Source organism: uncultured Bradyrhizobium sp. (genome assembly GCF_936943645.1).
GTDB lineage: Bacteria > Pseudomonadota > Alphaproteobacteria > Rhizobiales > Xanthobacteraceae > Bradyrhizobium.
Genome location: NZ_CAKZJO010000082.1, coordinates 56,897 through 112,428, shown reverse-complemented (window position 1 = coordinate 112,428; position 55,532 = coordinate 56,897). Strand labels below are relative to the sequence as shown.

General features: G+C 60.8%; 67 protein-coding genes (2 of these 67 running past the window's edge). 60 read left to right on the top strand and 7 right to left on the bottom strand.

All coding sequences use genetic code 11. From position 1 onward, the window contains the following. The 3 genes from Q0743_RS23040 to Q0743_RS23030 form a co-directional block, all read right to left on the bottom strand. Positions 1-883, bottom strand: partial view of an FAD-dependent monooxygenase gene (locus Q0743_RS23040; protein WP_298243775.1) — the 5' portion only. 650 nt of this gene lie to the left of the window's left edge; 883 of the gene's 1,533 nt are visible here — the first part of the coding sequence; the start codon lies at positions 881-883; its stop codon lies beyond the left edge, outside the window. A 236-nt stretch (positions 884-1,119) separates the two neighbouring features. After that, positions 1,120-1,461, bottom strand: a complete 342-nt coding sequence (locus tag Q0743_RS23035) for a response regulator (protein WP_298243774.1) — start codon at positions 1,459-1,461, stop codon at positions 1,120-1,122. A 63-nt stretch (positions 1,462-1,524) separates the two neighbouring features. Continuing rightward, entirely contained in the window at positions 1,525-1,731 is a 207-nt protein-coding gene (locus tag Q0743_RS23030) for a hypothetical protein (protein WP_298243773.1), read from the bottom strand. A 457-nt stretch (positions 1,732-2,188) separates the two neighbouring features. Here Q0743_RS23030 and Q0743_RS23025 point away from each other — a divergent pair, with 457 nt between their 5' ends. Then, a complete protein-coding gene (locus Q0743_RS23025) occupies positions 2,189-2,521 on the top strand; it encodes a hypothetical protein (RefSeq protein WP_298243772.1) in 333 nt (110 codons plus the stop codon). 317 nt (positions 2,522-2,838) lie between these two features. Here the strand turns inward: Q0743_RS23025 and Q0743_RS23020 are convergent, their stop codons facing one another. Then, positions 2,839-3,747: a hypothetical protein gene (locus Q0743_RS23020; protein WP_298243771.1), complete on the bottom strand. Its 909-nt coding sequence runs from the start codon at positions 3,745-3,747 to the stop codon at positions 2,839-2,841. A gap of 185 nt (positions 3,748-3,932) precedes the next feature. On the opposite strand from Q0743_RS23020, the gene Q0743_RS23015 reads away from it, so the two are divergent. The 8 genes from Q0743_RS23015 (at position 3,933) to Q0743_RS22980 (ending at position 10,012) form a co-directional block, all read left to right on the top strand. After that, a complete protein-coding gene (locus Q0743_RS23015) occupies positions 3,933-4,766 on the top strand; it encodes a M23 family metallopeptidase (protein ID WP_367184934.1) in 834 nt (277 codons plus the stop codon). Positions 4,767-4,784: 18 nt separating this feature from the next. Beyond that, entirely contained in the window at positions 4,785-6,071 is a 1,287-nt protein-coding gene (locus tag Q0743_RS23010; protein WP_298243770.1) for a phage terminase large subunit, read from the top strand. A 106-nt stretch (positions 6,072-6,177) separates the two neighbouring features. Next, the gene (locus Q0743_RS23005; RefSeq protein ID WP_298243769.1) at positions 6,178-6,417 is read left to right on the top strand and encodes a hypothetical protein; all 240 of its coding nucleotides are present in this window, start codon (positions 6,178-6,180) and stop codon (positions 6,415-6,417) included. Positions 6,418-6,453: 36 nt separating this feature from the next. Continuing rightward, positions 6,454-6,690: a hypothetical protein gene (locus tag Q0743_RS23000; protein ID WP_298243768.1), complete on the top strand. Its 237-nt coding sequence runs from the start codon at positions 6,454-6,456 to the stop codon at positions 6,688-6,690. Between the two features lie 321 nt (positions 6,691-7,011). Beyond that, complete coding sequence (locus tag Q0743_RS22995) at positions 7,012-7,821, top strand: Ivy family c-type lysozyme inhibitor (protein ID WP_298243767.1); 810 nt, start codon at positions 7,012-7,014, stop codon at positions 7,819-7,821. A gap of 195 nt (positions 7,822-8,016) precedes the next feature. After that, on the top strand, positions 8,017-9,021 hold the full coding sequence (locus Q0743_RS22990) for a hypothetical protein (RefSeq protein ID WP_298243766.1): 1,005 nt from the start codon (positions 8,017-8,019) through the stop codon (positions 9,019-9,021). Between the two features lie 41 nt (positions 9,022-9,062). Further along, positions 9,063-9,641 (top strand): hypothetical protein, encoded by a 579-nt coding sequence (locus Q0743_RS22985; RefSeq protein ID WP_298243765.1) that lies wholly within the window; start codon positions 9,063-9,065, stop codon positions 9,639-9,641. A gap of 131 nt (positions 9,642-9,772) precedes the next feature. Then, positions 9,773-10,012, top strand: a complete 240-nt coding sequence (locus Q0743_RS22980; protein WP_298243764.1) for a hypothetical protein — start codon at positions 9,773-9,775, stop codon at positions 10,010-10,012. A 168-nt stretch (positions 10,013-10,180) separates the two neighbouring features. Here the strand turns inward: Q0743_RS22980 and Q0743_RS22975 are convergent, their stop codons facing one another. Then, entirely contained in the window at positions 10,181-10,486 is a 306-nt protein-coding gene (locus Q0743_RS22975) for a hypothetical protein (protein ID WP_298243763.1), read from the bottom strand. 351 nt (positions 10,487-10,837) lie between these two features. On the opposite strand from Q0743_RS22975, the gene Q0743_RS22970 reads away from it, so the two are divergent. From Q0743_RS22970 to Q0743_RS22785, 39 genes are all read left to right on the top strand, one after another. Continuing rightward, complete coding sequence (locus Q0743_RS22970) at positions 10,838-11,338, top strand: hypothetical protein (protein WP_298243762.1); 501 nt, start codon at positions 10,838-10,840, stop codon at positions 11,336-11,338. Between the two features lie 2,461 nt (positions 11,339-13,799). Next, positions 13,800-15,461 carry a hypothetical protein gene (locus Q0743_RS22965; RefSeq protein WP_298243761.1) on the top strand — a complete coding sequence of 554 codons (1,662 nt, stop codon included), beginning with the start codon at positions 13,800-13,802 and terminating at the stop codon, positions 15,459-15,461. Continuing rightward, positions 15,454-16,266, top strand: a complete 813-nt coding sequence (locus Q0743_RS22960) for a DUF4951 domain-containing protein (RefSeq protein WP_298243760.1) — start codon at positions 15,454-15,456, stop codon at positions 16,264-16,266. Before Q0743_RS22965 ends, Q0743_RS22960 begins: the two co-directional genes overlap by 8 nt. A 297-nt stretch (positions 16,267-16,563) precedes the next feature. Continuing rightward, a complete protein-coding gene (locus tag Q0743_RS22955; RefSeq protein WP_298243759.1) occupies positions 16,564-17,019 on the top strand; it encodes an SMI1/KNR4 family protein in 456 nt (151 codons plus the stop codon). Positions 17,020-17,306: 287 nt separating this feature from the next. Beyond that, positions 17,307-17,462, top strand: a complete 156-nt coding sequence (locus Q0743_RS22950) for a hypothetical protein (RefSeq protein WP_298243758.1) — start codon at positions 17,307-17,309, stop codon at positions 17,460-17,462. After that, a complete protein-coding gene (locus tag Q0743_RS22945; RefSeq protein ID WP_298243757.1) occupies positions 17,455-18,507 on the top strand; it encodes a hypothetical protein in 1,053 nt (350 codons plus the stop codon). Before Q0743_RS22950 ends, Q0743_RS22945 begins: the two co-directional genes overlap by 8 nt. A gap of 13 nt (positions 18,508-18,520) precedes the next feature. Then, entirely contained in the window at positions 18,521-18,880 is a 360-nt protein-coding gene (locus Q0743_RS22940; protein ID WP_298243756.1) for a hypothetical protein, read from the top strand. Between the two features lie 132 nt (positions 18,881-19,012). Continuing rightward, positions 19,013-19,363, top strand: a complete 351-nt coding sequence (locus Q0743_RS22935; protein WP_298243755.1) for a hypothetical protein — start codon at positions 19,013-19,015, stop codon at positions 19,361-19,363. A 3-nt stretch (positions 19,364-19,366) separates the two neighbouring features. Beyond that, entirely contained in the window at positions 19,367-19,882 is a 516-nt protein-coding gene (locus Q0743_RS22930; RefSeq protein WP_298243754.1) for a hypothetical protein, read from the top strand. A gap of 211 nt (positions 19,883-20,093) precedes the next feature. Beyond that, complete coding sequence (locus Q0743_RS22925) at positions 20,094-20,390, top strand: DUF6883 domain-containing protein (protein WP_298243753.1); 297 nt, start codon at positions 20,094-20,096, stop codon at positions 20,388-20,390. A 5-nt stretch (positions 20,391-20,395) separates the two neighbouring features. After that, entirely contained in the window at positions 20,396-20,647 is a 252-nt protein-coding gene (locus tag Q0743_RS34295) for a DUF4926 domain-containing protein (RefSeq protein ID WP_367184933.1), read from the top strand. A 184-nt stretch (positions 20,648-20,831) separates the two neighbouring features. Next, positions 20,832-21,311: a hypothetical protein gene (locus Q0743_RS22920; protein ID WP_298243752.1), complete on the top strand. Its 480-nt coding sequence runs from the start codon at positions 20,832-20,834 to the stop codon at positions 21,309-21,311. A 103-nt stretch (positions 21,312-21,414) separates the two neighbouring features. Continuing rightward, a complete protein-coding gene (locus tag Q0743_RS22915) occupies positions 21,415-22,521 on the top strand; it encodes a hypothetical protein (RefSeq protein ID WP_298243751.1) in 1,107 nt (368 codons plus the stop codon). Continuing rightward, the gene (locus tag Q0743_RS22910; RefSeq protein ID WP_298243750.1) at positions 22,518-23,360 is read left to right on the top strand and encodes a M23 family metallopeptidase; all 843 of its coding nucleotides are present in this window, start codon (positions 22,518-22,520) and stop codon (positions 23,358-23,360) included. Before Q0743_RS22915 ends, Q0743_RS22910 begins: the two co-directional genes overlap by 4 nt. Positions 23,361-23,426: 66 nt before the next feature. Continuing rightward, positions 23,427-24,287, top strand: coding sequence for a hypothetical protein (locus Q0743_RS22905; RefSeq protein ID WP_298243749.1), 861 nt, complete (start codon positions 23,427-23,429; stop codon positions 24,285-24,287). 66 nt (positions 24,288-24,353) lie between these two features. Further along, entirely contained in the window at positions 24,354-25,418 is a 1,065-nt protein-coding gene (locus Q0743_RS22900; RefSeq protein WP_298243748.1) for a hypothetical protein, read from the top strand. Between the two features lie 45 nt (positions 25,419-25,463). After that, positions 25,464-26,051, top strand: coding sequence for a hypothetical protein (locus Q0743_RS22895; RefSeq protein WP_298243747.1), 588 nt, complete (start codon positions 25,464-25,466; stop codon positions 26,049-26,051). Positions 26,052-26,357: 306 nt separating this feature from the next. Continuing rightward, entirely contained in the window at positions 26,358-27,320 is a 963-nt protein-coding gene (locus tag Q0743_RS22890; protein WP_298243746.1) for a DUF5309 domain-containing protein, read from the top strand. A 71-nt stretch (positions 27,321-27,391) separates the two neighbouring features. Further along, positions 27,392-27,754, top strand: coding sequence for a hypothetical protein (locus tag Q0743_RS22885; protein WP_298243745.1), 363 nt, complete (start codon positions 27,392-27,394; stop codon positions 27,752-27,754). A gap of 1 nt (position 27,755) precedes the next feature. Then, on the top strand, positions 27,756-28,067 hold the full coding sequence (locus Q0743_RS22880) for a hypothetical protein (RefSeq protein WP_298243744.1): 312 nt from the start codon (positions 27,756-27,758) through the stop codon (positions 28,065-28,067). Beyond that, entirely contained in the window at positions 28,067-28,399 is a 333-nt protein-coding gene (locus Q0743_RS22875) for a hypothetical protein (protein ID WP_298243743.1), read from the top strand. The genes Q0743_RS22880 and Q0743_RS22875 overlap by 1 nt, the downstream gene beginning before the upstream one ends. Then, positions 28,396-29,049 (top strand): hypothetical protein, encoded by a 654-nt coding sequence (locus Q0743_RS22870; protein WP_298243742.1) that lies wholly within the window; start codon positions 28,396-28,398, stop codon positions 29,047-29,049. Before Q0743_RS22875 ends, Q0743_RS22870 begins: the two co-directional genes overlap by 4 nt. Before the next feature lie 9 nt (positions 29,050-29,058). Next, positions 29,059-29,490 carry a hypothetical protein gene (locus Q0743_RS22865; protein ID WP_298243741.1) on the top strand — a complete coding sequence of 144 codons (432 nt, stop codon included), beginning with the start codon at positions 29,059-29,061 and terminating at the stop codon, positions 29,488-29,490. Position 29,491: 1 nt separating this feature from the next. Beyond that, positions 29,492-30,640 (top strand): hypothetical protein, encoded by a 1,149-nt coding sequence (locus tag Q0743_RS22860; protein WP_298243740.1) that lies wholly within the window; start codon positions 29,492-29,494, stop codon positions 30,638-30,640. A 3-nt stretch (positions 30,641-30,643) separates the two neighbouring features. Then, a complete protein-coding gene (locus Q0743_RS22855) occupies positions 30,644-31,252 on the top strand; it encodes a hypothetical protein (protein ID WP_298243739.1) in 609 nt (202 codons plus the stop codon). Positions 31,253-32,820: 1,568 nt separating this feature from the next. Continuing rightward, positions 32,821-34,293, top strand: a complete 1,473-nt coding sequence (locus Q0743_RS22850; protein WP_298243738.1) for a hypothetical protein — start codon at positions 32,821-32,823, stop codon at positions 34,291-34,293. After that, positions 34,290-34,604 (top strand): hypothetical protein, encoded by a 315-nt coding sequence (locus Q0743_RS22845; protein WP_298243737.1) that lies wholly within the window; start codon positions 34,290-34,292, stop codon positions 34,602-34,604. The genes Q0743_RS22850 and Q0743_RS22845 overlap by 4 nt, the downstream gene beginning before the upstream one ends. Positions 34,605-35,451: 847 nt before the next feature. Continuing rightward, entirely contained in the window at positions 35,452-35,976 is a 525-nt protein-coding gene (locus Q0743_RS22840) for a hypothetical protein (protein ID WP_298243736.1), read from the top strand. A 67-nt stretch (positions 35,977-36,043) separates the two neighbouring features. After that, a complete protein-coding gene (locus Q0743_RS22835; RefSeq protein ID WP_298243735.1) occupies positions 36,044-36,655 on the top strand; it encodes a hypothetical protein in 612 nt (203 codons plus the stop codon). 412 nt (positions 36,656-37,067) lie between these two features. Beyond that, positions 37,068-37,622 carry a hypothetical protein gene (locus tag Q0743_RS22830; RefSeq protein WP_298243734.1) on the top strand — a complete coding sequence of 185 codons (555 nt, stop codon included), beginning with the start codon at positions 37,068-37,070 and terminating at the stop codon, positions 37,620-37,622. 330 nt (positions 37,623-37,952) lie between these two features. Next, positions 37,953-38,216, top strand: a complete 264-nt coding sequence (locus Q0743_RS22825) for a hypothetical protein (RefSeq protein ID WP_298243733.1) — start codon at positions 37,953-37,955, stop codon at positions 38,214-38,216. 86 nt (positions 38,217-38,302) lie between these two features. Next, complete coding sequence (locus Q0743_RS22820; RefSeq protein WP_298243732.1) at positions 38,303-39,163, top strand: tail fiber domain-containing protein; 861 nt, start codon at positions 38,303-38,305, stop codon at positions 39,161-39,163. A gap of 91 nt (positions 39,164-39,254) precedes the next feature. Further along, positions 39,255-40,361, top strand: coding sequence for a hypothetical protein (locus tag Q0743_RS22815; RefSeq protein WP_298243731.1), 1,107 nt, complete (start codon positions 39,255-39,257; stop codon positions 40,359-40,361). Positions 40,362-40,632: 271 nt separating this feature from the next. Further along, positions 40,633-41,091 carry a hypothetical protein gene (locus Q0743_RS22810; protein ID WP_298243730.1) on the top strand — a complete coding sequence of 153 codons (459 nt, stop codon included), beginning with the start codon at positions 40,633-40,635 and terminating at the stop codon, positions 41,089-41,091. Between the two features lie 237 nt (positions 41,092-41,328). After that, a complete protein-coding gene (locus Q0743_RS22805; RefSeq protein ID WP_298243729.1) occupies positions 41,329-41,925 on the top strand; it encodes a hypothetical protein in 597 nt (198 codons plus the stop codon). 35 nt (positions 41,926-41,960) lie between these two features. Then, positions 41,961-42,227: a hypothetical protein gene (locus tag Q0743_RS22800; RefSeq protein ID WP_298243728.1), complete on the top strand. Its 267-nt coding sequence runs from the start codon at positions 41,961-41,963 to the stop codon at positions 42,225-42,227. Next, the gene (locus Q0743_RS22795; RefSeq protein WP_298243727.1) at positions 42,224-42,712 is read left to right on the top strand and encodes a hypothetical protein; all 489 of its coding nucleotides are present in this window, start codon (positions 42,224-42,226) and stop codon (positions 42,710-42,712) included. The genes Q0743_RS22800 and Q0743_RS22795 overlap by 4 nt, the downstream gene beginning before the upstream one ends. Then, a complete protein-coding gene (locus Q0743_RS22790; RefSeq protein WP_298243726.1) occupies positions 42,678-42,899 on the top strand; it encodes a hypothetical protein in 222 nt (73 codons plus the stop codon). Before Q0743_RS22795 ends, Q0743_RS22790 begins: the two co-directional genes overlap by 35 nt. Positions 42,900-42,971: 72 nt before the next feature. Continuing rightward, the gene (locus Q0743_RS22785) at positions 42,972-43,952 is read left to right on the top strand and encodes a phage tail protein (RefSeq protein ID WP_298243725.1); all 981 of its coding nucleotides are present in this window, start codon (positions 42,972-42,974) and stop codon (positions 43,950-43,952) included. Here Q0743_RS22785 and Q0743_RS22780 read toward each other — a convergent pair. Next, a complete protein-coding gene (locus Q0743_RS22780; protein ID WP_298243724.1) occupies positions 43,945-44,646 on the bottom strand; it encodes a methyltransferase in 702 nt (233 codons plus the stop codon). The two genes, Q0743_RS22785 and Q0743_RS22780, sit on opposite strands and share 8 nt — an antisense overlap. A gap of 198 nt (positions 44,647-44,844) precedes the next feature. Here Q0743_RS22780 and Q0743_RS22775 point away from each other — a divergent pair, with 198 nt between their 5' ends. From Q0743_RS22775 to Q0743_RS22740, 8 genes are all read left to right on the top strand, one after another. Then, on the top strand, positions 44,845-45,531 hold the full coding sequence (locus Q0743_RS22775; RefSeq protein WP_298243723.1) for a hypothetical protein: 687 nt from the start codon (positions 44,845-44,847) through the stop codon (positions 45,529-45,531). 151 nt (positions 45,532-45,682) lie between these two features. Further along, on the top strand, positions 45,683-45,925 hold the full coding sequence (locus Q0743_RS22770; RefSeq protein WP_298243722.1) for a hypothetical protein: 243 nt from the start codon (positions 45,683-45,685) through the stop codon (positions 45,923-45,925). Beyond that, positions 45,925-46,308 (top strand): hypothetical protein, encoded by a 384-nt coding sequence (locus Q0743_RS22765; protein WP_298243721.1) that lies wholly within the window; start codon positions 45,925-45,927, stop codon positions 46,306-46,308. Before Q0743_RS22770 ends, Q0743_RS22765 begins: the two co-directional genes overlap by 1 nt. Then, positions 46,305-46,604 carry a hypothetical protein gene (locus tag Q0743_RS22760; protein WP_298243720.1) on the top strand — a complete coding sequence of 100 codons (300 nt, stop codon included), beginning with the start codon at positions 46,305-46,307 and terminating at the stop codon, positions 46,602-46,604. Before Q0743_RS22765 ends, Q0743_RS22760 begins: the two co-directional genes overlap by 4 nt. A 65-nt stretch (positions 46,605-46,669) precedes the next feature. Continuing rightward, entirely contained in the window at positions 46,670-47,098 is a 429-nt protein-coding gene (locus Q0743_RS22755) for a GNAT family N-acetyltransferase (RefSeq protein WP_298243719.1), read from the top strand. Between the two features lie 232 nt (positions 47,099-47,330). Then, entirely contained in the window at positions 47,331-48,596 is a 1,266-nt protein-coding gene (locus tag Q0743_RS22750; protein ID WP_298243718.1) for a CoA transferase, read from the top strand. A gap of 111 nt (positions 48,597-48,707) precedes the next feature. Then, a complete protein-coding gene (locus Q0743_RS22745) occupies positions 48,708-49,937 on the top strand; it encodes an acyl-CoA dehydrogenase family protein (RefSeq protein ID WP_298243717.1) in 1,230 nt (409 codons plus the stop codon). A 9-nt stretch (positions 49,938-49,946) separates the two neighbouring features. Further along, on the top strand, positions 49,947-50,504 hold the full coding sequence (locus tag Q0743_RS22740) for a flavin reductase family protein (RefSeq protein WP_298243716.1): 558 nt from the start codon (positions 49,947-49,949) through the stop codon (positions 50,502-50,504). Between the two features lie 31 nt (positions 50,505-50,535). Here Q0743_RS22740 and Q0743_RS22735 read toward each other — a convergent pair whose 3' ends face one another. Beyond that, positions 50,536-51,444 (bottom strand): NAD(P)-dependent oxidoreductase, encoded by a 909-nt coding sequence (locus Q0743_RS22735; protein WP_298243715.1) that lies wholly within the window; start codon positions 51,442-51,444, stop codon positions 50,536-50,538. A 166-nt stretch (positions 51,445-51,610) separates the two neighbouring features. Between Q0743_RS22735 and Q0743_RS22730 the strand changes: the two genes are divergently transcribed. From Q0743_RS22730 to Q0743_RS22715, 4 genes are all read left to right on the top strand, one after another. Next, positions 51,611-52,594, top strand: coding sequence for an ABC transporter substrate-binding protein (locus tag Q0743_RS22730; RefSeq protein WP_298243820.1), 984 nt, complete (start codon positions 51,611-51,613; stop codon positions 52,592-52,594). Positions 52,595-52,670: 76 nt separating this feature from the next. Further along, positions 52,671-54,365, top strand: a complete 1,695-nt coding sequence (gene ilvD, locus Q0743_RS22725; protein WP_298243819.1) for a dihydroxy-acid dehydratase — start codon at positions 52,671-52,673, stop codon at positions 54,363-54,365. Between the two features lie 82 nt (positions 54,366-54,447). Then, the gene (locus tag Q0743_RS22720) at positions 54,448-55,293 is read left to right on the top strand and encodes an ABC transporter ATP-binding protein (protein ID WP_298243714.1); all 846 of its coding nucleotides are present in this window, start codon (positions 54,448-54,450) and stop codon (positions 55,291-55,293) included. Continuing rightward, a protein-coding gene (locus tag Q0743_RS22715) for an ABC transporter permease (RefSeq protein WP_298243713.1) crosses the window boundary here: on the top strand, positions 55,290-55,532 show its 5' portion. The gene runs 543 nt beyond the window's last position; the window shows 243 of its 786 coding nt (coding positions 1-243); the start codon lies at positions 55,290-55,292; its stop codon lies off the right edge, out of view. Before Q0743_RS22720 ends, Q0743_RS22715 begins: the two co-directional genes overlap by 4 nt.

Sequence of the window (55,532 nt, the reverse complement as noted above, 5' to 3'; positions counted from 1 at the left end):
CGTCACCGGCGAGCAGCACGCGGCCCTTGCGATAGGATGCGGCCTGCCGCGCCGCATCGGTGAAGCGGGAGATCCAGGCGGGATTTTTCACACCGAAGTCGGTGTCGTAGACGGCGATAAGGGCCTCGCTGAGATCGCGCAAGGTCGGCTCGCTGGTTCGCGCGATCGTTGCTTCGGTCAATACGACCAGCACGCGTCCGCTCTCGGTCTTGCTGAGGCCGTGAAAGCCGAGCCCATCGCGGCGCAGGCCGAGCTGTGGCGCCTCGCTCAGCTCGACCTCGGCCATGAGATTGCTCAGCGTCGGTGCGGCGCCGGGGAATGCGATGCCGGCAGCCTTGCGCACCAGGCTGCGGCCGCCGTCGCAGCCGACGAGATAATTGGCACGCAACGGCTCGCCATCGGATAGCGTCACATCCACCCCGGCCTCGTCTTCCGCAAAGCCCGTGACCTCGCGGCTGCGATGGAAGGTGACGCCGAGCTCTTCGGCCCAATCGGCCAGAATTTGCTCGATGCGCGCCTGCCGCAGCTTGAGCCCGTAAGGGTGCCGCGTGGGGAGATCGCTGATATCGAGCCGGGTCCAGGCAAAGCCGGCGAGCTGGAGAATCTCTCCTTCGCGCAGGAAGCGGTCGGCGACGCCGCGCTGATCGAGCAGCTCGATGGTGCGTGCGTGCAGGCCACCGGCGCGCGTCTCGACGATCGCCTGGTCGGCGCGCCGCTCGACCACGGCGACGTCGACATCGGCGAGTGCGAGCTCGGCGGCCAGCATCAGGCCGGTCGGCCCGCCGCCGGCGATCACGATGGCGTGGTCGGTCAGCGTCTCGACCGCGGCGTCAGCGCTCGGGGCGCGGCGGCGCGAACGGGATGTCGGAAGCAGGACAGGCATGTTGACCCCTCGGTTGGTTGCCTTGGATGTTCGTTGGGTCGGGGGTTCTACGGCAGGGGCGGGGACTTGAAGCAAGCCCCTTGCGCACCACATATAGAGCTGGGAGGAGGGGCTTCTCTTTCCACGATGTCTTGTTGACCCGTCGGGCAAAACACCGGCATATTGGCATCATCGAGACAAGTTTGGTTCACCCGCGCGGACGCCATCCGCCGCGGGTTTTGTTTTGGGCGCGGCGGTCAGCAAATGCCTGTTCGCTGCAGGATGTCGGCGAGTTCCTCGAACGAGAACGGCTTCCTGATCATCGGCAGGCCGCCGCGCCGCGGCTCGCGTCCCGACAATTGCAGGATTTTCAGCTCCGGGCGGGCGCGCCGCGCCAGCTCGGCCAGCTCATGGCCATCCATGCCAGGCATGTTGATGTCAGTGATGAGGACCGAGATGTCCCGGTTCTGCTCGAGCCGTTCGAGCGCATCCGCGCCGCTATGGGCGGAGATCACCTGGCAACCGAAATCCTCCAGCATGCCCACGATTACGTCGAGGACGGCGGGATCGTCGTCAACAACCAGGACAGTGTGCCTCATCGCACCAGCGTTCCTTCCAACGAGGGCATCAACGCAAGCTTGGTCGGGTAAGTTCCGGCACGTCTAGTCGTCCTTCGACAGATCGCCGGGCTTGGCGGGAAGGTCAATGGTGCCGCCGTCGCCGTGCACGAGGTCGCGATCCCCGTCTCCGGTCTCGCCGGCATCTTCAATGATTGCCTCGTGCAGCGGGCGTTTCTCCTCGATGCGCGGCGCATCTTCGTTGCGGGGCGACTTTTCGTTGCGCGGCTTGCGATCTGTGCTGAGTGTCATGACGATCCTCCTGATCGACCAACTTCCGCTCCGCGCATTCGTTCGTTTGACACGTCGGGCAAAACACCGGCAGAATGACATCATCGAGACGAGTTTGGTTCACCCGCGCGGCCACATCCGCTGCGGGTTTTTTCGTCTCGATTCCAGAATCGGACGGTGGCCGCGCATCCGGCCACGCACTCGACGTGACGTTCATGGAGCGCCGACAGGCGCGCCGCCGTCCGAACCATTGCTGGCCGTGCACGCGCGACCGTGCCGGCCCGCGGCGCCGGGCCAATCGCCCGCGCCGCTGCGGCCTCCGGAAGACACGGAGATAGGGTTCGCGCCCGAAACGATCGCGCCTCGCCTTGCGCGATCTGCCGCGCATTTCTTTTCTCGTGGAGGGAATGATGACAGCCTATCTGATATCGCTCGCGCTTGCGGGCCTCGTTGCAATCGTGCTGTGGGAGATGTTGTCGTGAGCGAGGATATGAAAAACGATCCGGAGAGCGCGCCGGCGCGTTCGTCCGCGGTCAGGAAGACGTCGAGGGCACGGACCCTGACCGAGATCCGCTCGCTGGCGCGCGGCCACACCAGGACGGCCCTCCGGGTGCTCGTCGGCATCATGCGCAGCGACGACGCCACGCCGGCCGTGCGCCTATCGGCGGCCAACGCGATCCTCGATCGCGGCTGGGGCAAGGCCGCACAGCCGATCGAGAACGGCGAAGACGGTGAAACGATTCACCGGGTCGAGCGCGTCATCGTGCGTCCGGAGGACGCCGTCAAGGGCGATGCTGGCCTCGAGGCCTGAGATGCCGGAGTATCTCGATCTGGTGTTCGTCTCGATCTTCGGTTGGTGCCGGGGGAGAGCATGCGGGCGATGGACGAGCGAGAGAAGCCATCAGAGACATGGATGGCGTCTTTCATCAAATTCTGCATGATCGCGACCCTGCGGCGAGCTAACGCATCCAGTGTGCCTGAAGCACGGCGCTATCAGGCACCTCGAACTGAAATTGGGATTGCTGCTTTGACACGTCGGGCAAAACACTGGCAGAATGGCATCATCGAAAGGGTTTGGTTCAGCCCGCGGGGAAGCATCCCGGCGCGGGTTTTTCATTTCGGTGATCCCTAGTTCTTGCTCTGCTTGCCGGTCCGGCGCTGCCCGGCATAGGCGCGCTGCACCTGGTCGCTGCAATAGGACAGCTTCCGGCCATCGCCTGTAAAGTGTCCGTTGTTGATGATCCAGAGGATGACGGTCTTGTCGTCGATCTTCTTGAACATCAGGTTCTTGCGGTCCTGAATGGTGTCCGGGTCCTGCACGCGGACGGCGTCAGGGCCTGGGGCCGATTGCAACATGCAGTCGGCGTCGATCCTGACCGTGTCGGGAAGCTGAACCTGCGTATTCCTGATCTGGCAGATATTCGAGGCCGTCGTGATCGACTTCCTGGCGAATGCAACGACCGTGTCCCTGAATCTTGCACAACGTTCCTCAAAATCAGCACCTGCCGCGGCGTAGACGCCATCCTGCGGATGAGCGCTCTTGAGAGTGAGTTCCACTTCGGCCTTCTGCTTTGCTTCCACCTTGGCTCTCAGCGTGGCCTCGGCGAGCGCGCGCTGCGTCTTCAGAGGGCAATAGGCTGCACGCCAGGGAGGGTCTTTGAACTTCCCGTTCAGGCTTTTCTGAACGGAGATTGTCGCGTCATCAATCCGCTTGACGAACATGACTTCGTTGAATTGCCTGCTCGCCCAGTTGGGATCGCGCGGGTTGAGGTTCTGCGCCAGATTGTAATCGTCGCAGACCATTTCAACCTTCAGCGAGCCCGGTCCTAGATCGGTGATTTTCTTGAAATCGCAGACCCATTCGGAACCGCTGACCGACTTTGCGCCGATCGTCATGTCGTTGCCTTCGTCGCAGTTCGACTCGAAATTCTTGCCGGGTTCGGCATAGGCACCGGCCTTCGGACGCCATTTGTCGAATGCCGGCGCGGGGCGCTCTTGTGCGATCGCAACGGGGGCGAACGCCACCAGCATCAGCATCGCATGACCTAGAATTCCGAGGACGAGGAACTTTCTCACACGTGTCTCCGTGTCGAGCAGATTGAGCGGTCACGTCCTGCGTGCCCTGCGCGCAACGTAGTTAGACAATTATCAGTGGTTGAGCAAGCCGGCTGAAACCGCACCATCGTAAGGTGTAGGCGAGCGCGCTGGCTTGCCGCTTTCGAATGGAGTTGAATATGTCCTGGGAAGATATGATGCGGAGGATCCTGCAACCCATCGGAAGCGTGCCGCCCCATGTCAGGAGTGGATACGGAGAGACGTCCAACAGACCGCCCGGCTCATCGAATCCGCATCGAGGTATCGACTTCAACTATGTCGGTGGACGAGAGGCGCGTTTGAACAAGAGCAATCCGGCGGTGCGATCGCCCGTCGACGGTGTGGTTGAAAACGCCGGTGAGGACAAGTGGGGAACGATCGCGATCAGAGACAAGAACGGCCTCCTTCATCAAATCCTCCACACCAACGCCAGACATGTGAAGATCGGCGATCCAGTGGCCGCGGGCCAGCTCATTGGGACGATGGGGAATACGGGCGTTTTCCGCCGTGATGGGACGCCGGGAGATCCACATGTTCACTATCAGATCAAAGATTCTGAAGGACGCCTCATGGATCCAAGCGCGTTTGCCGATGCCTTGGGGCCATTCGACCCGAATCCGGCATCGCCAGCTTACATCCCCGAGTATCGGCAATATCTCCGGAACGCCCGCGTGGTGCCTGCAACGTCTCCTGAACACGTGCGGATCCTGACGAGAATGCCTGCAGGAATACCAAACCGATCCGCGTTCGACACAAACCCGACGGAGGTTCCGAACGTCGGCCCCGCTTCCACGTTCCCACCAGCTGCGCAGAAACAGTTCGGAGGGCTCTTCGGGCTCTGGCCGCCATTCTCTGAAAACGCGGCCTCTCCTGACCTGGGCCAAACTCGGCAAGGGCAACCTGAAACTCCAGACATCGAAGACTGGTCCGCGATGTGGCGCAGGCGCACCGGCCTGCCCTAGGGTGAGCGAGCTTAGCCATTGTCCATCCTGAAAATTCCGACGGCGAAGATCTTCGAGCCGCTGCTGAAGCCTGCGCGCTACAAGGGCGTTTACGGCGGACGTGGCTCGGGCAAGTCGCATTTCTTCGGCGAGCTCCTGGTCGAGACCTGCCAGGCCGAGCGCGGCACGCTCGCGGTCTGCATTCGCGAGGCGCAGCGTTCGCTGGCGCAGTCTTCCAAGCGGCTGATCGAGGGCAAGATCGCGAGCCTTCGGCTCGGCCACGGCTTCAGGCTTTTCAGCGACAAGATCGAGACGCCCGGCGACGGGCTCATCATCTTCCGCGGGCTTCAGGATCACACGGCGGACTCGATCAAATCCCTGGAGGGATTTCGCATCGCCTGGATCGACGAGGCGCAATCCTTAAGCGCACGCAGCCTCGCGCTGCTGCGGCCGACGATCCGCGCCAAGGATTCCGAGCTCTGGGCCAGCTGGAATCCGCGCCGCAAGAGCGATGCGATCGACGATTTTCTGCGCGGGCGCCAGCCGGACGGCGCGGTGGTGGTGAAAGCCAACTGGCGCGACAATCCGTGGTTTCCCGATGTGCTCGGGGAGGAGCGGCTCCTGGATCAAAAGCTCTACCCCGAGCGCTACGATCACATCTGGGAAGGCGAGTACGCCCGCGCCTTCGAGGGCGCCTACTTTGCCTCGCTGCTGTCGGAGGCGCGTGCCGGAGGACGGATCGGAAAAGTCTCGGCCGATCCTCTCCTGCCGCTGCGCGCCTTCATCGACATCGGCGGCGCCGGCGCTGCGGCGGATGCTTTCACGATGTGGATCGTGCAATGGGTCGGCAGCGAAATTCGCATCCTGGATTATTACGAAAGCGTCGGCCAGGTGCTGGCGTTTCACGTCAACTGGCTGCGCTCGCGCGGCTATGACAACGCCGTGCTCTATCTTCCGCACGATGGCATGGCCGCCAACAACGTCACCGGCAAGCGCTATGAGGATCATCTGCGCGAGGCCGGCTTCAAGGTCGAGCCGCCGGTGAAGAACCAGGGGCCGGGCGCGGCCATGATGCGGATCGAGGCGCTGCGGCGGCTCGGCCCGCAGCTCTGGTTCAACACCGACACGACGGAGGCCGGCCGCGAAGCGCTCGGCTTCTATCACGAGCGCAAGGACGAGACGCGCAACATCGGTCTCGGTCCCGAGCACGACTGGTCGAGCCACGCTGCGGACGCGCTGGGACTGATGGCGATCTGCTACGAGCAACCGGGCAGGGTCGCCGCGTTCAACCGGCCGATCCGGTATGCCGAGCGGGGATGGATGTGAGACGGACCAGCAGCGGAGTAGTACCAGTGGTTGACAAGTGTTCTTGTTATGTTCTAATTGGTGTAGTCTCTATCACTGCGTGAGTTTTGCGATGCCGGCGTTGCGAATGCTGGCCGAGCTGATCGGGTACACGGTGGCGCGAGCTGCTTTGCCACTCCTTTCATCCGGACATATCTATGTCGAGCCGTTCAGCACATCGACGTCGCCGCTGCGTCGTCCCTGGTATCGTCGCGACGCGGATGGACGGATCGAGTTGCGACAGGACGCTGCGGGTTGGATCGGGTTTGCGATGTGCCTTTCGGTGCTGCTCGCGATGGCGGCGATTTGTTACGGCATGTTGTCGTGAGGACGGAGGGCATGGCCAATGGAATAGCTGCTGTACTTGCTCTTCTTCGAATTCATCGGATGTTCGATCGCGCGAATCGTCATTCCGACATTGTCGTTTGGTCGGGCCTATGTGCATTCGCCGAACGTCGCTCAAGAGCGCTTCAACTGGCTTGGTTTTTGCCGTGACGGCGCCGGCCGCGTGGTGATCGCGCGAGATGTTGCCGGCTTCATCGGCTTCTTGATCATGGTCGTTGTATTTCTTGCGATCGTCTTTGGTGCCCAGTCATTCTGATACTGGCTCCGCGTTCGAAGGTTGACGCAAGGGCCCTGTCCACCGACAGGAGGCTGCGTCGTGCTTCGGCTTTATTTTGGAAATGACACGTATGGAATTACTTGGCGCGAATAGGGGTGAATGCTGCGGCGCTTCCCTTTATCAAGGAGACGAACCCGCAGCAGGTTTACGTCGAAGACACCGTGCGGCTCGCCGATGTCCGCAGTTTGATCCGGATGGCTCCGACGTTGCTGCTATTTGGCTAATTGTTCATAGCCACAATCTGTTCGCCGTGGCGCGACCTGTGGTAGTGAGATGACTGGTTCATCCGAAGGGGGACCCATGAGACGACAAGTTCGTTGGACAGCCATCGGTCTGGTTACATTGTGCATTGCCTGTTCACCGGCAATGGCCATCGGCTATCTGTCCGGGGTTTTGCAAAAGCCTGCCTACGTTCAGAGCCTGATGACCCTGCTCGGTAACGCTCCTGGCTGGACCAGGGAAATCCTGAAGAAAAACGGGCCTTACATCAGTGGCGTGCGCACCACCGAGAACATTGCCGGCATTACCCACGAGCAATTCCACATGTGCGTGCCTCAGCCGAATTGCGACGACACCACAATTGTCCTCCTGTTTGCGCCGAATGGCGCGCAGGCGTGGGCCGGCCTGCGCGAAAAAGGGGTTGTGTCCTTCCTTGGAAATCCGACCGATGCGCAGCAGGCGGTGCTGAGAAAGCAGCTCGCTGTCCCCGAATTGCCGCCAAAGGTGACAACCCCGTATTTGTTCGACGTGCTCAAGAGGCCTGCCTATGCGCAAGCGTCAAAGAATCTGATCGAGCATGCCGGCAAGCTGCCGGGCTGGGCCCGGGATGTTCTCGCCAGGAACGATGTTGCTTATAGCAGCAGTTCCGCCGAGCTGGTCGACATACACGGAGTCAAATACGAAGTATTCACGGTCTGCGCGAAGGAATACAATTGCAGTCGCACGCACTTGGCCCTCATGTTTGCGCCGAGCGGCACCCAGGCGTGGGGTGTGCTTGTCCACGAAGGTGTCATGTCCTATCTCGGCGCCGCCACCGACGCGCAGCTTGCCGTGATGAGAGAGGCTCTCAATCCCGATGAACGCAAGTGGGGATCTCCGAGTGGCAAGTAATGCGACGACGCCGCGGCGCGGGGCAGCTCTGACCGCAGTGTGACCATTTCTGGCGGTTGCCAGTCGACAGTTACTGATCAGATCGAGTCGTTGGGTGGCTCGCTGCGCCCCCGCACGGCTCGCGCCGACAACGTCAATCCTTGAAATCAGGCAAGCGGTCCTCGCGGGCCGCCTTTCTCGTTTGTGGAAGGCAATATGGACATTCTAGACAAGATCATTTCGGCCGAGAGCAGCGGCAATCTCAAGAAGGCGAACCAGCCGAACAAGACATCGAGCGCGCTCGGGCTCGGGCAGTTCATCAACGGGACCTGGCTCGAGATGATCAAGCGCCTCAAGCCCGAGCTGGCGCGAGGCAAATCGGACGCAGAGATCCTTGAGCTTCGCAAAGATGCCGACCTTTCGAAAGAGATGACCGCCAGTTATGCGGCGGAGAACCAAGCAAGGCTTCGCCGGGCCGGCGTCCCCGTCACGCCGACATCGACCTATCTCATGCACTTTGCCGGCCCGGGTGGCGGCGTCAAATTGATGAAGGCGGATCCGAATACGCCGGTGGAGTCGATTCTCGACGACAACGCCATCAAGGCCAATCCCTTCCTTCGTGGCAAGACAGCCAGCTGGGTTATCTCCTGGGCAAACAAGAAGATGGAGCACGCCGCAGCGTCTCGACATACCGCAGCGTCCCGCCACGCGCCGTGGGACGCCGGCAGCCAACCCATTCCTTGGCTCGCGCAAACGCAGGCGGTAGAGCCGGCGTTCGGCGCCACGAGCTGGCCGCAACATCCCGCTCCGCCCAACATGTTGTCGCCGGATGCGGCCAGTCGCATTGCCGGAGCCCCGACCACTGCGCCGATCCCCTTCCTGGCCGGAACGACACGGGCCCAACAGGTGCTCGACAATTCACTTCCAGCGCCTGGTGCCGCGCCCTGGGATCTCTCCGATCGCTTCGGCAAATGGAGCGGCCTCGGTGGGGTCTTGGGCCCGGCAAGTGCAAGCTATTCGGCCATCGGAGATCGATACGATGCGCCGTGGTCTCCGGCTGCCAGCGCGCTGGCTCCGAACGCGCTCGAAGAACAGAACGCCGTCGATGCGCCCGCTATCCGTCGCAGTGACATCCGCCGGTTGACCCGGCGCGATGATTCGAACGAGGCGAATGTGTTTACGACGGGTGCTCCGCCGGTGCCGTATCTGTCGCGCCGGTGAAGCTGCGGTGTATGAGTTTTGACCAAAGGTATCTCATGACAATGATGTCGATTTCCGAAGTGAAGGCGATGCTCGCCTCCGAGAAGGCCAATGCGCTTGCCGCGATGTCGGCAGCGCGGCTCGCCGAGGAGCGGGCGGATGCGATGGACTATTATCTCGGTGACATGCGCAAGGACATGCCGGCGCAGGACGGCCGCTCGCGCGCGGTGTCGACCGACGTTGCCGACACCGTCGAAGGTCTGATGCCGCAGCTGATGGACATCTTTGCCGGCTCCGACGAGGTCGTGCGCTTCGAGCCGGTGGGGCCGGAGGATGTCGCCGCTGCGCAGCAGGAGACGGACTACGTCAATCACGTCTTCATGCAGCAGAACGGCGGCTTCATGGTGCTGTATTCCTTCATCAAGGACGCGCTGCTGTCGAAGGCCGGCATCGTCAAGGTCTGGTGGGAGGAGCGGGAGGAGGAGAGCCGCGAGACCTATTACGACCTCACAGACGACCAGTTCGCGCTGCTGGCCCAGGACGTCGCGGAATCGAACGGCGCGATGAAGATCGTCGCGCACACGGTGCACGAGGGGACAGATCAGGGAGATACTCTGCAGGCTTTGCGCGAGGTCGTTTGACGTTAGCCATTCATCGCTGTGGCCGGCCGGCCAGACATCCCTTGGAGGGCGGCCTTGGGGAGGGCGGATGCGATGGTCTTCGGCGTGTTGTTCTTGGCGGCCTTTGTTTACAGCGTGTTTTACGCCATCAAATGTTCGAGGATCTACGAGCAGAATTGCGCGGACTGCTCAATGGGCCCCAGCCGTTGCAGGCCAGCCGGCCGATCGGCGTGTTCGCAAATGAGCCCGGCTTGTCCATGGCATCGTCGATGCGAGGCGATACAAGCAATGCCGCGACAAGCGGCACGGCCGGCGGACTGCTCGGCATGATCCAGGACGACATGCGCAATAACGGCTATTCGCCGCCGGGCCAAGTCGTGGGTCAGATCTAAAAATCCGAAATCGGCTTGACGCGTCGGGCAAAACACCTCTAAAGTGGCATCATCGAAAGAGTTAAGATCAACCCGCGCGGAAAATCCGCTGCGGGTTTTTTCATTCCGATGGCCGATCGGGGTGAGCTTCTTCCACCGCTTCTTGACCGCTGCGCGAACTGCATCTCTTCACGAAAAGAAGATCGCCAGAGCCACGAGGCCGCCGAGCGTCCAGAAAAAGGCGATGACGTCGGTCTGGCGGACACGTTTCTGATATTCCCGGCCGAGGTCTGTCAGATGGGTCGGTTCGACGTAGTTGCCGAACAAGCGAAAGCGCCTGAAGCTGAAGAACAGCCGAAAATCGGAGGGCTCCCAGCAAGTCTCACCGGGTGCGAGATTGTTGAGGACGAGGCGGCTGTAATTCAAGGCGCGGGCAAATAGAAAGGCAAGGCCGGCGACCCAGATCAATGTGAAGCCGATTTGCAGCCCATTCATGTTCCACCGCCCAATGATCAGACGTTTTCTGCAATCTTAGCTCATCCGCGTGACAACTTGCAATGAGAGCAAGCGAGCGTCGTCGCCGTCAGATCATCGCAACTGACCGTCGAACGGCGCCTGAGTAAGCTTCGGCAAGCGTGCCAGATCAATCTTTGTGAAATCGCAATTGGGGTAATCATCGCAATGTCCGTCAACGAGAATGGGAATCTTCGAGCCGATGGAGTCTCACTCTCTCTGCCGATTGGTCCTTTTGGGATCGGTGGCTCATATTACTGGAATCCGGGTTCGCCGACGTCTCCGCCGGTCACGGTGACAGGTGGCTTGGGTTTGGGAGGAGGGGGGCTTGGGTTGTCGTTCCTGACGGCCGGAATCAAGTCGGATGACACTCTCGGATATGGCGCGAGTGGAAATCTCTTTCCATTCGTCCCTACCTTGAACGTATCCATTCCGGACGCGAATGGGATTCCACAGCCGTCGAAGAGCAAGGTGTCCTCTCTCGAGATCGGACCGGCGCGCCCCGGCCTGGCGGCCACATACACGTGGACCCCAGAACAGCTTGCCGAGCGCTTGAGAATGTTCTTCGCGCCTCCTGCAATGGGGCCGATCGATGAAGCATCACCACTTGTCCGGACGCTGACATCCCGCATGGGATCGATCGGCCCCGACAGCGCTGCCCCGGTGAGAAATTTGGGCATGGAGGATCGGAATTCACTCGGGAGCGGGATGGGCGACTGGAGAGCTTCGACCGGGCTTGCCGGCTTGAGAGATGGCCAATATGCGCCCGAAGAGCAGCAGCCCGGCGGACTGCTCGGCATGATCCGGGAATACACGCGCAACAACGCTTACTAGTTGGCGGTTTGATGCAATTCAGCGCCGCGCGTATCGCGCATGCCCATTCCCTTGCTAGCTCCGGCGCGTCAGCGCCGACGGGATCTCCGTCGTCACCTCGCGCAAGTTCGCGCAGGCGCGGCTGATGGGCATTGGCGATGCGTTATCCGCGGACGGACTGTGGCGGTTCGGCAGCCCAAGGTCTCGTTTGACTAAGTTCTGGCTTTGTTCTATCTAAATTAGAGATAGTGGTGAAGTGCGCGCGCGCTCATACGGCGAAAGACGTTTAGCTGTTGTTGGCCGCTTTGCATCGCGGCCGATCGAGGCAGCTACACGCGATTCCCGAAGGATGAGCAGATCAAGTATTTGCCCGGAGAAGCACTTGGAATGCCGAAGTTTCCGATACTCAACGTTCTCTCGCTGCTGGCCATTGCTTTCATCATATCCGGATGCTCCTGGTCTGGCCGTGGCCTCGCGTCGACATCGATCCTACGGGATCGGGCGAAGGCCAACTGGCGAAATTCATTGGCCGCAACTCCAATCATGACGTCGATGGTCTGAAGCAATTGACGAAACGTTCATCATCGAGCAGACGTCTGCCAGGGACATCTCTCGCGACGATGCAGAAGCTCTTGGTTTGCAGTGCGCCCCGGCACCCAGCAAGGCCTGCAGCTATTCGGGCGAATGCTGGGTCCGAGACGACCAGCGATATGTCCCGCGCGATGACCCCGACTACAGAGCACAAAAAGTCTATCATGTTGACGTGCCCCTCTCCTGTCTAAAACCGCATGACGCCGTCGTGCAAGTTCATAAACGTTACGTTCCCGATGAATGGGAGTGAAGTATGGCGGAAGGTCAATATCGTATCGTCAAGGCGGAGCTCGCCCGTGACAAGCGCTCCGAGGTCGGAGCTTCTGCGCGATACGTCCCTTTGTTGGGTACTTTGATCTTGTTCCTTTTTTGCCTGCTTGCCTCGACCGGTCGGTCATGGGCAGACGATTATGATGTTGATTTTGGCGCTGAGGTTCGAGGCGCCAAGGACGCAGGCTCAGTTAGGTGTCGATTTGATCAAGTATGTAGCGCGGACATCGAGGCGTTCGGATTGTGGCTGACGATAATCGTGCTTCCTTACGAGACTCGGAGTGCCACGATTCACTTATACGGCAGCGAACTCAGTTGCTGCTATTTCGTCGGTGCCGCGGATTTCGTGAACATAGATCCGGCCAAGCCGCTATCAATAGTTCCTTTCTATCGCGGGCGGCCGGCCCAGGGCGCTCTGTTTATTCAGAATGAGTACGCGGGCACTCTCTATATTAGAATACGACTTCATCGAAATCGTTGAAACACAGACGGATTAAGTACAGTATGGCGACCATCGAAAGGCGCCCGTTGCCCGCCTCCAGGTCATTCGGCCACAACAATCACCGAAGCCGATAGAGCGGAGATTATCGGTCAAGCGAACGACGTTATTGATCATTATCTGAACGGGTCGGGATCCTTTAATGTCGAGGGGATTCGAAAGCCGCTCAGTGACGAGCCTGGTTATGACAGTACTGTTCGAGACCTAACAAATTCCAAGAATTCGATTCTCAGCGCGCAGCAATCCGTTGACGATCAGAGTGGCGTCCTAAAATCCGTAATTGAATCGATCGACCTAACTCTCAAGCGGCTCCGGCATGCGGCAGTCGCAGGCGACTTGGGCATCACAGACAATATTACGCTTCCGCCCCCGGCCACGTCGGATTCGATCAATAGTGCTCATGTTCCCATGACGCCGGGGTCAGCAGATCCGTTTGCTCCAACAGATCCGGGAAAGAGTGCGCCTGGCGGTGAATTACATCAGATTGGAATACGCTCCGATGCCGTGGGCGGGCCGGGTGGCGCACCAACCGCATCGGGGCGTAACGCCCCGAGCTTGCGGACGCCTTCATTCGGTGCGCCGCGTATGTTTCCGGACATGCAACCGGACGCTGTACTCAGGGGGGTCGGGCCGATCGGTGACAGCAACGGCATCGGCGATCGGTGGGACAGCGTTGCTCCTGCGCCATTCCGGGACGTCTCGCCGGATTCGTTTCGTAGGCTTGCCTCGTTCATTGATGGGACTGCGCAGCCAGATACGAGTTCGTCAGCGCTGTCGCCACGACCTGCTGCACGCGGCGGCAACGCGGGCGATCGGTCGACCTCGACGTCGCTTCCAACGGAGCGGTTTCCACTCGAGGCGCTGTTTGCCTCCGCCCCCAAACGCGCGTTGGATCAATGGGCCTTGGCCTCGCCGCGGAAGGACGCGTCTCGACCTGTGCGGGATACTGCCGCTGTCCTAGCCGGCCCATCGGTTACAGCCATCGATCCATCGAGTCCCGATCGGGTGCCGGCAGGCGGCCTGCTCGGCATGATCCAGGAATATATGCGCAACAACGGTTACTAACCCGGCCCGCCGCATCGAGCGGCGAGCCTTTGCGCAGAACCGAGAGTTCAATCACACATGCCCGTTCCCTTGCTAGCCCCGGCGCAACCCGCGCCGATGGGCTCTCTCGTCACGCATGACGTCACCATCGTCACCACGCGCAAACTCGCGCAGGCGCGGGTGATGGGTGTGCCGCCCGAAGAATTCGGCATCGAGCGCGGTGCACGCAGCATCCGCGACTGCAACTATTGCTTCCACGAGGTCGTCACCAAGACCGAGGCGCAGCTGATCGCGGAAGGTTTCGAGGCCGGCCAGATCAGGGCCCTGCTGCCGCATACCGGCATGACCGAGATCGAGACGCTGGCGCGCGACACGGTGGAGGAGCATCTGTCCGCGACATCAGGCGGCGGCAGCGCCAACGCTGCGGCGCGGCTGGTGCGCATCACCGAGCACTATGTTCGCATGGACTACGAGGGCTCGGGCCGTCCCTGCCTCTACCAGGTCATCACGGGCGGCGACCAGGCCGAGATCCTGCGCAAGGACGGCAAGGACTGCATCACGCCGTTCGACGAGATGCCGTTCGCGGCGACCACGCCGGTGCCGGTGACCCATCGCTTCTTCGGCCGCTCGATCGCCGATCTCGTGATGCCGTTGCAGCGCGAGAAGACAGCGCTGAAGCGCGGCGCGCTGGACAATCTCTATCTGCACAACAATCCGCGCGTCGAGGTCGCCGAGCAGAACGCCGGGCCGAATACGCTCGACGACCTGCTGGTGTCGCGGCCGGGCGGAGTGGTCCGCACCAAGACGGCAGGCGGGCTGAACTGGCAGGTGGTGCCTGATATCACCACGTCGATCTATCCGATGCTGCAATATCTCGACGCCGAGCTCGAGATCCGCACCGGCCTCGCCAAGCAGGCGCAGGGCATCGACGCCAACGCGTTGCAGAACCAATCGGCGACCGCGGTCGCGCAGGTGTTCTCTGCCTCGCAGATGCGCATCAAGCTGATCGCGCGTGTCATGGCCGAAGGCGTGCGCGATATCTTCGCGCTGCTGCACGGCACCATCCGCAAGCATGGCCAGCGCGAGGAGACGGTGCGGCTGCGCAATGCCTGGGTCGCCGTCAATCCGCGCAACTGGAAGACGCGCGAGGACATGACCATTAATGTCGGCCTCGGCGCCGGCGGCAAGGCCCAGCAATTCGCCCAGACCATGGCGATCGCCAACGTGCAGAAGGAGCTGCTCGCCGGCGGCAAGCTCAACCTGGTCGGCGACCGTCAGCTCTACAACACCGCGGCCGAGCTGACGCGGATCATGGGGCATCGCAACCCGGACCAGTTCTTTTGCGATCCCATGGCCGTCAATCCGCAGACCGGGCAGCTGTTGCATCCGCCGCCGACGCCACCGCAGCCGCCGCCCGATCCGAAATTGCTGGCGCTGCAGGCGCGCGTTCAGGCCGACCAGCTTGCCGCCGCCCACCGGGTGCAGATCGAACGCGAGAAGGCGCAAGCGGACGCGATCCATCTCCAGGTCAAGACGCAAGGGGAGATCGAGCTGGCCAAGATCAAGGCCACGCTCGACGCCAAGATGACGGTGCTGGAGACGCATCTGAAGGCGGCGATCGAAGGGGGGAAGGTGCAGCGGTCATATCCGCCGGGCGCCCGCAAGGCGAGGGACGGCCACCACTACGTGTCGGATTCTAACCGTCCCGGCAAATATCTGCTGGTCGTTCATCATGGCTGATTATTCTCTGGTGCCGGTCGAGCATCAGCCGGACTTCGAGAATGCCTCTCTCGTTCCAGTCGACCACAACCCATTCCCTGAGGATGAGCCCCAGCAGGCGCAAAGCCCGCAAGCGCAGAGTGAGCCGGCGCTGGCGCAATCGGGGCAGAGAGTGCAGCCCCAGTTGACACAGGCTCAACCGCAAAGCCAGCCGCAGCCCGTGCTGTCCGCCCAGCCAAAGTCGGCTGTTTCCGGTGATTCTGCGGTCGGAGGTGGTTCGGGTTCGCCCTTCGTCAAGTTCTTTAATCAGCTAGCCGCTCCCGAACTCGCTCAATCGGAAGGGGTGACAGATCTTGTGCGGAATAATCCGACAGCTGCAAAGATCGAGGGAGCGTTTGGGGTCGGTTCGCTGCTGCTTCCGCCGCTGGCGATTGCGGGTGCCGAGGCGCTCGGTCTGTTTGGCGTGGGAGGCTCCGCGGTTGCTGACGGGCTGGCCGGGTCAACAGTCTCTGCGGCAGGTAGAGCTGCTGCGGGCAGCGCCGCCAGACAAGCCATTGCCGAAGCGGAAGCCACCTTGCCCGAAGGAATAAAGCGAGCGCAATTTGGGCGACTTGCCGGTTTCGAACAAGGGCTGGAAGCATCACGCGCGGCTTCCACCGAAGCGACTGCCGAAATAATATCGAGACTCAAATCGGCCGGCATTACCGCACGATCTATTGCGGCCTTCCAAAAAATCTATGAGGGTGTGGCGCGTGACAATCCATCCAACCTGTCGGCAGTCCATCGCGCAGCGTTGCTGGCGAAAATCTTGAGGAACTTCCAATGACAGATACGACCGTAAAATACGTCGTAATCAACCACAACCCCGGGCCGTTGACGGTGATCGTGGAACCTTGGGCTGAGGAGGTTGTTCTTTCGCCGGATTCTCAACTGTTGCTGACGGTCCTCTGCGACAGGGAAGGTGTGCTGGAAGTGGTACCGAGCCCCAACTTCCTTACCGTGTGGGTTTGGACCGGGTGTCGAGCGATGCTTGCTTTGAATGGTCAGGATCTGAATTTGCCATGGCTTCTAAGGCCATCTCCCTAAGTAGGTTGGCCAGCGCGAGCGTTAGAGGAGACAGGCAATGGTTGTCTTTGAGCGTACTGCTCCACCGCTTTCCGAACTGGATATCAAGCGCGTGGAGAATCGCCTCGGTATTCGCTTGCCGCAGGATCTCAAGGAACACTACCTTCGGCACAACGGCGGCACGCCCCGCCCTCAATTTTTTCCCAAGGATGGAGACGCATATGACGTCGAAACATTCCTGCCTATGAACGTAGAAGATCCCATCGGAACTACCTTCGAAGACACCTATGTCATGATGGTGGATCAAACGCCGGACTTTCCGCAGGGGCTCATACCGTTCGCGGACGATCCCTCTGGGGACAAGTTTCTTTATAGTGTGAGGCCAGAGTCTTTCGGAAATATCATGTTCATTTCTCATGAAGATTATGAGGACCCTGATCGATACATTGTGTTTCTCGCCCCAACACTGAAGCAGTTTATCGATTCTCTCACTGAACTACCTGAAGGGTTGTAGGGGCAATAAAGCCGGGCGGTTACGCGTCTTCTCGTAAGATCGTGATTGTGGGGCTGGATGCATCCAGGATGAGGGCACAAGAACCGAACGTTTGCTAATACGGCTCCCTGCCGCATCGACTGTCGCCCGATCCAAAATTACAGGCCGTGCTGGCGCGAGTGCAGGTCGACGCCGCGACCGCCGCGCATTAGGCGCAGATCCAGCAGCAGAACGACGCGATCCATCTCCAGGTCAAGACCCAAGGAGAGATCTAGCTCGCCAAGATCAAGGCCGCCCTCGATGCCAAGATGTCGGTGCTGGAGACGCATCTGAAGGCGGCGATCGAAGCAGGCAAGGTGCAGCGGTCATATCCGCCAGGCGCACGCAAGGCGAGGGACGGCCACCACTATCTGCCGGACTCGGGCCGTCCCGGCAAATATCTCCTGGTCGTTCATCATGGCTGATTATTCTCTGGTGCCGGTCGAGCATCAGCCGGACTTCGAGAATGCCACTCTCGTTCCAGTCGACCACAACCCATTCCCTGAGGATGAGCCCCAGCAAGCGCAAAGCCTGCAAGCGCAGGCGCAACAGGCGCAGACTCAACAGTCTGCGATGGGAGCAGGCAGATCCAGCGCACCGATACCTGGCGTGGCAACAACAGGCTCCACCGGATCTACCCTCGCGGCAGGGGCCGGTGACTTCTTCAAGTCCATCCCTCGCGGGGTCGTCTCTGGCTTCAACAGCGCGGCGAGCGCATTGGGACGCGCCACACAGGCCGAGATGGGGCAAGACGTCGACGCGCCGACTCCAGAACAGGGAATGCAGATTCTCGAGAAGGAAGTCACGGGGCCGATGTACAGGCCGGAAGGCCGGGCGGGCCAATTCGGTGCATCAGTCGGGGAATTTCTCGGCAATCCCGCTTCCTATGTAGCGCCTGGAGGCGTGCCTCTCAAAGTCGGAGCGGCTGTGCTGGGCGGCCTGGGGAGCGAAGCCGGAGGCCAGCTTGGCGAGGGGACTCCTTGGGAGGTGCCTCTCCGATTCGCCGGCGGCGCACTCGGCGTGCTCGGTCCGCTCGGTGCAGCCAGGTTAGGAACGGGAGCACGCGCCGCGCAGACTCTGCCGCCCGCCGCAGAAGAAGCGAGCGCGAGGTTTGGACAAGCGGCAGAGAATGCGCCACAAACTTTCTATAGAGGCGATCAAGCCGGCCTCACGGAATTCCGGTCGCATGCGGCACGAGCGGGAGGCCAAGCCTACTCCGAAGCGGTCTTGGCAGAAGGGGACCAGCACGACTTGATGACGAAGCACGCGCTTGACAGCCGCAATCCGCCGTCTCCATATATCGCCGTAACCACCGATCCTAACGTTGCGCGAATACACGGTGACACGACCTACCGGCTGCAATTGGCGCCGGGCCGAGCAACTCCAAACCCATACAGCCTATATAGCGAAAGCGAGTACCTGGTTCCGCACTACATCTCACCGGACGAAATCAAAGGTACGCTTCCGTAGGCTCAGGTACGACATGCCGACATTTCGATCTCCTCCATCTCCTCCATTTCCAGCAATCATTCCGACGAAGAGTCTCAAGCTGTCTGCTGTGCCGAGCGAATCAGAGCCTTGGCCGATCATCGGACGCTTCGCGCTGACTTTTCATCCGTCCGAGGATGACCCATACAAGCTCAACTGGCGGGACTTGCCCGCCTTGTCAGCCGACAGCGGCCTGGTGCGGCTTCGGGCACACCTGTTCTTGGAGCAGCGGCGCTGGAATCATATGAGCCGCGAGCCCGATGCCAGTACCATGTTAGCCATCCGAAGGGTTGTTGCTTTAATTCGCGCGATATTGTCCGAGCAGAGCAAAGATGCATCGGAGGCCGAAGCATGAAATATCCCGCGCCCACCTGGCGAGGACTCACCCGCGTAGAAGCGCCGGCCTGGTTTGTGGATCGGATGGCGCATTACACGGACCGGCAGAGGAGCTTTCTGGTCTACGAGCATGGGACTGCGGTTTTTGACAATGGCTCATCCGAGCCGGATATTGCCAAGTGTAATGTGTAATGCGGCGCTGCTGGACGTTGTGACCCATATGCCAGACTTTTCGGTCAGGCCGATGCGCGACGGTAACTTCGTCGTCGACTTCAAAGGGCCGGTGTACGGCCTCGTCGAGGGTACGTTCTTCAAGCAGAATCGACAGCAGCTATCGCTTGATGCGAAGAAGCATGGTCTGTTTCCCACCGAGAAACTTTTGTATCCGAGTGAAGCGAGCGTCAAAGCTGGTGAGCATGTCATCGGTCTTTACGCACGCGCCAATCTGTATCTGGATGTTGAGTCCCCGGTTGTCGTAGGACGGTTTACTCCGTCTGTCTGAACCTTGCCGGAGAGCCGCCGGGCGCAGGCCGACGCGATCCATCTCCAGGTCAAGACGCAAGGGGAGATCGAGCTCGCCAAGATCAAGGCTGCGCTCGACGCCAAGATGACGGTGCTGGAGACCCATCTGAAGGCGGCGATCGAAATGGGGAAGGCGCAGCGGGCGTATCCGGCGGGCGCACGCAAGACGAGAGGCGGCCATCAATGTCTGCCTGATGCCCCCCGCCGGAAAAGTTCTGCAGGTCGTTCATCATGTCTGATTATTCTCTGGTGCCGGTCGAGCATCAGCCGGACTTTGAAAACATCACCCTCGTTCCGGTCGAACACGATCCGTTCAGTGATAGCGGCACGTTCCCGCAGGCGCGGTTTGAACAAGCGCAAACGCAGTCAGCGCCGCAAGCCCAGCCGCAAAAGTCTGCAGCGGGCGCCAGTCGGCCCGCCGTCAATGGAGCGGCGACGGGAAACGTCCCTGTTGGATCGAGTGGCGACGTTGCCGGCGGCCATGCAGGAAGTGGCTTAGACGACGCGATCTCCGCCCCCGGGTCGGCAAGTAATGGCGATGGTTCGTTATTCGGTAAGGGTCTATTGCGAGGCACCATCAACGCTGTGGTGCCTGGTGCGCCGCGGAAACGGTCGCGCCCGCGGTTACGGACAGCTTTGCAGCGGGCCGGACGCTGGCAAGCAGGTCGATACCGGTGGCGGCGAGTCCAGCCGAAGAGTCCGCCGCCAGCGTGCGCGATAAGCTGAATCGCTATCTGCTTAGTCCGGAGCACATTAGTGGTGGTCCGAAGGCAAGATGGTTCGAACAGGCGCTCGGCTTCGGTCGCGAAAATACAGAAGACCTTGCAAAGCAATTGGTCTTCGATAAATCTCAGGCAGTCCAAAAAGCTATCACGCAGCACGGGACGGTGTTTAACCAGCCCATCCACGTCACTGGCGCCAACGGCCGCACGATCCCGGTCATCACGGGCTGGACGATCGGAAAAGACGGAGTGCCACGGCTCAACACAGCCTTCCCAAGCAGGTAGATCCAATGTTCGAGTTACATGACGTCATTATACTCAAGCATGCGATACCCGGGATACCGGTGCCGGCCGGTTCTCAAGGAACCATTGTGTACGTGCCTGACGACGATCCATCAGGATTTCTGGTCGAGTTTCCGGACGCAGTGGATGAATACGGTCGGGACGCGAACGGGGAGGATACGCTAGGAGTCTATCCCGTACGCGCCGCGGATCTAGGCGAAGGTGATAATTCCTGGAAAAATGCTAGGAAGCATCGCTAAACCAAATAGGCTTGAACTCGCTACGGTGAATGCGGTGGCATGCCTCATGGATATTCAAACAGCCGATGATGGCGAGGCAGTTGGCAGCTAGAGACAGGCCGCACAATTCACACACCCGCCGCGGCCGGCACCCGATCCGACGCTATTGTCCTCGTTACAGATGCCGAGACGGCGCTCGCAGCGGTTGGGTACGAACATCGTGCCCCTGGATGCGCACCCGAAGACGCTCAATCAGCAGCAGAAGATACAATGCGCGAAGGTGCAGCGCGGGATGGATGCTGCCAAGGCGTCGCTCGATCTCGCCGGATGCGCCATGCGCCACGATCTGAAGACGCGACGACGAAATCACGAGGAGAGGAAGCCGATGTCTGACGAGAGCGCTCTGGAGAGGGCGGCTGCGAGGGCGGCTCGTGCCGAAGCATTATGCGATGATGAAATTCTGAACGAGGCGTTTGCGGCGCTCGAGAACAGCTACATCGCGGCCTGGCGCGCAACCAGCGTAGACGACGCCGCCGGTCGCGAAAAGTTGTTCCTCGCCATCAACATCGTCGGCAAGGTACGCGATCACCTGGCTGGCGTCGTCGCCAACGGCAAGCTGGCGCGCGCGGAGCTGAAGGAGCTTGCGGAAACCGCGGAGCGGCGGAAGAGGTTCGGGATCATTTAGCTCTTGCAACCAAGGCGAGAATACTCGACAATGTTCCGTGTTTGTTCCAGAATTGTTGATGGGGGGCCATGTACACGGCCGCACCCAAGGAATGAGTGCTTGCATGCGGTTCCGTTCGATTGATCTTGATCTGCGTTCTTCGTTCTTTTTGGCTGTGCTGGGGCTGCTCGTCACGGCCACTGCGTGCCGTGCAGAAGGGGCTTCGCCTGCACCGCCAACCAAGCCTCGAGCCGTTCCGGCTTTCGAGAAATTACCGCATACGCCGCTGCCGAAAGGCGAGTTCATCGCGTGGTGCGGGGATCGGGAGCGCTATCTGCTCGCGACGGATGGTCGGTATGTCGACGCATACGATGGGAGCACGAAGATCTCCGCTCCGTCGCCGACCCGGGGTCCAGCTCAATGCGACGTGGACGGTCGCTATATCGCCTTTGTCGAGAATGATGCGGGGCGCGTAAGGAAATTCGAACTGGAGACTGGCAAAAGCGAGATCCTCGCAACATTCCAAAAGCAGTCGTACCCCAGCATCAAGGTATCATTCTCACCCGACCTGAAGATCGTGGCCTCAACCCGGCCGCTGCAACTGACGGCGGAAGCGGGAGAGTTGCGCACGATTAACCTATCGGAGGCGATTGGTCACCCCGTTTCGGAAGTCGTCTGGGCTCCCGACAGCTCAAAGTTTTTTGCAACCGACTCCGACACGATCGATGTCCTGGACATGCAGGGCAAAAAGATCGGGGGAGGCAGGCTTCTGAAGGGATCGTACGTTCGTACAGGCTGGTTTGACGTTGAACAGAAGTCGCTTTTTCTGTTCCTCGTGACGGAGGCCGACGAGTCCGGTGGTCCTCTTGTCAGATGCCGCATCGCGAATTGGCGATGCGTGCGGGTGAAGGAGCGGGTCGAGCAGGCCTCGGGCGGCGGCAAGGGTTTCATAGGCACAGTCGGGCCACTCGATCCGCGAGAGCCATCCGACCAGGAGTGGCAAGCGATCTACTCGCGTTACGCGGCAGAACTCCGCGACAATTCATTTCGTCTGCTGTTCCGGCAGGAGTTTACCTTGGCAGCCGGTCAAACCATGCCTCGGCTGTATGTGTCCCCAACGGGCGCCACGGCAGTGCTGTCCTGGAGGCTGACGGAGCGCTTATGTCCTGATCCGGCCAACAACAAATGTCGGGCCGGCTGGATATTGGATATCGGAAAGGCCATTAAATGAGTGATCCCTACAATCCCGGGCCGCCGTTTCGCCGCACCTCGGCCTATGGCAGGCGAAAAGATCCGATCACGGGCGAACTCGGAAAATTCCACTCAGGACAGGATTTCGCGGCGCGCCCGGGCACTCCGATTCCGGCGGCGACACCTGGCACAGTCGTTTATTCTGGTTTCAACGACAACTTTGGCAACACCGTCATCGTGAGGAATGAAGCGGGCTATAGCCTCTACGCTCATATGCAGGAGGGCAGCTCGATGCCGAAGCCCGGCCAGCGCGTCTGGCCCGGAGATATCATAGGCAACGTCGGAAGCACTGGTGCCCGCAGCACCGGACCTCATTTGCATTACTCGGTCATTAAAAATGAAGATGCGACCCCGGCCTTGGGAGAAAAACATCGAAATGGGGGACCTCTTGGCGTTGCCGTAAACGGCGGCACCACGATTGACCCTGCCAGATTTGACACCAGTGTCCCTCATCTGGTTCAGGCGGCGGCCGCAGCCGGGGGGCCGGTCAGTTCGGCTCCGCTGCGTGGATTGGGCTTTCCAAGTCGCGACGGTGTTGTTGCCGATCGCTACGGCGCCTGGAATTCTCTGCCGGGTGGCCCTGCCGCCGCTCAATCGGCGGCGGCACCGCAGCCCGGAGGATTGCCGGGAATGATTGCCGACTATCTGCGCCAGAGCCGGGGAACGGCAGGCACCTCGCAGACAACCAATGGCTTACCCGCGGTGCCATTCGTCAGGGAAGATGATCCCTTGTCGGAAGGTCGGTCCGCCAGTTTCAACGATCGCTTCGGCGACTGGCCTGCCATTCGCCAATTGTCGTCGCACTGGGAGTCAAGGTGACTACGGCGACGATACATTAGCGCTCGCGCGCTCGTGAGGCCAGTCGGAAACCTGGCGGCGATCAGCATGCTGGTACGAAACTTCACGCGCGTCGGTGTGATCGGCATATTTCGTTCACTCACAGCACTGCTCTCCTTCTGCGCTTTCACTCTTTTCCTTTTCGGTCCGTCAGGTGCCCAAGAGAGCTTGTTCGACAAGGAGGCATTCCATCGCGCGGCTGACTATTGCCGCAGTGTTGCCGTGCGCCCAATCGCGCTCAGCGACGATCAGTCAATCCTGTGTCTTGACGGCCGGATCGAGGATCATGCCGACATATCGCCGGCGAAGAAGCTGAAGGAAGGCGGTCTCTTCGTCGTTCGAAGCGCAAGAGGCGATATTGCGGCGGCAATTGCTCTTGCCGAGGTAGTCCGTGAACGACACGCTGTGGTCGTTGTGTACGACCAGTGTCTGTCGAGCTGCGCCAACTATCTCTTGATCGCGTCCGATCGGGCTCATGTGCTCAAGGGCGCATTGGTCGCGTGGGACTATGAGAGCACCGATCCCGCGCTGCCATCATGCGCCGAATTCGCGATGGAAAAGACGCGAGATGGAGATTACCGCCTGCAGCACGGGTCCTGTCGGCCCTTGCCGGCCGACGAGGCTCATTGGCAGGAGATCGTGCTGGCTCAGGCTGGCTCTTACAAGCAGCGCGTGCTCGACCCGCACTTTGAGCCGCCGCCGGACAATCGCTATCTGCGAAAAGTCGTCAAGTCACGCTATCCCGATACTCAGGCTTACCATCATGTCGGGTGGACTCTTCACCCCAGATATATCGCGAGATTGTTCAAGGCCAGGATTGTCTACGAGTCCTATCCGGAAGGGCAGGCCGAGGTGGACGAGATGGTAGCTCGGCTGCGTCTCGATATGAAGGTCATTTACGATCCGTAGTCCGCGAACTCGGTCGAGATCGAAGTAAACACGACCCTTTCCGTGGCCAGGCAGGCGGCGAACAGCATGCTGATCCAAAATTTCAGGCGCATCGCCGCAATCTGCATGTCGCTCGCCCTTACGAGCCAGCCGGCCTCGTCGCAAGAGGCCGGAACGAGTGCCATCCTGGGCATCCATCTGGCCATGTCTCCCGAACTGTCGTTTTACGATCAGCATGTCAATCAGGAAATACTGCGTGCGCTGTTGCTCAATGCCCGCCGGCTTCCCGACGTCGCGCCCTGCGAATTGTCCCATCCCTATCAAATCGACTATGTCTTCGGCGATTTCGCCGTGACTGCGCGACACTACAATCCGGCCATGCTCGAGAAGTGTCTTCGTGGCGTGGTCCGCTATGTCCTGCACGAAGACATTGCCGAGGTCGACTTTCTTGCCGCTCGCGCTTCCAATGTCCGCGTGGAAAGAGAACATTTCGAGCTAGCCGCGAAGTACTCGCAACGAGCGGACGATGTTGCGGAACGCATGGCACTTCTCTCGATCTATCGAAGGCATTCTCCACTCCACCAGCTACTTTCGGTCGATGCGAACGCAATAGCGATGCTGTCATTCGATGAATTCTCGCTCTGGCTCGAGCGCAGCCGCAAGGCGGCGAGATTCTCGTTCCATGGTCCAAACAGGCTGCTTGAATCACTTGGTCTTCCCGTGCCCGACCCAATGGTCCTGCAACCGATCAGCTCGCTGGCATCGCCTCGCATGCCCGCCGGCGTCCTGGCCGTTGATGGCGAGCCTGCCGGGATTGCGGCACTGATCGCGTTGTTCTTGGGGCACGACGAGACGTTTTCCATCGATGAGAAGGCGAGGCGACGATTTGCCTGTAACCAAGATGACCGATCGAACTTGGGGGTCGGCTACGACTCCATCGCGCGCGCGTCGTGTCGTACCTACGACCATTTTGGTGATATCTGGTTCACGATGCCGCTCAGGAAGGCCGAGAGCGCGCGTTACTCTGATTTTTGCCGGCAAGTGCTTGAGCTGAGCCGTGACGACGACATTGCGACGGTTGCACGCTTCAGTCCGGACGGATCGAAAGGTCTGTACGTCCTGCTGCCGCCGGCTTGCAAAGCGTCCGACTGAACTTCCAACGGGATTGGATTGATAACTTCCGGCGGAGGACGCCGGATGAAAGGAATCATCTTGCCCATCGAGACTTTCGACGTCACGGACGAAAATGGTGCGCGGGTAACCGGAACTGCGGAGGCATATCGCGACTCCAAGGGAGAATTTTACAATCCGAACAGCCCGTACTATCAGCATCCCCGCTTTTCCAATCATAGCATCCAGTTTCTCAACGATAAGGATCTATGTCGCATCAATCGATCAGCGCTCAGCAATGCGGTGCAGAAGGCGCTCCGAAACGCCTTGACCAGGTTCGATATTCCTGACCCGAGCCCGCAGGCAATCGAGTCGCGCGTCAATGATTCAATTGCCGACGCACTGCGGGCATGCGCGCCGCCCATGAGCCAAGCCGTGCCTCCGACTGAGCCGCAAGAGCCTCCTATGTCGATGGCAGATCTCGTCATCGACCATATCCGGCGTCAGCAACAGCCGAACGCCGATGGACACCAATCGTCCGTTTTCGACGCTGGAGCGGCGCCCCTGCCGTTCGCTCCCACGGCCGCGCTTGCGCCCTCAAACGAGCTGGCTGGAGACGATCGCTCTCAAGACAAGTCGCTTATCCGGCGTTTGACGCGTGCACGGTCAAGCTGATGCCGCGTAAGACCGCAACTTCCCTCTCCCGGATTTTCCTAACCGGGCGCCTGGTACCGGGTGCGGATAATGATCGTCGGCTTCGCATAGACTTCTCGACGCTTCTATCCGTCGATGCCGCCCTTGCGTGGATAACGCAGGTTCCCGGCAGCTAAGGCTCGCCATATCGAACCGGAAATGACTTCCGCGCCATCGGGGCAGCGAGATCGCAACGTAGCAACCAGAAACACCTACGCCTTTGCGGGCTGCCGCGCAGGAAACCCCTGCGCGTCACGCGACGCAATCGGCCTTCATCGGGGAACCCAGATGACTCTACCGACCTCCACCTTCGTTACTTACTCCGCGGTGGGCAACCGCGAAGACCTCAGCGACATGATCTATCGCATCGACCCCGTCGACACGCCGTTCATGAGCGGCGTCGACAAGGAGAAGGCGACTGCCGTCAATCATGAATGGCAGACCCAGGCGCTCGCCGGTGCCGACGCCAACAACGCCCAGCTCGAGGGCGACGATCCCAACACCAACACGACCACGCCGACCGTGCGCCTCGGCAATCTCTGCCAGATCTCCTACAAGGTCGCCCGGGTCTCGGGCACCCAGCAGGCGGTCGACCACGCCGGCCGCGACAACGAGCTGGCCTATCAGGAAATGCTCAAGGGGCTCGAACTCAAGCGCGACCTCGAAACCATCCTGTGCGGCACCAACCAGGCCAAGGTCGTCGGCAACACCACGACGCCGCGCAAGAGCGCTTCCGTCCTCTCCTGGATTTTCTCGAACACGTCCAAGGGGACGGCAGGCGGTGCGGCGGATCCGGCCGCGGCCGACGGCACCGGCACGCGAATCGACGGCACGCAGCTCGCCTTCACCGAGGTGCGCCTGAAGACCGTGCTGTCCTCGATCTGGGGCAATGGCGGCAAGCCGGGCACGATCATGACCGGCGCTTTCAACAAGCAGGTGTTCTCTACCTTCACCGGCCGGTCTACTGCGATCGAGGAATCCAAGTCGAAGAAGATCGTGGCGTCCGTCGATGCCTATGAATCGGACTTCGGCAAGCTCAAGGTGGTCGCCAACCGCTTCCAGCGTCCGCGCGATGTCCTGGTGCTCGAGCTCGACAAATGGGCGGTCGCCTATCTCAACGGCCGCAACATGATCTCGATCCCGTTGGCCAAGACCGGCGACTCCGATCGTCGGCAGATCCTGGCCGAATACGCGCTGGTGGCCCGCAACGAGAAGGCCTCCGGCGGCGTGTTCGACAACACCACCTCCTGATCGGTCACACTCATCATTCATCCCAACCTTGGGGCAGCCTTCGGGCTGCCCCTTCTTTTTGGAGAGCCAAGATGCCGCTTCCCGGCAATCGCACCCTCAATACCGCCGATCTCACCGCTTACACGCCGTCCTGCGGCGCGAGCCCTGTCGCTGCCTATGTCCGCGTTCCCTTTCGCTGCCGCGTGCTGAAAGTCGCCGGCATCCTCGGCGGTGCGATCACGACTGCCGATGGCACCATCACTGTCGCGGCGAACGCGACGACGCTGGCGACCTTCACCGTGACGCAGGCGGGATCTGCAGCGGGCCAGTTGTTCTCGGCCGTGCCGCCGTCGCCGACCTATCTCAACGAGGACGACGTGATCATCCTGACGCCCTCCGGTGCGTCCGGTGCGACGATTCCCATGCATTTCTCGATCTCCGTGAGGGCCGCCTGACATGCCGTTTTTCTACAAGCAGAACTCTTCGCGCGTCGGCCCCACGCAGACGATCGCTTATGACAGCAGCGTCGGTGCGGCCAGCGCGTTCGGGCCGGAAACCGATCAGCTCCGCCTGGTCGCCAATTCCGGCTGTTGCTTTCGCGTCGGCGACGGCGCGCAGACCGCGACCATTTCGGATCCTTACCTTCCGGCCAACACCGTCGAATATGTCACCGTCAGTCCTGGCCAGCGCATCGCTGCGCTGAAGGCCGCGACCAACGGCCTGGTCACGGCGACTGCCGGCACGCTGTGGGTGACGGAGCTCTCGTGATGGACGGTGTCCTGATCAGGCCTCATCTCGACAGCAACGGGCGCGAGCTTGCGATCGAGCATGTCCAGGACGTGGCGCCGATCCTGGAATGGAACAGGCAGGCGCGCCGGGACGAGCAGCGCGGCGACTGGGGGCGGCACGTCGCCCGCATCCCCAATGTCATCTACGTCCAATGGCTCAACGAGGAGCAGGCGAGGGGAAACACCTCGCTGCGGCTATTCACGCCCGAATTCGACGCGATCGTGCAGCGGAAGCTGGACGATCCCGAATGGGCCCATTTGCGAACCGACAGGCCGAAATTGCAGGCCGGCTGGTCAGCGGAGCTCAAATGACTGAGATCACCGACTACACCTCACTGCAGCTGGCTGTGACCGAATACCTCGCGCGCGACCAGGATACGACGCTGATCGCGCGCATCCCGACCTTCGTCCAGCTCGCGGAATCCAAGTTCAACCGCCAGCTGTTCGTGCGGCAGATGGAGCAGCGGGCGACCGCGCTGGTCGACCTCGGCTCAAGCGAGCCGGAGTTCATCTCGCTGCCGTCGGATTTCCAGTCCATGCGCCGGGTTCGGCTGTCGAGCGTGACGGGCAAGCCATGCCTCGAATTCAAGTCGGGAACGCAGATGGACGAGTATCGCTTCGCGACATCCGACGTAGCCGCACGGCCGCGCTATTTCACCGTGTTCGGAGGCGAACTCGAGCTCGCACCGACGCCCGACGCTGCCTACACGATCGAAATGGTCTATCGCCAGACCATTCCGCCGCTCGCAGCGAACGGGACCAACTGGCTGCTGAGCATGGCGCCCGATCTCTATCTTTACGGCGCGCTGCTGGAATCCGCACCGTACATCAAGGAAGACGCGCGCATCCAGACCTGGGGGCTCGGCTTCACGTCGGCGCTGGCCGACCTCAACAATCTCGGGCTGACATCGACCTTCAATGCCGGGCCGATGACGGTGCGCGTTTCGGGACAGGTGATCTAGGAGGGCGATATGGCAAGTTTCAACAAGTTCTATTGCTTCGTGCAGGATGTCGCCAATGCGCTGCACGACATGAAGACGGGGACGCCGCAGGTCTACAAGGTTTACCTGACCAATACGGCTCCGGTCGTCACCAACACGGTCTACAACGCGCCCGCGGATCTGGCTGCGGGCAACGGCTATACGGCCGGCGGCAACAGTGTCGGCACCATCACGGGCGCGCAAACGACGGGCACCTTCAAGTTCGTCGGCGCGACGGATCCGGCGTGGACGGCATCCGGCGGTTCGATCGGGCCGTTTCAGTACGCGGTGCTCTACAATTCGACGTCGTCGACCAAGCCGCTGATCGGCTGGTGGGATTATGGCACCGCGATCACGCTGACCAACGGCAATACCTTCACCATCGATCTCGATCAGACCAATGGCATCCTGACGATCACCTGACATGGCTGCATTTCTCAACAACTGCCGGTTCATTCCCGCGTCTGGCGGCACCACGGATTGGGTGTATTCATCGACGGTCGGCGGCTGTCAGTCGCCGGTGCTGGCCGGAGCGGTCGATGGTCGCAAGTACAAGTTCATCGCAATCAGCGGCGACCTGACCCAGTGGGAGATTGCCGAGGGCGCCTACACGGCGGCAAGCGGAACGTTTGCCCGCACGACCGTGCTTTGCAATTCGTCGGGGTCAGGGATGGCTGCAGGACAATCGGGTGCCGGCTCGAAGGTCAGCTTCATCGCTGCGCCAAACGTTGCCGTCGTCGGCATCAAGGAAGACCTGATTTCGATCGAGGAGGCGAACGCATTTACCGACGCGCAGAAGGCGCAGGCGCGGCAGAACATCGACGTTCGCGCATATGGTCAATGCAGGCTGGTGAAATCCGGTGCAAATCTTGTGCTGTTGCCCCTAAATGGCAATTTGCTCACGATCAACGGCGTAGCGTGCGCCATTCCGGCCGGAGGCTTGTCATTGGCTCCGACCGGCCTGACTGCCGGTGTAACCTACTACATCTATGCGACCGGCTCCGGCGTCGCTGTCAATGGACTTGAAGCGTCGACGATCGGTCATGCGACGTCGGCAACGTCCGGCAATGTCGGCACCGAAATCAAGAGCGGCGATGACACACGTTCGCTTGTCGGCATCGCTCGCGCGGTTTCCGGCCCAGCCTGGCAAGACACTGCAGCTCAACGCTTTGTACGAACCTGGTTCAACCGGGCGCGCTTGTCCGTGACCGGAGCAACCGACACGACTTCGACCGAGACAAACACCAGCGCCTATATTGAAAAGCTGGTGTCGAAGGCCGAATTCGTCTGTTTTGCCGATGACGCTATTCTTGCTGGCGCCTACGGCATGATGACGAACACGTCAAACGGTTGGACGGGACTACAGGTCTTCCTTGATGGCGTTTTAACCGGCATCGGACTTGATTGGAATATCGTCACTACAGGTGGGCGCGCGAGCTACAATCCGTTGTGGCCGACTAATGTCTCGTCAGAGGGATACCATTACGTGTCATTCGGGATGAGAACGGTGGGCGGTGGCACGGTCTCTGTCGCCACCTATCAAGGTATGGCCGCGATCGCGTTGGTTGGATAAGTCATGTCTTTGCTGGGCTTTGACGCTCTTGGACGCTGGGCACTCGGTCAATTGCCGGGCAGCAGCAATTTTTTGCTTGTGGCGGCTAAGGGCCCGGTCGGTCTCGCCGGACGAGCATCGACATTTAGCATGTCGCAGGCTGTCGCGACCGCTGGCGCTCTGGCGACCGGGATTCCGGTGAGTTTCAGAATCGCAGAAGCGGCCAGCCCCGCAGCTTTCATCTGTGCCGGCAATGCAATCGCGTTCACACCGAAGCAACTGAGCCTCGGCGGCTCATTTCTGCTGACAGGCGTACCGACCAAGGCGACAGCGCGCGTGCTCGCCGCTCAAGGCGCGGCGCTGGTCTTGGGAATGGCCTGCCAATTCTCTGCATCGCTCACATCCGAACGCGGTGCCTTCATCTGGGCGGGCGGCGACTCCACACCTGGCCGGGACCATGAAGCCTGGGTTCGGCGGCCGTTCGACACGATGTCGTGGCAGGTGGAGGCGACGTTACCGTCGCCAGCGTGGAGTGGATCCACCGACGCTGCAGGCGCATGGACGGTTGGCGCGCAGACGGCGAATGCCTGGACACCAATCTTGATCGAACCCGAACCTTGGACGATTGAATAACGCCCCTCCCTGCCTACGGCGAATATCGCCCTAACCTCAGCGACTGAAAAGGCCAGGATTCGCGGATTCTCGGCGAGAGTGCTCACATCACGTTCGCCAATAGTGCATTTCATTTCACCCGGCGCATTTGGGCTGCTCAACCCACGTGACGAGCGTCCGACAAAGCCATCTAGTTGAACAGAGGAATTACATGAGTAATCCACGCTTTGATCCGAACTACAGACAACTCACTCGGAAAGACTCGTCGCAAACCAGCAATAGCATAGCAATTCAACAAGATGGTCTCTCGGCTTCGCTTGAGCGCAACAATGCGAACGGGCCCCAATCAAAATTTGCCAGTCCTCAATCAAGTGACCGAGTAGCCCCGGTCGCCGCTGGATTTGGTCAATTCTCGCGGCCGAGGCCTCTTCCGCCGTTTGGACCTGTCCCCGCTCCCGAAGGCTCAGAGGCGCCGGCGCAAGAGTTCTGGCGGCGGCTGAAAGAATTCTGGAGCCTTATTTCGCCTCGGGTCGGAGCGTCTGGTGGAGGGGGCAGCGACTTTAATCGTTGTCTACGAGCTGCCAGTGGAAGCACTGAAGATTGGGAAGAATTTTGCCGAAGTATCCCATCAGGTTCGACGAGTAAGACAGTCGGAGGCGAGACCGCCAAACGAGCTTGCTGGTCGAAAACGTATGAGAGTGGAAACAACAAGACCGAATGGTGTGACAATCAATTCGGCAACTTCGACCCTCCCTAGCGACTTGACGTCGTTCCTCATTTGTTCTTAGATCAGTGCAATAATGGAAGGTGCGGTCGGTGCCTTTTGGATCGCTATAGTCTGAACATTTGAACGGGCCTCGTTGATGACGTGGAATGAACGCGCGCTGATAGAGTATGAATTCAACTACGGTAAGCTCCAGCGCAAGGCGGTAGCTCGGCTAGGTTTTCCCGAGCGTGATGAAGCGTATGAGGTTGAATGGGCTTGTTCATTTCAGATCGAAGGGTTCAAAGACAGTAGAGTTCGTCGAGCTCGAGGGGTGGATGGGCTTCAGGCCCTGACAATCGCGAGTATGGCTGTTCGCGCGTCGCTTGACCGTTTGAAGATGATCAAATTCGAGAGGGAGTCTTACGAAGTCGTTTTTCCACGATATTTGCCGTTCTGCTACGGTGTCGACTTTCATCGTCAGCTATGTCGGATGGTGGACGAGTGCGTGACGCAGAAGAAGAGACAGATTTCCAGGCTGCGTCGTCAGAGAAAGTCCCGCTCATAAGCTGATATCAAATTGCCGGCCTGCATGTCCCGGTTGCGCGCGCAGCGCGAGCGGGCATTCCTTTGCTCACGTGCGGAAGCGAGCAGTGAATGATCGGAAGCTGCGAAGACTCCGTCGTTCAGCGTTTGCCTGTTACGATCTTAAAGATCACATCTCCAAGCCGAAGATCCTTGCCACAGGTCTGGCAAGTCGATGGCGGCTGATCCGGGCTCACGTTGAGGAGATGGAGAGCCGCGTTGCGAGCCGTGGCTCCTGGAGCCGCCGAACACGGGCGGCACGCGCGCATTTGGCGCGTACACTTTCGAATAGGATCAAAAGATGCCACTCCTTTCCTACGGCGAATATCGCCCGGATGTCAGCGACTATGAAGGCCAGGCCTCGCGCAACATCCTCAATGTCATCCCGCGCGGCGACGGCTATGGACCATTTCCGTCTTTTTCGGCCTACACGTCTGCGCTGCCGGCGCCGTGCCGCGGCGCGTTCTATGCGCTGAAGTCCGACGGCACCGTCGTCACCTTTGCGGGCACGGGCACCAAGCTCTACCGGCTCAACAACATCGACTTCACCTGGGTGGACGTCTCCAAAGCAGGAGGTTCGTATTCAGCCCTGTCGGCGACCGCGCAATGGCAGTTCGCGCAGACCGGCAACTTCGTCTTTGCGACGCAGGCCAACGCGGTGCTGCAAGTCTTCGACCTCTCGTCGTCCACGGCTTTTGCCGACGCATTGGGGGCACCGCCGCAGGCCGCCTATATCAGCGTGGTCGGCCGTTTTCTGGTGCTGTCGGGGCTGCTATCCACGCCGTATCGGATCCAGTGGTCCGGGCTGAACAATTTCAATGCGGCGGACAGCTGGACCAGCGGGATCAAGTCGTCCGACTTCCAGGACTTCCCGGACGGCGGCATCGTTCGCGGCGTCGCCGGCGGGGAATCCGGCATCGTATTCCAGGATCAGGCGATCCGCCGCATGTCCTACGTGCCGGGTTCGCCGATCATCTTCCAGATCGATCGCATCACCCAGGACAAGGGCCTCTACGCGCCGTACTCGATCATCCGCGCCGGCGAGCGCATCTTCTTCTACGCCGGCCAGGGCTTTCACAAGATCGAGCCGGGCGGCGTGCCGCAGCAGATCGGTCGCGAGAAGGTCGATCGCAGCTTCCTCGCCGATCTCGACAAGGGCAATCTCCAGCTCTTCATGGGGGCTGCCGATCCACGCTCGACACGGGTCTACTGGGCCTACAAATCGGTGTCTGGCACCGTCGGCGCTTACGACAAGCTGCTCGGCTACGATTTTCTGCTCGACCGTTTCTTTCCGGTGGCGGTGGCCGGCGAGTATCTGCTCGGTATCTCGCAGACAGGATTGACGCTCGAGAATCTCGACAGCATCTCCTCGTCACTGGATGCGCTGACGCTGAGTCTCGATGCCTATGCGACCGCGGTGCAGCCCGAGATCGCACAGTTCTCCAACGCCCATGTGCTCGGCTTCTTCCGTGGCCCGAGTCTGGAAGCGACGCTGGAGAGCGCGGAGCAGGGCACCGACGAGAACCGTATCACCATCCGCGGCTTTCGCCCGATCACCGATGCGGCGACGCTGTTCGGCTCGGTGTCCTGGCGTGACACGCCGGCGGCAGCGGCAACGCCGGGCGCGGAAGTGCTGGTCAACGCCCGGACCGGCCGTTGTGATATCCGGCGCGACACCCGCTACTCCCGTTTCAAGGTCCGCATCCCCGCCGCGACGAACTGGTCGTTCTGCGCCGGCCTCGTCCCGGATCTCACACCGAACGGCACGCTATGACGGCTTATGTCCCAGGGATCACCGAGACCGACCTGAAGAAGATCGTGCTCGCGATCCAGCAGCTCGCAGCCGGACGCTCCAATGCCGTCGGAAGTGTGACGCTGGCGACGGGCGCATCGAGCACGACGGTGACGACGGCAAATTGCGCCGTGGGATCGGTGCCGATCCTGGTGCCGGCGTCCGCGAACGCGGCGGCGGAGGTCGGCAACGGCACGATGTATGTGGGCGCGGTCGCGAACGGCGCGTTCACGATCGCGCATGCGAACTCGGCGACGACGGGGCGGGTGTTTTTGTGGGCGGTGGTGGGGTGAGGGAGATGCCTCGCTGTCAAACCGCTAGGACTGATTGTTCGTCCGCCTGCACGTAATCAAATCAACATCAAGATCCAGTCTCGCACGTGTGGTGCACGCCTGCAGGGACGCTCGCGCTTCGATCGGGGGAGATGGACGAGAGCGATCGGACTGGATCGTGGTCCAGAGCCAATTGGCAGAATCTTGTGAGGAAAATTCGATGTCATACGTAGACCAGCCTGAACGTCCGCTCCGCTCGTTCTCGGAGCGATTTCAGGACGTCTGGGACCACCCAACCCCGGGTAGCGTCTTTGCACAAATCAAAGCACTGAGGGATTTTCCTGAAACCATCTGAAATATGATCGACGCCTCCCGTGTTGCTACCGGTCCGGCTCCCACGACTGAGGAAGAAGCTTACATATACAACAAGGCGCGCGAGTATCTGCCGCGCGCTGGTTTCGAGGTAGCAAGCGCAGCTACTCCTACGGTGCCCAAAGTGGTGGGAGGCCTTCCCATCAGGCCGGCTGGAGGCTCAGCACTTGGCACTGAGCGCACGTTGCAACCTACGAACGGTGTTCTCTCAGTTGGTCCGCGGCCTGCTCGATCCGAGACCTATATTCAGCCGCCTGCAGTCTTGAGACCGGCCGGTACCGAAAGTGCAGGGAACGGGATACGTGGTGGATTGACTTCATCACCGGCTGAATTGCCGTGGTGGATGCGAGCCCTTCTGCCTCCAGACGCGCTGCCAGCTGGCCTCGGTGGTCCGCTGCCCGTTGGCGTCGGGCGCCAAGCCCTCCCGCCAATCGGACCCGGTGCCAACAAGTCTCTTGGTATTTCGAATGCGTTTAGCGACAAGCCAATTCCGCGAATGTCGCCGATCAAGCCACCGTCCGCGCCCGAGGCGAGCGGCGGTGGCCGCTTGCCCCCCTCGATTATAGGGCTTACGGGCTTGCCAAGCGATCATCGGGAGTTAACTCGCATCGACGCGAATCCCCGACGCGTAGTGCTGTCCAGACCCGGTGATGAGGACGAGCCGCGACACGAAATCGAGTCTCCGCCATTGGCGCCAGAGCAAGCGCCCCCCGAACGAAAGCGTTCCGAGATCACTGCTTCTGGTGCGGGCGGCAACAAGATAGGCGGCCGCAAAAAAGGAAATGGTGGCAAGAGGTACTGTAGTCGGCAAAAAGAGGCGGAGGAGAAAGCGTGTCGGCAGACTTGGAACGAACGCAAGGCAATTGGGCTCGACACGTTTCCATGGACTCACTTCCTGATTGGCTGTCTTGACCGCGCAGGCGACAGATATCGACTTTGTTTGCGTAACCTCAACAAGGATAACAAGCTGGCGGAATGGGGAATTCCCGACGAGGAAGAATGGTACAATTCACAACGCTAGTAGGATTGTCGAACCATTCAAGAGCAGATAGGCTTGTGCGTGCCCGGGTGCGGTTCATGATGTAGACATGGTTTCCTTTGACTCGATTGATATCTTTCACGATTGGATCAAAGATCTTCGACGGAAGTTACCGCTGCCCGATGTCATTCGCGCGGTGGCGGAACGTTTAGTATCAGTAAAAGGTGATGATCTTCGTTATCTTTCGCACGAGCTAGTCTGGCTATTGAGAGAGGAAGAGCGGGATATTGAGGCGATAGATATCTTGGAAGACATGCTGCGATGCGACCCACGCGATGTGCGACCTGCAATAACCAAGGCAAACATCTACTTTGTTTCACTTGACCAACCGATAGACGCACTGAAGGCGATCGATGCCGCTCTTGAGCGTGCCAACGCGACCGGTCTTTTTCGTAGGGAAGCGCTGGGGACTAAGGCGCGGATATTGGTGAAACTCGGGCGTGGGGACGAGCTATCGGATGTCCTCGAGGAGATCATGTCTCTTCAAATGATACCGGGCGTGCCCGATATCGGTCGCGAGCGCGATTTCGTTGATAGCGCACCGCCAGGGCTCATCCGAAAGAGCGTTCTCGATCGCTACAACGAGTTTCGTCCCAGGCGTCCGGAGGACGGTTCAGGTGATGAACCACCACCATACGAACCGGCAGACGATCGAATGTAAAGCGTCGATCATTCCTGCCTTCGCGATCCGGTGTTTCACATGAGTTCGCAGGGTTCTGACATCGTTACTCCTTCACTTGAACCCATCGAAGAGGCGGCGGAGCACGAGCATGCGAGCTTCAGCGCACGATGCCAGGCGCTCATCGCTCCTTTCCTTGCGAAGAGCAATTTGGAGCTGAGGCGAGATCTGGTTGCGCGGAGCGCAGAATGGGGGCTGATCTGGAGGGGCGATTACGCTATCGCAGATCTTTCGCCGCAGCTCTAATCGCAGCATGTGCTGGGAAGGTACGGATGGGCAACTCCTGACCAAAATCGCGGTCGGGTAGCGTATCGCGCCATTGCCGGCAATTTCCCGCGACGAGCCTGACGACCCGCATGAATGAGGACCGCTCCGTCGGCCAGAGTGGGTCCGCGTGCCCATTGAAGCCGTGACGTCGCTGACGGCGGGCGAGGTTTCGCGCCGTCGTCGGGAGTCGGCGTGTCATTCACCGTCTTCATTCGGAATTGTTCACATGAGAAATGGTGTGCCGCAGGCACCCGGCTTGTGGCCGGATGGACATCACGGCGCGCGACTCGTCTGCGTCGATCCGGACCACGTGCGCGAGGTCTGGCCGCTTGTCGCTCCACTCATTGAGCGGGCGATTGTCACGACAGGGTTGTCGGCGTTCGCCACCATTGAGCGCGACATCCTCGTCGGCGCCTCGGTGCTGTGGGTCGCCTGGAATGGTGCAATAATCGAAGCGGCTGCTGCCACGAGCCTTCAGCAAACGGATGCCGGCAAGGTCTGCGTCATCACGGCGTGCGCGGGCGCGGGCATGTCGCGCTGGTTGCCGCTGATCCGCGGCATCGAAACCTATGCGAAGGCGGAAGGATGTTGCTGCGTGCGCATCTTCGGACGCAAAGGTTGGGCGCGCGTGCTAGACGGATACCAGCAGACTTATGCGATCATCGACAAGCGATTGCCGTAGTCGATGATGGCGAGGCCAACCGTAGGGGCGCTCGCGTCACACTTTCGCGCGGCGTGCCGACCCGCTGACAAAAATTATCGTGCGATGCAGCCGGGCGTTGCGCATGTTCCTTATTTGTTCTATAAGCTTGGCTCTCGATCGTCGTATTTGTAGAGATCGAAGATGTCGGACACCGGACCCGGTCGGGTTGAACGAGACGAGCTGTCATTCGCGGCCAGGGCGGGAGACAAGGCAATCGGGCCAATCGTTGTTGGCTGACGAGATCTGGATTTGCGCTCCTTTGCCTCCTCGTTGGCGGGGGAGGCGCATCAGCCTCGCAAGAGACGGATTTTGCAACCTTCCGCCCGTGCTGCTGACTACTGTAGTGGCGATGCCGCGCGCCCGCTGGCGCTGTCCCCAGACAAGCGGGTGCTCTGCCTGGACGGGGTGATTACGTCGGAGCTGAACTTGGCCGTTGCGACGGATCTTGCCGATCGTGGCTTCGCCGTCGTTCGCAGCTCCGGCGGCGACCAGCATTATCCAGACAGCCAGGAAGAGGTCGACAAGATTACGATACGATTGGGCCTGAACCGGCGGGTGATTTACGACCCCTGAACCGTCGTCCGGCCGCATCGTCAGCTTCGCGGCCCCCCGGATCAGGGCCCCCCACAGCAGAGTCAACACCAGAAGGAGCACCGTCCATGGGCGGACAATCCACTTCCACGCAGACCGTGCAGTCACAGAGTGCACCGTGGGCTGCCGCGCAGCCGGCGCTGCAAACGATGTTGGGCCAGATCAGCACGGGCCTCAACAACACCGGCTTGACGTCATCCGAGACCTCCGCGCTCGATACGTTGAAGAACAACGCTGCCGCGGGCAATCCCTATGCCGGTCAAATCGGAAGCTATGCGGACTCGTTGCTGAATGGCGGCGGCGCCACTGCGCAGGCCGGCGCCGTGCAGGACAATCTCGCAGCCTACCGCAAGATGCTGAATCCCTACGCGACTGGCAGCATGGTCGGCAACAATCCAGCCTTGATGGCGCAGCTCGCCCAGATCCGTTCCGACGTCGGCGACTCCGTCAACTCGCAGTTTGCTGCCGCAGGCCGCGACTTCAGCGGTGCCAATTTGATGGCCTATGGCAGGGGTGTCACGGCGGCCGAGGCGCCGGTGATCGCCGCGCAATACAACCAGGACGTGGCAAACCAGCTAGCCGCCGCGGGCGCGCTCTACAATGCCGGCAATACCACGGCCAATACGCTGACGCAGATGCAGCAGAGTGATCTCGCCAATCGCGGTCAGGGTGTCACCGCTGCGCAAGCGGCACTCGATGCCAAGAATTACGGAGCCAATGCCACGCTCGCGGAAGAGGCGCAGCGACGCGGCATTCCCGTGCAGGCGCTGAGCTTGCTCGCGCAGATCGGCGTGCCCATTGCGCAGCTCGGGCAGCAGGGTAACAGCACGACGACGGGAACGCAGCAGAAATCCGGCGTCGATCAGTTTGCGACAATAGCGAACGGAATTAGCGGTCTGATCAAGGCCGCCAAGCCGAACGGGTTCTAACATGACGATCCAAACCGACACGGAACTGACTGGTGCCGCTTTCGACTTGGCCAACGCCGGTTATGCGCAGATGCCAGATCCAGAGAAGCAAGTGCTGTCCGATTCCATCGACGGCGACAGCGCCTCGCTGCGCGATGCCGCGGACCAATTGTCAGATCAACAGCCCAAAGTCGTCGTGAGGCAATACACCGACGGCGAGGGCAAGCCTGCGGCTGCGACCGAAGCCGTCACACTGGCGCGCGCCGCGCGGGACTACGCAAGCGCCACGGCCGGCGACAGGCAGATCGCCGAGAACGAGTCATCGGAAGCGCTGGCCGCCAGGATCGATGCGCTACGTGCGAAGGTCACTGCCAACGATCCCGATGCGCCGGAGTTCTACGGCTTTGAGGCACCCGAGCACAGTGATGACCCCAATGAAGGCATCGGAGCGCCGGCGGAGGCGGTAGAGGATCAAGGCAAGCGCGCGGCGCAGCTCGATCCCGATCTCGAGCAGCTCATGCAACATCCGCAGGTGCGGCTGGCGCTCGAGGAGAAAGTCGGCGAGGTCGAGCGCGCGCGGCGAAGCTATGTCGAGGGTCTCGATGCCGCCATGCAAGTCGCCCAAGTGAGCTTCATCAGCCAGTTTCCGGAGCTGGCAAGCCTCGCGCCGGAGCGGCTGCCGGAAGCCCTTGCGCAAATCGCGCAACAAGATCCCGCGAAGCTGCAGCGCATCCAGGCGATCATCGCGGGGAGCGAGCAATTGCGCGCCCGGCAGAATGAGGAGATGCGGCGGACGGCCGATGCCGCGCGGCACAACTTTCAGAATTATGCGAAAGCCGAAGATGCCCGGCTTGAAGCGATGCTGAAGGAGGAGACGCGGGACGTCAGGCAGGCCGTAGCGCAAGAGATCATGGCGTCGGCCCAGGCCAGCGGCATCGAGGCAGAAGAAATGCAACGCCTGTTCGCAAGCGAGCCCTTGATGCGCAATGCCACCTTCCAGCGCATGATGTATGATGCCGGAAAATACCGATTGATGATGAAGGCGAAGGATGCGATTGCGGCGAAGCCAATGCCGCCGGTGCAAAGGCCGGGCATGGCATCGAGCCGAGGAGAGCGCGGCCAGCAGGATTTGCGCACGCTGAGCGCCCGGCTTTCGAGCTCGGGGGATCTCAAGGATGCGGTCGCGCTCTACCAGGCGAGACGAGCTCATGGCGAATGAGCCTGATTGACATTACTGCGGCTGTTGACATTGTTCTCTTTTTGTTCCATGTTCGTCGGGGGTGTTTATCTGGGACCAGGTAACCTCGGTCGTTTGAGCTGGATCGGTTCTCAGTTGCGCGAGCTGGTTTGGCCGGCGTCGCCAAGTCGTACGGAATTTCCATTGGGGGATCGGATATCTTCCGTTTTTGACCCGAAATGGTGCGCTTCAGGACTAGCGCTTCCGCGTGTTAAGCCGGACAGATATTCGATCGGCACGGGATGAGGACAGAATGAATTTTTCGGTGTCCCAGTGGCTGTCGATGATCGTCCTCGATTTCTTCATCAAATTCTTGCTTGTTGAGGCCGTGGGCCTTTTCGTATCCTATGGATTGATACCCATCGGTTCGTTCGCACCAGCGGCCATTTCACTATCGTTGTTGCATTTCGTCTGTCTTTTCCTGGGAGCAACTCTCGTCGTGACGCCCGAGCTGTTTGGTGTCCGATTGTCGCCGATGCCGAGGTTCGCAGCGGGCGTGACGCTCGCCAATATACTATTCGTAGGGGTGCTTACCGTGCTGTTTTGGCCCGGTCCGAACGACATTCCGCGAACTGCAGATGGACCTATCATCGTGGCCCTTGTCCTATCCGCCACCAATCTCTTTTCGCTATTCACGGTTGCTGCCACGGGGTGCCTGATCCGGCGGCGCAAGGCCGGTGTGCGCGTCGACCGATCCACGTGTGACGCTTAAGCCGGCTTGCGGCGTTCGCTTTAAATTTTCGAGATTGTGACGTTCGACTCTCAAGCATGATGTCGCGCGTTCCGATGTTCATTGAACGGCGTCGCTCCTGCGATCAGCCGAGCCCCGCGTCAGCGCCGTTGCTGACGGGCCAATCTCCAATCCTCAATCATCGAGCTCGCGCGCTTCGAGATGTCGTGCGCTCAATTCCCATTGCAAGCAAGTGGAGCGTTACGCGTGGATCCTACGATGCAATCGCCAATACAATACCGAATTCCTTTCTCGGGCGGCCGGCAGATCACGGTGCCGAGCGGGCCGCACCACTACCAAACAGAACAGTGGGTCGGAAACACCAAGCAGGGCAACACGCCTCTATCGGCGTTTGAAGCCCTCAAAAGGCATGCGATACCGTTTCAAGGCGACCAAACCAGCGCCGAGGGAGCGGTCATGGATGTCCCAGGATTGGGCCCCATTCGCCAGCACGTGGATGACGACCGCTTGACGATCGTGAACACCACGAAGCCTGGTCATGTTCTCCATCCTGGCAACGTCTTTCGTTCGATCGTGCAGAGAGGCGACGACCTGTATGTCGTAACCGAGGGCTACGGGACAGGAATTCTTCCCGGTCTGAACGAGCGAGCCCGGCTCATCTGGTCCGAGCCGGATCACAGGATCCGGCATGAACTCCACCCGTACGCGGGCCTCGGGTATCCCATGGATGAGATGAACGCGCCTGCCGCAACGGGAGCCAGGGCGGACACGATGGGTCAGCCAACGCCGTCGCAGCAGCCGGCCGAAAGACCCGAGCTTCGTATCTCGCCGCCGATCTTTTTCTCGCCGTACTGACCGGTCGACCGAAATGATGTCTGAGGACGCGCATTATGAGTGAAGACGACCGAAATATCATTGAACGAGCCGAATCCATCACCGGGAATCTCTATGGCGAGCCGATGTCATCGGATCGCATCGCGGAGAACTTCGCGCTCTACGGACTGAAGAAACGCGTGGCCGCGCTCGAGAGGTTCGACGCCGAATTGGGCGGAGAGATCGACTCAAGCCCTCATAGCTTGCGAAAGCGGGTTCAGCTCGTCGATCTGCGTCGGCACATGGGCAGCCTTCATGAGGCCTTGCGTAAAGCCAAGCGATGACCCATCCACTGCTGACGGCGCTTGCGCAGGCGCGCCTGCGCGATGCGCCGATATTCGCGAGATGGTGTGAACTGAACGGCGTGACCGCCTGTCCAGCCGCGCCGGCGTCGATCGCACGTTTCGTGACCGATTGCGCCTCGCTCGGTATGAGCCGGCTCTGGCCGGCTGTGCAGGATATCTCGCGGATGCACGTGTCGCTCGGTCTCGCCGATCCGACCCTCGGCGGCGCGGCGGCGAGCGCGATCAGCGCGACCGCAGCCGTCTCACCACCACGGTCCTGGCCGGGGCCGTTCAAGCAGCGGTTCGCCGCGCTCCCTTACGACATCCAGCTTTATCTCGCCGCGCACGAAGCGCAGCGCGAACGTGCGCTGCGGCGGGCGCAAAACGAAGCTGCCTCCGCGCGCCAGAAGCTGGCAGCGCTCGAGGCCAAAGCGAAGGACGGAGACGCCAATGGTAACGAAGCCGCAACGCACGACCAGAATTGAAGACCGCATCGAGGAATTGCGAGCCGAGATCGACGGCATCATCGACGCGCGCGTCGCCCGGATCGCAAGCGAAAGTCCCGGCGTCCCCGCAGGCGTGATCCGCAACCTCCTGACGGCCCGGGCGCCATCCTGTCGCTGCGATCAGTACATTGCGCTGTGCGGCAATGAGACGAAAGCGCCGGACTGAAGGCAATTAGCCGCGACCTTATCGGGCCGCGCGATGACGCCTCACGGCGTCGCAATCGAACAAGGATAATGGATGACTCTTTACAGATGGTCGCAAACGGCGTCCGCCGACGCCACGGCAGATTCGACGATCAATTGGGCCGAAGGCCAGTCGCCCGCCAGCGTCAACGACTCGGCTCGCGCGATGATGGCGGCGATTGCGAAGTACCGCGACGACGTCGCTGGCGCCATCGTCACGACCGGCACCAGCACCGCCTATGCCGTCAGTACCTACCAGGTGTTTCAGTCGCTCGCGCAATTGAACGGCCAAATGATCGCGTTCACGCCGCATGCGACGAACGGCGCGACTGTGACGATCAATGTCGATTCGCTGGGTGGGAAGCCACTGCGATCTGCGCCGAGCGCGGAACTTCCGGTCGGTGTGCTGATCCAAGGTACTCCTTATGTGGCGGTGTATAATCACGCAGATCAGGCATTCTATTTGCGGGGCTTCTATGGATCTCCATATCTGGTGCCAATTGGAGGGCTGATCGATTACACAGGTGCCATCGCGCCCAATTCAGCTTTTATAATTCCGGCGGGGCAACCAATCTCGCGCTCCACCTACACGGCCTACTTCGCGCTCGTGGGCACGACTTTCGGGAGCGGAGATGGCTCAACGACCTTCAACGTCCCAGATCTTCGAGGCCGCGTAGTGGCGATGTTGGATAGCAGTTCGTCAGTCGTCAATTCCGCAACCATATACCCAGATGGGAATACTCGCGGCGCGACGGGCGGTGGTCAAACAAGCCAGCTTGTTACTGCGAACCTTCCGCCCTATACGCCTACCGGCACAATAGCCAACGGCGCGATCACGATCAGCCCAAGCGTTGTGAATTGCCCCGGTAGCTTTTGGGCCAACGGCAACGGAGCCGGTACCACGAATAATGGCAGTCCGATAAGCGCGTCACAGGCACCATCGACCTTCGCTGGCGCCCCGCAAGGTGGCGTTTCTGCCGTATTCACCAATATGCAACCAACGATGATGCTAAACAAAATCCTGAGGATCATTTAGCCCATTTGGGCGGAGAGGCTCCTTTCTTCACGATTCCGATAAAGAAGAACTCACTCGTTGCAGTGAGTTCCTTGCTGTCACCGTGGGTAAAGGTGATTTCGAGTCCGGCATGCTCGATCATCTCGCGGAAGGTTTCGACCGTCGATCCGCGATTGTTCTCTTGCAGAACAATGACTCCATCGTCCTTAAGATACTGGGGTACGGTGGAGAAGAACTCGCGGTGGATGTTCCAGCCGGGATCATGTGCGCGGATATCCCCTTCGTACTGATCGACGAAATGGGGCGGATTGCTTACTACCAAATCCCATCGCTCGCTCTCAGGTATGCTCTGAAGGTTGTTCGAATGGTAAACTGAAACGCTATTTTCAAGGCGGTTCTGTCGTACGGTGCCCCGGCAGGAATCTACGGCCGCCGGATTGATGTCCGCCAAGCAGAGCGTTTCGCAGAGACCGTTCCCCAGTAGCGAAAACCCTATGAAGGCAGGGCCGGAGCACCATTCAAAAGCGCGCTGTTGCTTAGGCATGTTGCGGGATCGCAAGAACGGAATGAAATCCTGGCCGAATTCGATTCCCCCGCCGTCGAGCTCAGCCTTGTATTCGATGGTGATCCCGCCCAGCGTTACGCGCTTGGCCGGACGTGCCCACCGCAACGCGGGACGTACGATTTTGTTTTCGATCTTTTTGACCAGTCCCATTCAATCGCTCCCTTAGTCTGTAGGTAATAGCACAGCCTCAGATAGCGCAATACTCGGAAATAGCCTGGCAATCCGCGGAAGCGTACGCCCGGCCCCCTTTTCCACGGAAACGGTTCGAATTTCGATTGCGTGTGCGGTTCTTTGCGGCCGCCAGCGTCGCCTACACAAAGCGCATTCAATCATAATCGAGTACCCCCAATGGTAGACCTCAACGCCCTCACGCGGGCGAATGCGGACCGCTGGTCCAATGCCAGGCCGACCCGGAAGGCCGAGGCGGCCAAGGTTGCCTTGCGTCTCTACAAGGCCAAGGCCCGATACCAGGCCGTCGAACGCGAGACCGGCGTTCCCTGGCCGGCGATCGCCGTCATTCATGAGCGGGAATCCTCACAGGACTGGCGGGGATCGCTGGCGCAGGGTGACCCGTGGGATCGCGTGTCGGTCCACGTGCCGGCGCGGCGTGGCCCGTTCGCCTCATGGGAGGCTGCGGCGATCGATGCGCTGGCCAAGTGTCCTCCCTTCCTTGCGCGACACAAGGACTGGTCGGTTGCAGCGGCGTTGACGGCGCTCGAGACTTACAACGGGCTAGGTTACGCAACCCGCGGCATGCCGTCGCCCTATCTCTGGTCCGGTACCGACCAATACCGCGCCGGGAAATATGTCCGCGATGGCGTTTACGACCCAGGCAAGGTCGATCCGCAACTCGGATGCGCGGCGCTTCTGATCGCGCTGATGGAGATCGATCCCGAAATCAGCCTTGCGAGGGCGAAGGATGCAGAGAGGCCGCCTGTCGCAGGTTCTGCGAAGCCCTCATTGGCGAACCCATCGAAGGGTTCGATCGGCGCGTTCGTCGTCAATTTGTTCAAAGCAATTCTCGGAAGGACATGAAAATGCGGACGATCCTCGACATCTTCGTCTTTGCTGCGGGCTTTGGAGCTTGCTGGTTCTGCAGAGATCCGCTCCGCAAGCTGGTGTCTGGAACTGAGGCTCTCATCAACTCGGTCAAGACCCGGGTAGCGGCGCTGCGTAGGAAATCATGATGCTCGCAAGACTCAAGGCGATCTGCCTGAACTCCGTGACGATTGCGTGGAGCTATTGCGTCGCGCTCGCGGGTGCGATGGCTTCGGTCATTGACGACCTCGCCGACACGCTTGGAGATCCCGCCGTCAAGGACCAGATCGGCGCAGCCATCGGCGACGTCAAGACAACGGGACGCATTCTGTTGGTGATCTCCGTGGTGACGATCATCGCACGCTTGCGAACTCTGCGGAGGAGCACCTGATGTGGATGACGATCATCTCGTTTCTCGGCGGCCCCGTTGTCAAGGCGCTGATCGAAGCCTACAGCGCCAAGCTGAAGGCCGAAAATGTCGACAGCAAGATTGCGGCCGATCTCGCCGCGCGCGAGATCGCGTCGCAGACGGCCGAGACCAACGCTGTCATGCAGTACCGCATCGCGGAGATCGGGCATTGGTACGAGCCGGACAAGTTGATGGGCTATTGCGTGACGCTTTATTTCGCGAAGCTCCTTGTCTGGGACAAGGTTCTAGGATTGGGCTCGACGGACGCTCTGGCGGGATTTGCAGCGATCACGGCGAACCTGGTCGTATCGTTCTACTTCGCCAAGCGCGGCTTCGAGAATGTTGCGAGGATCATCAAGCGATGAAGATGGCGGACGACGAGATCAAGGCCATTGTCGCCGAGACGCTGGCCGAGCAGCACAGGCTCCAGCAGGAGAGCATCGATGCGATCGTATTGAAGGCCGTGGCATCCGTGCTGGCGGCTTTTGGAATCGAAGATGACGATCGCAAAGAACTGAGGGCGGATTTCCAGCACCTGCGCAGGTGGCGCAAGAGCGTGGAGCAGGCGCAGAGCTACACCTTCAAAGCCGTGGTCACGGTGGTCGCCACGGGATTGATGGGAGCCGTTTGGCTAGGCGTCAAAGTCGTGCTCGGCAAGTGAGAATTCGCGCTCCGGCGGCAACGCCGCAGTTTCGGTCATGTCATTCCTCGCAAATGGTCTGATCCATGTACAGAATCCGCATCGTCGATGCATCCGATGACGAGGTCGCTGATGCATTGTCTGATTTGCATCAGTTGACGTTCCTGGATTCGGCCGTCATGCCTCGATTCGAGTTGGGGGCGTGGTGGTTAGCCTACCACGATGATAATGCAATCGGCTTTGCCGGCGTAGTTCCCTCCACGCATGTCAGAAATGGTGGGTATTTCTCCCGAGTTGGTGTTCTGCAGCGTCACTGGGGGCGCGGCCTCCAGCGCAGATTGATGCGCGTCGTCGAGGCGAGAGGACGGCGTGTGGGATGGAACAGCATCGTCTCGGACACGACGGATAACCCGGTGTCTGCGAACAACTTCATTCAGGCAGGTTATCGGCTCTTCGAACCCGAGATGCCTTGGGCTTGGGCGCATACGCTCTATTGGAGGAAATGGCTTCACTGACCGGGGGTTTCCCACCACACGGAACGATAGCGCCATACAGCCAGAACGAGTTGTAATTCGACCCCGCATGCCTGGCATGCTCGAGGACCCGGCAGCCTGACGGCTGTCGGGTCCTTTTTGCGTTTTGAGCCCATGCCAGCGAAGCACTTGCGAAGTTGGCGGCGCCGGGCTTTAAGTTTGCTGTCGCGGGAAATTCGGCAGCCATAAGCCGATGTAAGGGAGCGCGCCATCGATGCCCAACAAGCCTGAATTGCCAGAACGTTCGTCGCGTGCGACGGGAGGGGCAACCGCGCTCGATGGCCTGCTCGTCATCGATTTCACGCGTGTCGTCGCCGGCCCGGCCTGCACGCAGACGCTCGCCGATTTCGGCGCGCACGTCATCAAGATCGAGAATCCCGACGGCGGCGACGACACCCGCGCCTATGAGCACGCCGAGATTGGCGGCGAGAGCGCCGCGTATCTGAGCCTGAACCGCAACAAGCGCGGCATTGCGCTCGACTTTTCCGTGCCCGAAGCCCGCGAGATCGCACTTGACCTGATCCGCAAGGCGGACGTGGTCGTGGAGAATTTCTCAAGCGGGGTCATGAAGAAGTTCGGGCTCGATTATGAGACGGTCGCACCGCTCAATCCACGGCTGATCTATTGCTCGATCTCCGCCTATGGACGTTCCGGACCGTTCGCCTCGCGTCCCGGCTTCGATCCCATCACGCAGGCCGAGAGCGGTTTCATGTCGCTCAATGGATTTGCGGATGGCCCCGCGGTGCGTACCGGTCCCCCCATTGTTGACATGGCGACAGGGATGTCCGCCTGTAATGCGATACTGTTGGCGCTGCTCGCGCGGGACCGCCTCGGCCGCGGGCAGCATGTCGAGGTCGCTCTGTTCGACGTCGCGATGGGGATGACCGGCTTCTTCGGCATGGCCTATCTCATCAATGGTGAAAATCCCGGCCGGTTCGGCAATTCACCCAGCGGGTCGCCCACCGTCGGCGTTTACGAGGCTTCGGACGGACCGCTTTACATGGCCTGCGCCAACGATCGGCTCTATCGTCGGCTCGTGCTCGAAGTGTTCAACCGCCCGGATCTCATCACCGAACCGCAGTTTTCCACGCGCAAGGCCCGCTCCGAGAACAAGGAGCTCTTGCGCGCAGCCATTGCCGAGGTCTTTGCCGGCGATACCCTCGAGAACTGGATGGCAAAGATGAAGCTCGCCAATATTCCGGTCGGCTATCTCCGGACGGTCGAGGAGGGGTTCAATGCGCCCGAAGCTCGCGAACGCCATCGCTTGAGCCGGATTCCGCATCGTACCGCCGAATGGGTGCCCAACATCGAGCCGCCGATTACCATGAGCCTGACCGGTGCGGTCGATCCCGTTGCTGCTCCGCTGCTGGGGGAGCATACCGAGGACGTCTTGCGCAACGTGCTCGGTTATGACGAGCGTCGGATCACGGCATTTACCCAGAAGGGAGTCTTTGGCGCAGGCAAACCCTTGACGGGCTAGGTTCGCGGTCGGTCCCATGGCGTCCGACGCGCCCGCTTTGAAGCGGTGTCAGCTGCATTGGCTTGATTTGGCGAAAGGGCGGCCGCATAAATACGCGAAGTGAGGGACAGAATGGCGCCGGGTCGAAAGCCGAGCATGGGTCAGCCCACCGGATCAAATGCCAGCGAACGCGCCTATGCGGAAATGATCGCGAAGGCTCAGGCCCTCGTGCCCCGGCTTCGCGAGCGGGCGGCGCGAACGGAGGAGATGCGGCATCTCCCGCCGGAAACCGAGAAGGATCTCCACGACGGCGGTCTGTTCCGGATGCTCCAGCCGGCACGGATTGGCGGTGCCGAGCTTGATTATGTCGCCCTCGTCGACTGCGCTGAGCTGCTCGGACAAGCGGATGCGTCGGTGGCCTGGAATCTTGCCAATCTGGCGAGCCATCACTGGATGCTCGGCATGTTCGAGCCGAAGGCGCAGGATCTGGTCTGGGGCCGTGATCCGGACACGCTGATCGCTTCCTCATTCATCTTTCCCGCCGGGCGCGCCACGAGGGTGGAGGGCGGATACCAGCTGCGCGGCAGCTGGCCATTCTCGTCCGGCGTTGCCTCCTGCGAATGGAATATGCTGGCAAGCGTGGTCTATTCCGAAGACGAGGCTGATGGCATCGAGTATCGGATCTTTCTGCTGCCCAAGGGCGACTACAAGGTGCTGGATACCTGGAATGTCGCGGGGTTGCGCGGGACGGGGTCTTGCGACGTGGAGGTCAGGGACGCCTTCGTGGCCGACCACATGACCGTCGCTGTCGGCGAGCTCGCAGGTGGCCCGACGCCGGGGAGCGAGATCAATCCGAATCCATTGTATGCGCTGCCTGTGTTCTCGTTGTTTCCATACGTTCTTTCCGGCGTCGCCCTGGGGAATGCGCAAGCGTGCCTCGACGATTACACGGAGGTCGCACGTCACCGTATCTCGACCTACAATCGAGCCAAGCTGAGCGACTTCCAAAGCACTCAGATCAAGATCGCGGAGGCCTCGGCGAAGATCGACGCCGCGCGCCTGATCATGCGGTCGGCGTGCCTCGATGCCATGGAAGACGCGCGGCGCGGGCACATTCCTGATATGGCGACCAAGACCAGATATCGGCGCGACGGGTCCTTTTCAGTGAACCTGTGCACGGACGCGGTCTCGATGCTGTTTGCCGCAAGCGGTGCGCGCGGCCTGTTCACGACCGGCGTATTGCAGCGGCAGTTCCGTGATGCACACGCCATCAACTCGCATCTCGCATTCAATTTCGATGCGGCCGGGACCAACTATGGACGGGTGGCGCTGGGCCTGCCCTCCGAGAATCTCACGCTGTGAGGCCGGCTGATGAATGATCTGCCGAAGCAGCCCGCCGGTCCCGATCCAGCCAATGAATTCGCGAGCGACAGCTCGCCGATCGATCCTCGCGACTTTCGCAACGCGCTCGGAACCTATGCAACGGGTGTGACGATCATCACGGCCGCGGCGCCTGACGGCAAGCCCTATGGGCTGACATGCAATTCGTTCGCCTCCGTCTCGCTGAATCCTCCGCTGGTGCTATGGAGCCTGGTTGTCTATTCCTCGAGCCTGACCATTTTCCAGAACGCCAGCCATTTCACGGTCAACGTGCTCGGCGCCTCGCAGCAGGCCCTTGCGACCAAATTCGCCAAGTCCTCGGACGACAAATTCACCGGCGTGGACTGGACGCCGGGCCTCGGCAATGCGCCGGTGCTTGCCGAGAGCGTTGCCAATTTTCAATGCCGGTCCGTCAATCGCTATTATGGCGGCGACCACGTGATCTTTCTCGGCGCGGTCGAGGCCTATACCTACAACGCGACGGAGCCGCTGCTCTTCGCGCGGGGCGCGTTCGGTCGATTTCTCGCAGACGACGAGCGCAAGAAGTGACCCTGGCGTGCTCCGGGGCGCGCTCGGTAGCTTAGGTCTTTGCCGCCGATAGTTTGTAAATCTCCAGCGCGTCCGCTTCCGCGCCGCGCGCGGCCTTGGCCAACCTGAAGAGTTGTCCCGCAAGCGATGCCATCGGCACCGGCGTTGACGTCGCCTGTGCGACATCAGCAACTGTGTCGAGGTCCTTGAGCATCGTGGCAATGTGACCCAGCGGAGGCGCGTGAACACCTTGGACCATCCGCGGCACGAACAGCTGAAGCGGAATGGAATCCGCGAAGCCGCCGGCGAGCGCTTCGGGCAAGCGATTGGCGTCAATTCCCGAATTGATGGCAAGGCGCGTGGCTTCTGCAAGGACGGCCATCGCGCAACCGACGATCACCTGATTGCAGAGTTTTGTGGTCTGACCGGCACCGGTCGGACCCATATGCGTGAACCTGCGCGCCATGGCCAGCACGTAGGGCCTGACCCGTTCGATATCGCCTGCTTCTCCGCCGGCCATGATCGCGAGCGTGCCTTCCTCGGCGCCCTTCGTCCCGCCGGATACCGGTGCATCGATCCAGCCGGTGCCATTTGCGCTCTTCAGTCGCTTGGCGAGGTCGCGCGCCGCGTCAGGATGAATTGACGAGAAGTCAACGACGAGCTTGCCTGCACCAGCCGTCGCTGCCAGACCCTCCGGCCCGAAGATCACTTCTTCGACCGCCGACGCATCCGTCACGCACATGAAAGCGATATCCGAATTCGCCAGGAGGTCGCGAGGCGTGCCTGCACGCTTGGCGCCGGCTTCGACAAGCGGACCGACCTTGCCCTCCGACCGGTTCCAGACCGTCACCTGATGGCCAGCCTTGAGCAGGCGCCGGGTCATCGGCGTTCCCATCAGCCCGAGGCCGATATAGCCGAGCCTCTCGACGCTCTGCGGGTTTGCCTTGCTCGTATCAGCCATAGGTTGCCTCCTTCTGCCGCAGCGCGATGCCGCCTTACCATACATTGCGCTTCAGGCGGCGAAACCAGCCGGTTCGCATGGCTTGCCTGATTGTTTGAACCATGAAACATTTGAGGCGGTCGGGTTGGGTGGCGCCGGTCGGCGCCGGAGCAGCGGAGTGGGCACGATGCGAACCGTTTCGAAGTGGATCCTGGCTTTGGGGACGGCGGCCGCCGTGAGCGCGGGGGCAAGCCCGTCATGGGCGCAGCAGACGATCCGCGTTGGCTGGACCATCCCGGCCGAGGAATCAAAATACTGGATGATGCGCCGCCCGGCTGAGTTTCCCAATATCGGCAAGACCTACAACATCGAATGGACCCAGTTTCAGGGCACCGCGCCGATGACGCAGGCCCTGGCGGCCGGCGCGCTGGACTGTGCGACGCAGGCGCCGCTCTCGCTCGCCAACGGTGTGGTCGGCGGCAATCTCAAAGCCTATATCGTCGCGCAGCACGTGTTCGAGAAGCCGGGCGGTTTCTCGGTGTATTGGGCCGTCAAGGACGATTCCCCCATCAAGACAATCGCCGACCTCAAGGGCAAGACGGTCGGCATTTCCGTGATCGGGGGCGGTACACAAGGTCCGTTCAACCTGCTGCTGAAGCAGAATGGAGTCGATCCGACCAAGGATATCAAGCTGGTCGAGGTTGGCTTTGCCGTCTCCGAGGACGCGCTGCGCCAAGGCCGTGTCGATGCCGTCAACATGAACCAGCCGTTTGCTGCGCGCGCGGAGGCAAAGGGTGGCACAAGAAAGCTGTTTTCACTGTCGGAGGCCATGCCGAACATCGTGCATATCCTGGAGGCCTGCCGTGCCGATTTCGTCGACAAGAACCCGGAGGTGGTCAAGGCCTACGTCCGTGATATCACCTCGGGCATGAAGAAGGCGCTGGCGAACCGCGAGGAGACTCTCAAGGTCGTCAACGAAGTGCTGAAGGCGCCTATTCCGGTGCTCGAGACCTATCTGCTCAAGGACAACGATTTCGGCCGAGATCCGGGTGCCGCACCGAACTTCCCCGCGATCCAGAAGATGCTGGACATCTACGCAGAGACCGGAATGTTGCCGAAACTGGATGTCGCTCAGTTCAAGCATCCGACGATCGTCGCTCCGCTGCAATAGGCATCACACGAGCGAGCCGGCCAAGGATCTCGCGGCGTCCAGGATATCCTGGCCGCTGCATGAAGAAGATGCACGCATGAAGAAGTTGCGCTCACGAGTTACGACAGACGGCCTCGACCGCGCCCCGCACCGGGCATTCATGCGTGCCATGGGGCTCGACGACGCTGCGATTGCCAAGCCGATGGTGGGCGTCGTCAGCATGAAGGGCGAGCAGACGCCCTGCAACATGACCCACGACTTCCAGGTGGCTGCAGCCAAGACCGGCATCGAGGAGGCCGGCGGCACGCCGCGTGAATTCTCGACGGTTTCGGTGTCCGACGGCATCAGCATGAACCACGAGGGCATGAAGTTCTCGCTGTTCTCGCGCGAGCTGATCGCCGACTCGATCGAGGCTGTCGTCCATGGCCTCGCCTACGACGCGCTGATCGGATACGGCGGATGCGACAAGACGCTTCCCGGCGTGATAATGGGCATGGTTCGTTGCAACGTGCCGTCCATTTTCATCTACGGCGGCAGCTCGCTGCCGGGGCGCGTAGACGGGCGTACGCTGACGGTGCTCGACTCCTATGAGGCCGTCGGCAGCTTCATGACCGGCGAGATTGACGGCGCCACGCTCGAGCGGATCGAGCGCGCCTGCCTGCCGACGATCGGCGCGTGTGCCGGCCAATTCACTGCGAACACCATGGGCATGGTCTCAGAGGCGATGGGGCTGACCATTCCCAACGTCTCGATGGTGCCCGGTGTCTATGCAGAGCGTGCGCAAATCTCGCGGCAGGCTGGACGCCTGATCATGGAAATGCTGGAGCGCGGCGGGCCGTTGCCGCGCGACATCGTGACACGGAAGTCACTCGAGAACGGTGCGGCGATCGTCGCGGCGACGGGAGGCTCGACCAACGCCGCGCTGCATCTCCCGGCGATCGCGAACGAGGCCGGCATCGCATTCACGATCGATGACGTGGGCGAGGTCTTTGCCCGAACGCCGTTGATTGGAAACCTGCGGCCGGGAGGCAAATACACCGCAAAGGATGTCTACGACATCGGCGGCGCCGCCGTGGTGATCCGCGAACTGATCCAGAGCGGCCATATCGATGGCAGCTGCATCACCATCACCGGCCGCACGCTTGCTGAAGAATACGGCGCGGCGAACGCGCCGGACGGCGAGGTGGTTTACGCGTCTCGTGCGCCGATCATGCCTGACGGCGGCGTGGCGGTGCTGAAGGGAAATCTCTGTCCCGACGGTGCGGTGATCAAGGTTGCAGGCTTGAAGAGCCAGTTCTTCGAAGGCGTCGCGCGCGTCTTCGAGGATGAGGAGGCTTGTGTCAAAGCCGTTCGCGACCGGAGCTACAAGGCGGGGGAGGTTCTCGTCATCCGCAATGAGGGCCCCGTCGGTGGCCCCGGCATGCGCGAGATGCTTGGCGTTACGGCGCTGATCTACGGGCAGGGCATGGGCGAAAAGGTGGCGCTGATCACCGATGGCCGGTTCTCCGGCGCGACCCGCGGCATGTGCATCGGCTACGTGGCTCCCGAGGCTTTCGTCGGTGGTCCGCTGGCGCTCGTTCGCGACGGTGACAGGATCCGGATCGATGCCGCGAACCGGCGGATGGATGTCCTGCTCGATGAGCAGGAACTCGCTGCGCGGCGCCGCGATTGGAAGCAGCGTCCGCCGCGTCATCGTGCAGGCGCACTGGCAAAATATGCGCGACTGGTTGGGCAGGCGCCGGGCGGAGCCGTGACACATGAAGGCCCGGCAGAATGGCCGTGGTTCGAATGACGCATCGCACGGGTGCGCAAACGATCGCCGGTCTGGCAGACTTCTTGCTAAGCTTGTGTCTTACGGTGAGACGAGCGACGGAATGACGGCAGTACCTGCGAGATCGAGCGAATGGGTGAGACCGGTGACATCACAAGAGCCGGCTTCTGTAATCATCGAGATCGACCATGTCTCGCAGGTCTTTCAGACCTCGGCGCGCAAGGATCATGTGGCGCTTTCGGACATTTCGCTGTCGATCGAGGAGGGCGCCTTCGTCTCGATCCTTGGTCCGTCCGGCTGCGGCAAGTCGACACTGCTCTATATCGTCGGCGGCTTCGTCAGCCCGACCAGCGGTGCGGCGAGGATGAAAGGGCAGGCGATCACTGGGCCCGGTCCGGACCGCGGACCGGTGTTCCAGGAATTCGCGCTGTTCCCGTGGAAGACCGTGCTCGGCAATGTGATGTACGGCCCGCGTCAGCAGGGCGTTCGCGCCGCCGAGGCCGAAGCGCAGAGCCGGGCGTTGATCGAGATGGTCGGCCTCAAGGGCTTCGAGAATTTCTATCCCAAGGAGCTGTCGGGCGGCATGAAGCAGCGCGTGGCGCTGGCACGGACGCTCGCCTACCATCCTGAAGTCCTGTTGATGGACGAGCCGTTCGGGGCGCTCGACGCCCATACGCGAACCCGCCTGCAGAACGATCTGTTGAACATCTGGGAGCGCGACCGCAAGACGGTTCTGTTCGTCACCCACTCGGTCGACGAGGCGGTCTTCCTGTCGGACAAAGTCGTCATGATGTCGAAATCTCCCGGTCGCATCAGGGAAGTCATCGACATCGATCTGCCGCGGCCGCGTCGCCGCAACGAGCTGTTGCTGGACCCGCGCTATCAGAAGTATGTCGTCGATATCGAGCGCATGTTCGATGAAAGCGACGAAGCCGGGCCTGCTTCATGATGTCGCCGGCCACATTGGTCAGGAGAGCCGCTCCGGTGCTGGCCTGTATCGGGCTGCTGGCGGTGTGGCAGGTTGCTTCGCTTGTGCTGAAGAACGACAGCTTCCCGACGGCGATCGAGGCGATCCGGGCGATTCCAGATATTCTCGGCGATAAGGAATCCCTCATCAATATCCTGGCCTCGCTTCGCCGCATGGCGCTCGGGTTCTGCGTGGCGGTGCTGGTTTCGATTCCGCTGGGC

Coding starts and splice junctions, on each gene's coding strand:
- Q0743_RS23035 (WP_298243774.1), bottom strand. CDS start 1,461: ATGAGGCACACTGTCCTGGTTGTTGACGACGATCCCGCCGTCCTCGAC.
- Q0743_RS23030 (WP_298243773.1), bottom strand. CDS start 1,731: ATGACACTCAGCACAGATCGCAAGCCGCGCAACGAAAAGTCGCCCCGC.
- Q0743_RS23020 (WP_298243771.1), bottom strand. CDS start 3,747: ATGCTGATGCTGGTGGCGTTCGCCCCCGTTGCGATCGCACAAGAGCGC.
- Q0743_RS23015 (WP_367184934.1), top strand. CDS start 3,933: ATGGAGTTGAATATGTCCTGGGAAGATATGATGCGGAGGATCCTGCAA.
- Q0743_RS23005 (WP_298243769.1), top strand. CDS start 6,178: ATGCTGGCCGAGCTGATCGGGTACACGGTGGCGCGAGCTGCTTTGCCA.
- Q0743_RS22995 (WP_298243767.1), top strand. CDS start 7,012: ATGAGACGACAAGTTCGTTGGACAGCCATCGGTCTGGTTACATTGTGC.
- Q0743_RS22990 (WP_298243766.1), top strand. CDS start 8,017: ATGGACATTCTAGACAAGATCATTTCGGCCGAGAGCAGCGGCAATCTC.
- Q0743_RS22985 (WP_298243765.1), top strand. CDS start 9,063: ATGATGTCGATTTCCGAAGTGAAGGCGATGCTCGCCTCCGAGAAGGCC.
- Q0743_RS22980 (WP_298243764.1), top strand. CDS start 9,773: ATGTTCGAGGATCTACGAGCAGAATTGCGCGGACTGCTCAATGGGCCC.
- Q0743_RS22975 (WP_298243763.1), bottom strand. CDS start 10,486: ATGAATGGGCTGCAAATCGGCTTCACATTGATCTGGGTCGCCGGCCTT.
- Q0743_RS22965 (WP_298243761.1), top strand. CDS start 13,800: ATGCCCGTTCCCTTGCTAGCCCCGGCGCAACCCGCGCCGATGGGCTCT.
- Q0743_RS22960 (WP_298243760.1), top strand. CDS start 15,454: ATGGCTGATTATTCTCTGGTGCCGGTCGAGCATCAGCCGGACTTCGAG.
- Q0743_RS22955 (WP_298243759.1), top strand. CDS start 16,564: ATGGTTGTCTTTGAGCGTACTGCTCCACCGCTTTCCGAACTGGATATC.
- Q0743_RS22950 (WP_298243758.1), top strand. CDS start 17,307: ATGTCGGTGCTGGAGACGCATCTGAAGGCGGCGATCGAAGCAGGCAAG.
- Q0743_RS22945 (WP_298243757.1), top strand. CDS start 17,455: ATGGCTGATTATTCTCTGGTGCCGGTCGAGCATCAGCCGGACTTCGAG.
- Q0743_RS22940 (WP_298243756.1), top strand. CDS start 18,521: ATGCCGACATTTCGATCTCCTCCATCTCCTCCATTTCCAGCAATCATT.
- Q0743_RS22935 (WP_298243755.1), top strand. CDS start 19,013: ATGGCTCATCCGAGCCGGATATTGCCAAGTGTAATGTGTAATGCGGCG.
- Q0743_RS34295 (WP_367184933.1), top strand. CDS start 20,396: ATGTTCGAGTTACATGACGTCATTATACTCAAGCATGCGATACCCGGG.
- Q0743_RS22915 (WP_298243751.1), top strand. CDS start 21,415: ATGCGGTTCCGTTCGATTGATCTTGATCTGCGTTCTTCGTTCTTTTTG.
- Q0743_RS22910 (WP_298243750.1), top strand. CDS start 22,518: ATGAGTGATCCCTACAATCCCGGGCCGCCGTTTCGCCGCACCTCGGCC.
- Q0743_RS22905 (WP_298243749.1), top strand. CDS start 23,427: ATGCTGGTACGAAACTTCACGCGCGTCGGTGTGATCGGCATATTTCGT.
- Q0743_RS22900 (WP_298243748.1), top strand. CDS start 24,354: ATGCTGATCCAAAATTTCAGGCGCATCGCCGCAATCTGCATGTCGCTC.
- Q0743_RS22895 (WP_298243747.1), top strand. CDS start 25,464: ATGAAAGGAATCATCTTGCCCATCGAGACTTTCGACGTCACGGACGAA.
- Q0743_RS22890 (WP_298243746.1), top strand. CDS start 26,358: ATGACTCTACCGACCTCCACCTTCGTTACTTACTCCGCGGTGGGCAAC.
- Q0743_RS22885 (WP_298243745.1), top strand. CDS start 27,392: ATGCCGCTTCCCGGCAATCGCACCCTCAATACCGCCGATCTCACCGCT.
- Q0743_RS22880 (WP_298243744.1), top strand. CDS start 27,756: ATGCCGTTTTTCTACAAGCAGAACTCTTCGCGCGTCGGCCCCACGCAG.
- Q0743_RS22875 (WP_298243743.1), top strand. CDS start 28,067: ATGGACGGTGTCCTGATCAGGCCTCATCTCGACAGCAACGGGCGCGAG.
- Q0743_RS22870 (WP_298243742.1), top strand. CDS start 28,396: ATGACTGAGATCACCGACTACACCTCACTGCAGCTGGCTGTGACCGAA.
- Q0743_RS22865 (WP_298243741.1), top strand. CDS start 29,059: ATGGCAAGTTTCAACAAGTTCTATTGCTTCGTGCAGGATGTCGCCAAT.
- Q0743_RS22860 (WP_298243740.1), top strand. CDS start 29,492: ATGGCTGCATTTCTCAACAACTGCCGGTTCATTCCCGCGTCTGGCGGC.
- Q0743_RS22855 (WP_298243739.1), top strand. CDS start 30,644: ATGTCTTTGCTGGGCTTTGACGCTCTTGGACGCTGGGCACTCGGTCAA.
- Q0743_RS22850 (WP_298243738.1), top strand. CDS start 32,821: ATGCCACTCCTTTCCTACGGCGAATATCGCCCGGATGTCAGCGACTAT.
- Q0743_RS22845 (WP_298243737.1), top strand. CDS start 34,290: ATGACGGCTTATGTCCCAGGGATCACCGAGACCGACCTGAAGAAGATC.
- Q0743_RS22840 (WP_298243736.1), top strand. CDS start 35,452: ATGTCGCCGATCAAGCCACCGTCCGCGCCCGAGGCGAGCGGCGGTGGC.
- Q0743_RS22835 (WP_298243735.1), top strand. CDS start 36,044: ATGGTTTCCTTTGACTCGATTGATATCTTTCACGATTGGATCAAAGAT.
- Q0743_RS22820 (WP_298243732.1), top strand. CDS start 38,303: ATGGGCGGACAATCCACTTCCACGCAGACCGTGCAGTCACAGAGTGCA.
- Q0743_RS22810 (WP_298243730.1), top strand. CDS start 40,633: ATGAATTTTTCGGTGTCCCAGTGGCTGTCGATGATCGTCCTCGATTTC.
- Q0743_RS22805 (WP_298243729.1), top strand. CDS start 41,329: ATGCAATCGCCAATACAATACCGAATTCCTTTCTCGGGCGGCCGGCAG.
- Q0743_RS22800 (WP_298243728.1), top strand. CDS start 41,961: ATGAGTGAAGACGACCGAAATATCATTGAACGAGCCGAATCCATCACC.
- Q0743_RS22795 (WP_298243727.1), top strand. CDS start 42,224: ATGACCCATCCACTGCTGACGGCGCTTGCGCAGGCGCGCCTGCGCGAT.
- Q0743_RS22790 (WP_298243726.1), top strand. CDS start 42,678: ATGGTAACGAAGCCGCAACGCACGACCAGAATTGAAGACCGCATCGAG.
- Q0743_RS22785 (WP_298243725.1), top strand. CDS start 42,972: ATGACTCTTTACAGATGGTCGCAAACGGCGTCCGCCGACGCCACGGCA.
- Q0743_RS22780 (WP_298243724.1), bottom strand. CDS start 44,646: ATGGGACTGGTCAAAAAGATCGAAAACAAAATCGTACGTCCCGCGTTG.
- Q0743_RS22775 (WP_298243723.1), top strand. CDS start 44,845: ATGGTAGACCTCAACGCCCTCACGCGGGCGAATGCGGACCGCTGGTCC.
- Q0743_RS22770 (WP_298243722.1), top strand. CDS start 45,683: ATGCTCGCAAGACTCAAGGCGATCTGCCTGAACTCCGTGACGATTGCG.
- Q0743_RS22765 (WP_298243721.1), top strand. CDS start 45,925: ATGTGGATGACGATCATCTCGTTTCTCGGCGGCCCCGTTGTCAAGGCG.
- Q0743_RS22760 (WP_298243720.1), top strand. CDS start 46,305: ATGAAGATGGCGGACGACGAGATCAAGGCCATTGTCGCCGAGACGCTG.
- Q0743_RS22755 (WP_298243719.1), top strand. CDS start 46,670: ATGTACAGAATCCGCATCGTCGATGCATCCGATGACGAGGTCGCTGAT.
- Q0743_RS22750 (WP_298243718.1), top strand. CDS start 47,331: ATGCCCAACAAGCCTGAATTGCCAGAACGTTCGTCGCGTGCGACGGGA.
- Q0743_RS22745 (WP_298243717.1), top strand. CDS start 48,708: ATGGCGCCGGGTCGAAAGCCGAGCATGGGTCAGCCCACCGGATCAAAT.
- Q0743_RS22740 (WP_298243716.1), top strand. CDS start 49,947: ATGAATGATCTGCCGAAGCAGCCCGCCGGTCCCGATCCAGCCAATGAA.
- Q0743_RS22735 (WP_298243715.1), bottom strand. CDS start 51,444: ATGGCTGATACGAGCAAGGCAAACCCGCAGAGCGTCGAGAGGCTCGGC.
- Q0743_RS22730 (WP_298243820.1), top strand. CDS start 51,611: ATGCGAACCGTTTCGAAGTGGATCCTGGCTTTGGGGACGGCGGCCGCC.
- ilvD (WP_298243819.1), top strand. CDS start 52,671: ATGAAGAAGTTGCGCTCACGAGTTACGACAGACGGCCTCGACCGCGCC.
- Q0743_RS22720 (WP_298243714.1), top strand. CDS start 54,448: ATGACGGCAGTACCTGCGAGATCGAGCGAATGGGTGAGACCGGTGACA.